The sequence below is a fragment of the Haloarcula montana genome, from assembly GCF_035666295.1.
In the GTDB taxonomy this organism is placed as follows: Archaea; Halobacteriota; Halobacteria; order Halobacteriales; family Haloarculaceae; genus Haloarcula; species Haloarcula montana.
The window spans coordinates 2,488,564-2,544,917 of the sequence record NZ_CP142027.1; the positions used below are offsets into that span (position 1 = coordinate 2,488,564).

Genomic DNA, 56,354 nt, shown 5'->3' on the forward strand with positions numbered 1-56,354 from the left:
GCCGGCCGGCGACCCGATCCAGCCCGTGTTCGCGGGCGGTCGCTCTGGCGTTCTCGCCGAGTCGCTGGCGCAGGTCGGGGTTCTCGGCCAGGCGGTCCAGTGCCTCGCGGAACTCCGATTCGTCCGCACAGATGAGACAGTCGTGGCCGTCCTCGTAGTACTCCCGGAAGACGGGGATGTCCGAGAGGACGACCGCCTTCCCGCAGGCCATCGCTTCCAGGACGGCGATCCCCTGGTTCTCGGCTTTCGTCGGGAACAGGTAGACGTCGCCGGCGCCAAACGCGCCGCGGATGTCGTCGATCCACCCGGTGAACGTGACGTTCTCGGGCGGGTCGTTGACCCACCGTTTTACCGCCTTCGAGGCCTGCGGGCCGTCGTCGTAGGGGCCGAACCACGCGAAGTCGTAGTCGGTCGCCCGGGCGAGTTCACAGAACGTCGTCAGTCCCTTTCGCTCGAAGACGTTCCCGACGGCGAAGACGACCATCCCGTTGAGGTCGTAGCGGTCGCGGTAGCTCTCTCTGGTCCCCTCGAACCCCTCCAGTGCGTCGATGTCGACGCCGTTCGTGATCGGTCGGATCGGCGCGTCGACGGGATACGACTCCAGGACGCTCTTGGTGTACTCGGAGGGACAGAGCACCAGATCGGCCGTCGAGTAGAACCACTTGAGATACTTCCCCAGCGCCGGCGCGACGAGGTTCGACCCTCTGAAGCTGTCCCGGAAGTCTTCCCGGGTCACGTGGGCGTGGAGGACCAGCGGAATGTCGTTTCGCCGGGCGTGTCGGGCGACCGCCACCGACCCGGGACCGATCATGTTGCAGTGTGCCAGATCGTACTCGCGGAAGATCGGGTCGTCGAACGCCAGCTTCCCGCCGATGGCCCACCCAGGATGGCCGTCGTGCCACGGTTCGGTCACCACGTCGATGTCGGCGTCTGCCTGTGCCAGCGCCGCCCGCTGCTGATCGACGGCGGTACCGATACCCGACCGATCGAGGTGGCCGTCGAGTTCGAGGTAGTTCAGGACGCGCACGGCTGGGAGATGCCCGGCCGCCACCAAATTCCTACCGACTCTCCGGAAGGCATTTTCCCGGCGCCGGCGAACCTCCGACGATGACAGACGAGACGGCCATCGCCAGCGAACGGATCGATCGGCTCGCGTCGCTGGCTCGCGACGCCGTCCGCGATGGCTACCCCGACCGGGCTCGGGCATACGTCCGGCGAGCGCGACGGGTCGCCGAACGCCACCGGCTCCGGCTCCCGAGACCGTTCGAGCGGTCGACGTGTGGGAATTGTGATGTATTTCTCGTACACGGGGTCAACGCACAGTCCCGCACGCAGTCCGGTCACGTCGCTGTCACCTGTGACTGTGGCGCACAGTACCGCTATCCGTATGATTGAGCATCCGCTCCGACGACTGGTTTTATACGTCTGTCTCCGATATACGTGACACATGTCAGATGCGAGTCGACGACAGGAGATACACGAACTCGATGCGACACTCCGCGTCGGGAAACACGGCGTCGAATCGGTCGCCGACGAACTCGGCGACCAACTGTCCGACCGATCGCTCGTGAAGGTAAAATTCCTCCGTGCCGCCCGCGGGGGGACGACTACGGAAGAGCTGGCAGCCGACCTCGCTGAACTGGCCGGCGCCGACGTCGTCCAGACCCGCGGGCACACAGCGGTGTTCGAACGATGATACAGACCACGCCGACGGGTGGGGCCGCGAGCGGCGGTGCGGTCGCTGGGCTGTTGGAGTCCGCCGGCGTTCCCTACGCAGATCCCATCGGTGCCGCGATCTCGTTTATTATCGCCTTCGCGGTCGTCTACGTCCTCGGCCGTCTGCTGATTCTGCCGGTCGTCGACCGTACGCTCAGGACCCGTGAGCTCGACGAACACGCACGGAAGCCGCTGAAGAAGGTCACGAGCATTCTGATCGTCTTCGTCGCGATCTCGGTTGCCTTCGGCTTTGCCGGCTACGGGAACTTCCTGCAGTCGCTCGCGACGGTCGCGGCCGCCGCCACGCTGGCGATCGGGTTCGCGATGCAGGACGTCCTCAAGAACTTCGTCGCCGGCGTGTTCATCTACACGGACAAGCCGTTCCGGATCGGCGACTGGATCGAGTGGGACGGCAACTCCGGCATCGTCGAGGACATCAGTCTGCGCGTCTCCCGCGTCCGGACGTTCGACAACGAACTGCTGACGGTTCCCAACTCCAACCTCACCGACGGCGTCATCAAGAACCCCGTTGCCAAGGGACAGCTTCGCCTGCAGTTCCTCTTTGGCATCGGCTACGACGACGACATCGACAAGGCGACCGAGATCATCATCGAGGAAGCCGAGAACCACTCGGAGATCCTCGACGAACCCGCACCCACGGTCCGGCTGACCGAACTGGGTGACTCCTCGGTTGGGCTGAAGTCCCGCATCTGGATCGACGACCCGAGCCGGAGTGACTTCGTGAAGACCCGCAGCGAGTACGTCCAGACGGTCAAACAGCGCTTCGACGAGGAAGACATCAACATCCCCTACCCGAACCGCACGCTCGGTGGCAGCCTCGACATCGCCGGCTACGAGGCCGTCGCGGAAACCGCCGACGACTAGCGACCACTTTTTACCGAACGGGCGGGCCGCCGGCCCGCCCGTTCCGCAAAAACGTGGGGAAAAAGACAGGACCTCACTCGGTTCGGTCCTGTGAACCGCCTCGCTTCGCTCGGCGGATGCTCCGTGGCCTGCCTGCCCTTCCCCGTCTTCGCGGCACGGAGGCCGCGAACGGCCAGCGTGGTCGTCTCTCCGGCAGTCTCGACCACTAACCACTTTGTCCGGCAGGCTGTGGATCGGATATGGCTCGTGGGTACGACAAACTCGTCCGCGACGCCATCCCCGCGATCATCGAGGACGACGGCGAGACGCCGGTGACCCACGTCGCAGACGGTGAGGAGTACGGCAACCGACTCGCGGAGAAACTGCTCGAAGAAGCGACCGAGTACCGCGAGGACGGCAGCGTCACGGAACTGGCCGACGTTCTCGAAGTGCCCCACGCGCTCTGCCGTTACCATGGTGTCTCCGAGGACGAACTGGCCGAAAAACGGGAACAGAAGGCCGAGAAGCGGGGACGCTTCGAGGACGGTATCGTTCTGGAGCGGGTCGAACAGTAATCGAACAATTGTGGTGCTGTGGCCGGGAGCGAGTGCTGCGACGGGAGTCGCAGTCGAGTAACTCACCGTCAGAGCAAAGCTCTGACGAGCCTTCACTCACCCCGTAGGCGGAGAGGGGGAAGGGCAGGTCAACCCTGAAGCATACGGCGAGCGCAGCGAGCCGTTTCTCCGGAATCGAGGCCGTAGGCCGAGATTTCGGCCGTTTTTCCCCACGTTTTTACGAGGAGAGGTGAGCGCGGCCGCTCACCCGACGAAGTAAAAAGTGGTATGAATGGAATGGACCCCGAGATTGCCCGGCGTTCGGCCGTGGGTAATCCCGTTTGCCTCCTCCACCCCGCGACCCCACGAGCGACGGGTGTCCGATGGTCCGCTGCTCACTTCCGTGCCTGGCGGGGTGCCATCGATCAACCACGCGAGCGCATCCCTGCAGATGCGATCGCATGGACCGCCGTCCCCGCGGGACGAGGCTTCCACGTTGGCTCACGGGGTCCACGTCCGTCAGACCGGACGCCCCCGGGTTTCGGTCCCCGCTGATGACCGTAGTGCGGGTTATGAGGGGGGCCAAACCCCCCGACCTAGTCCACCAGCAAATCCACCGGCGTCGCATAAGGGCCTTTCGGATGCCAGACCGCGAGAGGGCGACCAGTTACAGTAGGTCCAGTGCGTTCGCGAACCACGTCGCACCGATCGGAACCGGAACTGCGGCGGCGACGACCACCCAGCGGTGGTACTCCATGAGGGTTGATTCTGTCAATCCGAGGACGAGGCTCTCGGGGACGGTCACGGCCCACACCAGCGAGAGGCCGACGAGGAAGAGCCCCAGGACGAGGCCTGCACCGGCGACCACGCTGGGGTCGGACCGGCCTTCCCGGCCCGCAGCGAAGACGATCACGCCGATGATCGCGAAGGTGGCCGGCACCAGCGGCGTCAGCGCGCCCGATCCGTAGTACGCGCCGACGGCACTCGTCGTCTCGACGAGCGCATACGGAACAGCCAGCGCGACGAGGTACAGCAGACACCCGGCGATGCCCACGGTGGGCGCGACACGGAGGTCGTTCATACCGGCGCTGGGGCGGGCGTCGTCTTAACACCGACGCTCGAACGAAACCGGCAAATGACCGCTCCCGGTATAGCGGCGTATGGGACTGGGCTCGACCGCCAAGAAGATCCAGAAGGTCGCGGATATCGCCGAAGACCTCTACGCGAAGGTCACCGAACTGAAGACGCAACTCCAGGAGCTACGGGGGACTGTCGAGGAGACCAACGATCACGTCGACGACCTCGACCGGGAGCTAGCCGAACAGCGAGCGCTGCTGGAAGCTATCGCCGACGAGCAGGGGATCGACGTCGAGACGGTCCAGACCGAAGCGCTCATCGACGACGCTGAAACAGAATCCGACACAGACGACAACACCGACTAATCGGACGGGTCGATCTGTGCCGGGTCGGCATCGAGCTCGACCGTGAACTCCCCGTCGCGATCGACCCGGACGACGCCGTCGAACAACTGCGTGAGCGTGTTCATCGTTTCGCATCCGTGGGCGGTCGATTCGATCGTATAGACCCCGACGGCGTCAGCGTTCTCGACACGGGAGGTGAACACGTGCATGAACCGGAAGACGGTCTGAAGATTCGCGTAGAGCAGCAACGTCGTCAGCGAGTCGACGACTACGCGGGTCCGGTCGATCCCCGGCTGCTCGTCGTAGGACTCGACGATCTCGGAGAACTTGATCCCGATCTCGGTCATCTCAGTCGGCGACGCGGCGTAACTGACGCGTTCGCTTTCCTCGACAGACTGGCCCATATGCTTCGTTACTGCATCGATGACGGTTACCGGCGTCGTCGTCGGATCAGCTAGCTGTTCGTACACTGTCAGGATTCGGTCAGCGCTGTCCCGGGTCGTGAGTAAAATACCGCCGTCACCGTCTTCCGTACCGCTAGCGAGTGTCTCCAGTGCGAGTCGACGCTTGCCCGTCAATGGTGGACCTGTAATGAGGAGATTCGTCCCAGGCGGCACCGAAACCCCCGATAGCTGATATCCAAATTCGTACATATGACCCGTGTCTTGGCAGTGGTACCGACATCTCCGAACGTCGCCGACGCTATGTCTACCTGTTCTTGAAGCCGACATTTATTGGTTGTGTGTCGTTCAGATGACTGCTCTCCGGTCGCGGCGAACCGGTTGGTTTAACAGTGGGTCCGAGAATACATGATACTGTAGGGCGCTTAGCTCAGCCTGGACAGAGTGCTTGGCTTCGGACCAAACCGTCGGGGGTTCAAATCCCTCAGCGCCCGTGACTTTTGTGCGAACGACAGTGAGCGCTGAGGAGCGTCGGCTGAGGGATTTGCATCAGGGAGGAGCCTGCTCCGACCGTGGTTCAAATCCCTCAGCGCCCGTTCTGCCGCGAGCACATTCGCGAGCCCACGGTCACCTGTGAGGAGCGATAGACGACGCTTGGGCCTGTGATCGCCGCTCCTCGAAGTCTGCCTTGGCGAGCCAGGACTGCACAGGTATATCCAGGTCCCACAGACGACGGTCAGTAGGTAAGACTCATCCCACCTTCGTGGGTCATATCGCCGCCGTTGAGATGCCGACTGTGACGAGAGCAGCCCATGACGAACAGGTTCGCGACCTCGTAGGGCTCCATCATCTCCTTCACTCGGGTTCGTTCGAGCATCACCTTCTCGACGACTTCGTCGACTGTCATCCCGCGTCGGTCGGCGGTGTCGGGGAGCTGTTTGGCGACGAGTGCCGTCTTGACGTACGCGGTGCTGACAGTGAAGGCACGGACCTTTCCGTCGCCTTCGGCGGCGGTCGATTGAGTCAGCCCGCGCAATCCGAACTTCGTCGTGTTGTACGCGACCTTGTCCTTCGTCACGATATGGCCGTGGACAGAGCACATGTTGCCGACCACGCCACGGCCGTCCTCGTTGGCCCGGAAGTGGGGGAGACAGTGTTTGGTGAGAACGAGTGGTGCTCGCTGCATGACGTCGTGCATCAGATCGTACTTCTCGATGGGGAACGACTCGATCGGCGCGACGGTCTGGATGCCGGCGTTGTTGATCAGATAGCGGAGCGATCCCTGTTGTGTGGCGGTGTCCACGATGCGTTCGAGACCGTCGTCGTCCGTCAGGTTCGCCGTCACCGTAACGACTTCGCCGGGGAGGGAAAGCTCCGCGGCCTCAGTTTCGACGGCGTCGAGCCCGTCGTCGTCGCGGTCGGTCGCAACGACTGTGAGACCGTTCGCAGCGAACGCCAGTGCCGTTGCACGCCCGATCCCTGCACCGCCGCCCGTAACGATCACGACGTTGTCAGCGGTGTAGTTCGGGTCGTCGATCGTCAACAGATCGTCGCGTGTCACCTCACTGGGACCGTACTTGGCCATCGCCTCGTCGACAGTCATGTCAGCCATGGTCCGACCGTCGTACCACTACTGGGAATAGTTATGGGGACCCTCGGCACACGTCGCCAGCTGGATTGCTGATCTGTCGCCCGGAAAAGAGCCGACATGTTGATACGGTTCGGTAGTGTTTCGCCTGCATGCTGACACTACTCCGACGGTTTGGGGAACTCTGTTCCGACCTCTCGGAGGAGTACATCCCCGACCCGTATGTCATCGCGATTCTTCTCACGTTCATCGCCTCCGGCGCGGCGCTGTTGACGGGCGCCGGACCACGGGAGACGCTGGTTGCCTGGAACAGGGGTGTCTGGACGTTGCTGCCGTTTATGGCCTCTATCGCGGTGTTACTGATGGCTGGGGACGCGATCGCCAAGTCACCGAAGTTCACCAGCCAACTCGAGAAGTTGGCACGCCTCCCGAACTCCCAGTTCACGGCTGTCTGGTTCGTCGGTTTCGTGGCGATGGCCGCCGCACTCGTCTCGTGGGCGATCGGGCTCATCGTCGGTGCGATCATGGCCAAACGTGTCGCGTACGAGTGCCGAGAGCGGGGAATCGCGGTCCACTACCCCTTGCTTGCCGCGGCGGGATACACGAGCCTGATGATCTATCACGGCGGTCTCACGTCATCGGTGAGCCTGATGATGGCCGACTCGACGCTCATCCCCACTGCGTGGGCTCCGGAGTTCCGCCAGACGATCCCGCTCTCGGAGACCATCGGTTCGACGGCCAACGTCGTCACGACCGGCACACTGCTCGCAGTTATTCCGGTGGTCATGGGGTTCCTTCACCCCAAAGACGGGATCACACAGCTCCCTCGCCCGGAGTTCAAGGAGATCGACACAATTGTCCATGCGGCAGACGGGGAGCCAGCACCTGAAGCGACGACCGACGGCGGGAGACAGCGGTTCGCCGACAGGCTAAACGATTCTCGGCTCATCGGGCTCTCTATCGCCCTCTTTCCCGCGTACTTCGTGGTCGACGCGTGGGTGCTGACGCCCGGTGGGATCTCCAATCTGACGCTCAACAGCATCAACGCGCTGTTCATCGCGCTGGCCGTCCTGCTGTGGGTCCGCCCGATGGCGTTGATCGACCAGATGAAACAGAGCGTCAGCAACATCTCGGGCGTCATCTTTCAGTTCCCGTTCTACGCCGGTATCGCCGGCATCCTCACGGGAACGGGACTCGCGACGCTCATCGTCGAGTTCGTCGGTGGGTTCGCGACGCCGACCACCTGGCCGGTCATCGGCGTGCTCGTCGCCGGGTTCGTCAACATTTTCATCCCATCGGGTGGTGGGCAGTGGGTCGCGATGGGGCCGATCATGCTCGAACTCACCGCCGAGATGGGGATGACACCGCGAGACGCGATACTCATCGAGATGTTGGGCGACCAGCTGACGAACATGATCCAGCCGTTCTGGGCGATTCCACTGCTGGCGATTGCGAACCTGCGTGCCCGTGACATCATCGGCTACACGACCGTGGCGATGGTCGTCGGGCTCGTCATCGTCTGTGGCTGGCTCACGCTGTTCCTGGCCGTCCTCTGATTTGGACGAACTGTTTTTGACGACGCTCGATAAGGGACGGATCGTGAGACGCTGGCTGTTCGTTGATGCGGTGGTCATCGCCGCCGCGCTACTCGGTAGGGTCGCGAGTTCGGCGTCGGTTCACGGCGCCGGGACTACCGACTGTCCGGACCCCGGTGCGACCACGCCGGAACCCCCTCACGAGACTCACGAGAGCGCGATGTACGCGGACGCGAACGGAACCGCCGGTGAGTGCCCGATCGACGACGGGGCGCGGATGGGCCACGTGACGACGTGATCGGCTACAGCGCGTCGAGGAACGTCTTGGCCTGCTTCTCGCCGTCCTTGACCAGTCGTTCGAGGAACTCGGGGTCGCGGTCGAGTTTCGTCCGCCAGTCGAGCTTGCGACTCTTCGGGAAACGAATCCGTCGGATCTCCGTATGCGTGTACCGTTCGGGGAGATATCCCTTCTCGATGAAGTCGTTGATACGTTCGATGTACCGTATCTCGGCGGTCATCGAGAGGTTACCGGAGAGTTCGTTCCGGCGGTTGTTGATCCCCTCCATGCTCCGTGGGACCTCAGATCGTTCCTGTGGGTTGATTTTGATGAGCCAGATCTCGTCGGGGTCCGGATTGTCCGTCGCTTCCATGAACTCCTGCATCGGGGGATTCTTCGAGAACAGACCGTCCCAGTAGTGCTTGCCGTCGATCTCGACCGCTTCGAACAGGTGTGGTTCGGCGGCCGAGGCGATGATCGCATCGCTGGAGAGGTCGTCTTCACGGAAGATCTCGAAGGTGCCACCGCAGACGTCGATGGCACTGAGAAACAGGCCGGGCTCGGTGCCGTCGAGCAACTCCGGAACCGCGTCGAAATCGACGTACGATTCGAGCAGTTTCTGGAACTCGTCTTTCCCCCATTTCGAACCCGGAGAGTCGGCCGGACTGATATCGGGTAACGGGACGCCGGCCCGTTCGAGGGCGATACCCCATCGGATGACGTTGTTCGCAGCCCGATGGAGCGGCGAGGACGCCGAGAGATCCGTCCAGAACCCGGTCAGTAGTTCACCCGGGTCCGCTTCGGGATGGACGTGGCCGTACCAGGCCAGGGTCGCACAGGCAGCGCCGCCAGACGTGCCGCTAAAGCCGACGATATTGTACTTCTCGGGGAGATCCCGTAGCAGCTCTCGAAGGACACCTGCGGTGAACGCAGTGTGACTACCGCCCCCTTGACAGGCGATAGCGACGTTTGTCTGGTCGGTTGGCATCGACAAGTGGTCGTCGGCGAATCCCATTAAGCGAACCGGCTTCACCGCTGCCGGCCCACTACGGCCACGTCAGTGTGTCCCCGCGCCTGTGGTGGATCGACGCTGGTCCGTGGCACTGTCCCGGACCGTACCGGTTATGTCGTTCCCGGCAGAGAACCCGGTGTGACAGAGTGGCCACCGGTCGACCCCGCCGACGCGACGGCGGTCGCCGACAGACGGGACGAACTGGTCGCGGCGGTTCGGGACCACGCCGGCCGTGTCGCCTACCAGCTCGCACGGCTGGAGGGCGGTGACTACGGACAGGCGACGATCGAGACCGACCGCGGGGAGTGGACGGTCAAGTACGAGGGCGGGGACTTGGAGTACCTGCGGTTCGACCCCGGACGCGGCTCGGAGGTGTACGTCGTCTCGACGAAACACCCGCCCGAACCGGAACCGCTGGCCGACGCGATGGCCGACTACAGTGCCTTCGTCGCCGGCTTCAACGACTACGTCGCTTCGCTGGACGGCGTCCTCGACGACGTTTCGACGGAGTTTCCCGCGGTGGCGACGACCGACGGCGTCGTCGCCCAGCGGGACCGCGTCCTCGACCGCGTACGGGAGGTGTGTGACCGGATCGCCGGCGAACTGCACCGCTACGAGGGCGGCGACTACGGGAGCTTTACCACTCGGGTCGAGGGGACACGCTGGGAACTGAAGTGGGAAGAGTCCCGGGCGTCGTATCTCCGCGTCGGCGGAACCGGCGGGCTCTACCTCCTCTCACAGTACGAACAGCCCTCGGCGGCCGACATCCGCGAATACGCCCCCCGGTTCCGCGGGTTCGTCGAGGCGTACAACGACCACGTCGAGGAGCTGGAGGCGGAGCTGGGAACTGTCGAACTGTGACGCGGCGCCGGTCGCTGTCGCTCTCCAGTGAGTCGGATTGTGAGAAGTCAGGTAGTGAGCGTCGCGTCCGCGACGGCTGAAACCTGCTTATGCGCGGACGACGTTCGTTGCGCGCGGTCCCTTGGGGGCGTCTTCGATGTCGAATTCGATGTCCTGTCCCTCTTCGAGGTCCGCGCCGCCGACATCCTCCATGTGGAAGAAGACGTCATCGTCCGCATCCTCAGTCGAGATGAAACCGTAGCCGCCGTTGTCGTGGAAGAAATCCACAGTACCGTTTACCATTGCGATTACCAGTCGGAGTCCTCCATTCATAAACTAATCGGTGTTCGTCTACTATCGGGGCGGTATATTGGACAAATATTCATCTTGTGGGAAATAGTCGAGCGACCGTCGGTTGCGGTTCCGGGGCCAGCTGGTTCGGGAACGGCTCGGTCCCGTCGGATCGGCGCCGGCTCCGTCCCCTTCCACTCGTTCGCGTATGGGCAGGGTTATTCGTCATGGTCTCGATGATCGAACGTGGATTCTCACGAGGTTCGGCGACAGTGGGCGGACCGCTCGGGCGAGTATTCGCCGACGTACTACGCCCACTACGGGTCGGACGCGACGAGCGAGCTGGTCCGTTCGCTACTGGAGCGACACGTCGGGTTCGACGCCAGCGTCCTCGAAGTCGGCTGTAACGCCGGGCGACACCTGGCGGAACTGGCAGCCGCCGGCTTCACCGATCTCACCGGCGTCGATCTCAACGCCGACGCACTGGACGTGTTGGCCGAGACGTATCCCGATCTGGCGGCCGACGGAACCTTCCATGCCGCATCGATCGAGGAGTTCGTCACCGACCTCGACGACGACGCGTTCGACGTGGTTTTCTCCGTCGAGACACTCCAGCACATCCATCCCGATTCGACGTGGGTGTTCGACGACATCGCACGGATCGCCGGCGAACTTCTGGTCACCGTCGAGAACGAGAGCGGTGAGGCCGGGACGGTCAACTACGTCGACGACGATTTGCCGCTGTACTATCGGGACTGGAACGAGGTGTTCACCGAGCGGGGGTTGACCGAGGTCGAATCGACGACCGGAAAACGCGATACGGTACGGGTATTCCGGCCCCTGGAGTGAACCAGTCTCTCGGGCGCCCGCTCAGCGCAGCACCGCGTAGGCCACGCCCAGGACCCCGCCGTAGACGACGTGCCAGAGGAGGCTCGGGACCGCGAAGTTGGGGAAGGGTGGCGCCTGAGGGAACCCGACTGCACGCAGCCAGAGTGGCATCACGAGCGCCGCCAGACCGACCCAAGTCACGGCGCCCCAGGCGATGCCGAGGCCGACGGTTCTGCCGGTCGATCCCCTGCCGATCGATCTGACCAGCGCCGCGAAGACGACTCCAAGGACGGCACCGTGTGAGAGGTGTACCGTCCAGCCAGCGATGCCACCGGAGAGTCCGTACAGCCCCGGGATCGCCCCGTTTAGAACGGCCGCGTTCATGACTGAGACGAGGACGGCCATGACCGCTGCTCCCGCGATTCCACCGACGACACCGGCCTGCCAGTCGTCCAGCAACACCTCAGTGTCTGCCGTAGTCTGTGTGTTCGTTGCCATGCACGCTGTACTGCCGGTGGCTGTGGCATGAAGGCGACTTGAGACCGCACCGATCCCGCATTTCTCCCGAAGACTAAAATACGAGAACAGGTCAACTCGCGAACAGGCGTCGCTCGGCACGCTCGTGTTCGGCCGCGAGAACGTCGACCAGTGGCGCGAACGGGGCCATCTCGTCGAGGTCGGTGTCGGCGCTGTCGTCGACGGCTTCGACCATCACCGGCCGGAGGTCGTCCAGCACGCGCTGGGCGTCGGTATGCCCCAGCGAGAGCAACCGCTGGGCGGCCCCGAGCAGGCCGGTAACGAAGCCGTGACAGCACAGCAGACAGGCTCGCCGGACCTCGATCCCGGCCAGTGCGGTGGTCACGCCCAGGACGACAGCGTAGTTGCCGGGCGCGTCGCCGGCCGCGACGCGATCGGCGTACCGCTCCAGCGTGTCCTCGTCCTGTAGTTCACGCTGGAGGGAGAGCAGTCGGTCGCCGGACTGCTGGGCGCTCTCGCGGAACTCCGCGGAGAGCGTCACCGCGCTCAGCCGGCGGTCGGCCTCGCAGATACTGTCGAGGTCGCCGGGACTGGCTGCGGCGTGTGCGGCCCGCAGCGCGACCAGTTCGGCAGGTCCGACCTGGCGACGGAGGTAGGTTCCGAGCAGTTCACGGAGGTCGTCGGCGTCGTCGATCCGGTCGTCCTGCGTGAACTGTTCGAGGCCGTAGGAGACGGTGTAGGTCCCGACCGGCAGGAACGAGTCGGCCAGCCGGAACGCGCTGAGGGTGGCGTCGTCGCTCACGTGTCTCCCTCCCGGTCGTCGATGGTGTGGATGCCGTGGTCGTGGCTATGCTCGTGGCTGTGATCGTCGCCGTGCCCATGTTCGTGCCCGTGGCTGTGCTCGTGTCCATGGTCGTCCGGCGGGCCGTCGTCGTCGAACAGCGTCGGCCGAACGGTCTCGTAGCGGTAGTCGATATCCGCTGGGAGTTCGCCCTCGACGATGGCGTCCATCCGCTCGCGGCTGTCGGGGACCGGAAAGAGCGCCGCTCCGTCACGCAGTGCGAGGTCCCAGTGGCGGTTCCCGAGGGCGTGGCCCAAATCCAGTGCGGCCGTCGGCGTGATATCGCTCCCGTCCAGATCGAGGACCAGTGCGTCGATCGACGCCAGTTCGACGACGACGGGGGTGCCGTCGCCCGTTTCCAACACGTCGCCGTCGCCCAAGTCCTGCGGGACGACGATCCCGAGATCGCGGTCGTCGTCGGTTCGGGTCCGGACCCGCGAGCGCTGTCGCTCCGTGTCCGAGAGGACGACGGTTACCGGATCGGCCTCGGCCAGTCGCGCCTGCACGGCGGTGTCCTCGCGGTGGCCGAGGTAGCTGTCGGCGATGCGCATCAGTACTTCCTCCCGCTGGGGGCCGGCGCCCCCAGCAGTTCCTGTCGTGCGTGGTCCCAGGCCGCCCGGAGCGTCGCTGTCACCGTCTCCGCTCGGTGACCCAGCGCACGGACCGAGACGCCCGCGTCGTTCGGGAGGGTACTCGCGCCCGCCCGGGCCTCACGGTCGGCGACGACCTCGTGGATAGCGTCGCTCAGACCGTCGGTGTCCGCATCGGGGGCGACGACGAACGCCGTCCCGTAGACGGCGAACTCACCGAGCATCCCCGGTGCCGTCGGGTCGTCCTCTTCGGGAGCCAGGTGCGTGGTGTCCGTAAACAGCAGCCCGTCGGGGCCGGCGGCCTCCACGGTCGAGCGGTACCGCTCGAAGGCGAACGCCTCGCCGCGAGCGAGTCGCCCGGGGACGACCACGTCGCTGAGGACGGCCGTCGCGTCCGCCGCCAACTCCAGTCGGAGGTCCTGACAGTACCGTGCGTTCTCGTGGAGAATGGTCGGCTCCGGGACGTAGTCCAGGTGGCCGCCGGCCTCGACCGAGAGGTCGGTGTCGGCGGCCGCGTAGTTACACTCCATCGACTGGACTTTCGTCGAACTCTGTGTGGAGACGTTGGCGACGGCGTCCTCGCGGACGGTTACCGTGATGTCGTGGCGGTCGCCCTGGGCGATCCCGCCGGTCGGCGACTGGACGAACACCGTCTCGGCGTCGGGATGCGGGTCGTGGCCCAGCGTCCCGGAGATGTGGAACGGCACCGTCGCGTAGTCCTCGACGAGCGCGGTCCCGCCCGCGGTGTCGGCGAAGGTCAGTTCGAGGACGCCGTCTTTTCCCGGCGCGCCGACGGCGGCCTGTGGGACTTGCTCGGCGGCGTACTCGGCGAAGGTCGGGTGGGGAGCGTCCGTCTCCTCCGGCAGCGGCTCACCGTCCGTTGCCATCAGGCGAACAGCACCCCTTCGTCGATGTGGGCCATCACCTCGTCGACGCCCTCGCCGGCCTTGCAGTTGGTGAAGACGGTGGGTCCCTCCCGGACCTCGTGGGCGTCGGATTCGAGCACGTCGACGTCGACGCCGACGTGGGGCGCCAGGTCGGTCTTGTTGATCACGAGCAGATCGCAGTCGACGACGCCGGGGCCGCGCTTGCGGGGGATGTCCTCTCCCTCGGCGACCGAGATGACGTACAGCGAGAAGTCCGCGAGTTCGGGGTTGAACGTCGCCGCGAGGTTGTCCCCGCCGCTCTCGACGAGGACCACGTCCAGTTCAGGGTGCTCCTCGACGAAGGAATCGATCTGCTGGAGGTTCATGGATGGGTCCTCGCGGATACCAGTATGCGGGCAGGCGCCGGTCTCGACGCCGGCGACGAGGTCCTCGGGGACCACGTCGGCGAACCGCTCGCGTAGTCGGTCGGCGTCTTCCTGGGTGAGGATGTCGTTGGCGATGACGCCGACGTCCAGCCCCGCATCGCGGAGTTTCGGGACGAGTTCCGACAGCAGCGCCGTCTTGCCCGAGCCGACGGGGCCGCCGACGCCGACGGTCGCCACGTCGCGGTGTGTCTTGCTCATGTGTCCTCGTCGCCCTGATCGGCGGTCCCGACGCTATCTGAACGAATCGGGTCGTGGACGGTCACCAGCTTCGTCCCGTCGGGAAAGACTGGCTCGACCTGGATCATGTCGATCATCTCCGGGACACCGTCCATGACGTCGTCGCGGCCCAGCAGTTGGGACGCACCCGCTCGGATCTCCGCGACCGACTGGCCCTCCCGCCCGCGCTCGATACACCAGTCGCTGATGTACGCGACCGCTTCGGGGTGGTTCAGCAGGACGCCGCGCTCCTTGCGACGCCGTGCGACCTCTGCCGCAGTGAAGACCGTGAGCCGTTCTTGCTCTTTGGCTGTGAGTTTCATAGCAGGTACCGCTGTGCGAGTGGCAGTTCGGAGGACGGTTCACAGGTGACGTTCTCGCCGTCGACCTCGACCTCGAAGGTCTCGGGGTTGACCTCGATGTCGTCGGGACAGTAGTCGTTGTACACCATGTCGCCCTTTCCGGGCGTGCGAGCGCCCTCGATGGGGACGACCTCGGAGTCGAGGCCGTACTCCTCGCCGACGCCGCGTTCGGCGGCGGCAGGCGAGACGAAGGACAGCGAGAGCGCGTGTTTGGCCTTGCCGACCGCGCCGGCCCGCTCGCGCTGGAGGATCGGCTCGCAGGTCATCAGCGAGCCGTTGGCCTCGCCCATCTCGGAGTGGACCGGGAAGCCGCCCTTGAACGTCATCGCCGGTTTCACCCCGAAGAAGGCGGGGTCCCACAGGCAGATGTCGGCGATCTTTCCGGGTTCCAGCGTCCCGACGTACTCGTCGATCCCTGCCGAGATGGCTGGGTTGATCGTGTACTTCGAGATGTAGCGTTTGATCCGGAAGTTGTCGGCACCGGACCCCTCGTCCTCGGGAAGCGGCCCCCGCTGGGACTTCATCTTCGAGGCCGTCTGCCAGGTTCGGGAGATGACTTCGGCCATCCGGCCCATCGCCTGGGAGTCCGAGGTCATCATCGAGATGGCGCCCATGTCGTGGAGGACGTCCTCGGCGGCGATGGTCTCGGCCCGGACCCGGGACTCGGCGAAGGCGACGTCCTCGGGGACGTCCGGATTGAGGTGGTGACAGACCATCACCATGTCCAGGTGCTCGTCGAACGTGTTGTCGGTGTAGGGCATCGAGGGATTCGTCGACGAGGGGAGCATGTTGGGCTGGCCGACCATCTCCATGATGTCCGGCGCGTGGCCCCCGCCGGCACCCTCGATGTGGAACAGGTGCATCGTCCGGCCGTCGACGGCGCTGAAGGTGTTCTCGACGAAGCCGGCTTCGTTGAGCGTGTCGGTGTGCATACACACTTGGACATCCTCGTCCTCGGCCACGTTGAGTGCGGTGTCGATGGCGGCGGGCATCGACCCCCAGTCCTCGTGGAGTTTCAGCGCACAGGCGCCGGCCTCGACCTGTTCGCGCAGCGGCTCCGGATCGGAGGCGTTGCCCTTCCCGTAGAAACCGACGTTGACCGGCCAGGCCTCGGCGGCCTGGAGGAACCGCTTGATGTTCTCGGGGCCGGTCGTACAGGTCGTCGCGCCGCCGCCGTAGCCGCCGCCGAGCATCGTCGTGATCCCCGAGGAGAGCGCGTGTTCGTGCAGTTGGGCGGAGTTCCAGTGGATGTGGATGTCGAGGCCGCCGGTGGTCGCGATCTTCCCCTCGGCTGGGTAGGCGTCGGTCGACGGGCCGACGACCATGTCGACGCCGTCCATCGTGTCCGGATTGCCGGCCTTCCCGATACCGGCAATCTCGCCGTTCCGGATACCGATGTCGCCGGCGACGATCCCGAGTTTCGGGTCGATGATCGTCGCGTTGGTGATGACCCAGTCGAGTGCGCCCTCCTCCTGGGTCACGCCTGGTGCCTGTCCGAGGCCGTCTCGAAGGGTCTTCCCGCCGCCGAAGACCGCCTCGTCACCGTGGGTCCGGAGGTCTTTCTCGACCTCGGCGAACAGTTCAGTGTCGCCCAGACGGACCTTGTCCCCCTCGGTCGGCCCGTACAGTTCGGCGTAGTTGTCACGGTCGATGTCTCGTGTCATTCCTCGGTCTCCTCGTCGTTTCGCGGTCCGCTCTCGTCGGTCCCTGTGTCGCCGAAGTCGGCTGCCCGGAGCCGTTCGAGCGCGTCGCTCGGGTCGGTGTCGACGCTGCCCTCGACCATCCCGTTCATCCCGCGGGCGACGCGCTTGCCGCCGATATCGACGAGTTCGACGGTCTGTTCGTCGCCCGGCTCGAACCGGACGGCTGTTCCGGCCGGGATATTCAGTCGCATTCCGAAGGCCGCCTCGCGGTCGAACTCCAGGGCGGCGTTGGCCTCGAAGAAGTGGAAGTGCGAGCCCACCTGGACCGGTCGGTCGCCCGTATTGCCGACGGTCACTTCGGTGGTGTCCCGGCCCTCGTTCAGTGTCACTGTCCCTTCGCCGGGGATGATCTCGCCCGGGACGAACCCGTCAGACACGGTCGATCACACCTGTGACTCCGTTCGACTGTTTGGCAAACATATACCCCTGTGTTCAACCACACTGGATAAACCGATTCCTGTCGGTGCAATTAGCGCCTGTCCTTCCCACAGAAGTTGAAGTTGTCATGCCAAACCGTGAAAAACCGACGAAAATCAACCATGCGTTGTTCGGTTATCTACCGTCGAGACGGTTAGCGGCTTCCGCGACGGTCAGCGGGGGCCGGTCGAACCGGCTCTCGAACAGCCGAACGACCTGTGGCGGACGGAGCCGACAGTCGGCCAGCAGCGCCGTATCGGTCAGGAGTTCGCGGGTCGGGCCGACGGCCGCGATCTCCCCGGCGGCGTCCAGCAGAATCACCCGGTCGGCGACCTGTGGAACGAGTTCGGTATCGGGGGTCGAGATCACGAGCGTCGCCCCGTCGTCGGCGAGTTCGTCGAGCAACTCCAGGATCGTCGCCCGGTTCGTGGCGTCGACGTTACTCAGTGGCTCGTCGAGTAGCAGGACATCCGGCTCGACGGTGAGCGCGCTCGCCAGTGCTGCCCGTCGCTGCTGGCCCCCACTCAGCCGGAACGGCGGCTTCGATAGCAGGCCATCGAGGTCCAGCCGATCGGCGATCCGCTTGACGCGGCGGTCGACCTCGTCCTCTGTGAGGGCCAACTGCTTCGGACCGTACGCCAGATCCTCTCTGACTGTTGGGTTGAAGAGGTAGTCGGCGGGGTTCTGTGTGAGGACACTCAGCCGGTCCCGAACGGTGTCGGCGTCAGTCGTCTCTCCGAAGTACCGGACAGTTCCCGCGTCCAGGTCCAACAGTCCACCGAGCAACTGCAACAGCGTGCTCTTGCCGGCGCCGTTTGGCCCCAGTAGCGCAACTCGCTCGCCCGCCTCGACGGTCACGTCGACGCCGTCGACGGCCAGTGTCCCGTCGGGGTAGCTGTAACGGACGCCGCTGGCGTCGATCACAGCCACACGACCACCACCGCTGTGAGGACGACCACACCGAAGACCAGATCGACCGCGCCGGCGGACTCGGCTCGCTGGGTCTGTGCCGTCCCGGTCCCGCCGCGGGCACGGGCGGCTCGCTGGACCCGCTCGCCCCGTTCGACGCTCCGCAGGAGGAAGGCCCCGAGGAAGTTCCCCGAGTCCCGCCAGGTCCGGGCCAGAGATGTCTCGGCCAGCGTCCGTCCGCGGCGTGCACGGACCATCCGTTCGAGTTCGGCGAAAAACAACAGCAGATACCGGTAGGTGATCGACAGCAGCGAGACGGCGATCGACGGCGCTCGCAGGCGGGACAGCGCTCCAAGGATGTCGCTGAACCGGGTCGTCAACAGTAATACCGAGAGGAAGCCAACACAGGCGGCCACCCGGACGGCAAAGACCAGGACGTACTCGACGCCTGCTGCTGACACCGGGAGGCCACTCAGCCGTGGCCCGCCCATCAGGACAGCCTGCGGAGAGACGACGACCATGGCAACGACCGGTGGCCCGCCCAGCCGTCCGAGAAAGGTTCCAGCGGGAACCCGCGATAGGAGCGCCAGCACGCCCGATAGTGCCGCAAGGGCAGCGACGGTCGGGAGCGCCCGCTGTGTCACGGTGAGAGCAACGAGGATGAGGACGCCGAGGAGCTTGACGGTCGGTGTCGTCGCCTGCATGAACCCCCGGCGTTCCGGGACATCCTCGGTGAGCAGGAACCACTGTGCGCGGCCGGCAACCGATTCGACGGTCCGGGCGACCAGATCAGTGTTGCCCATCGGTCCCGGTCCCGAGCAGTCGGCCGATCCCTGTCGCGACCAACAGGGTCAGTGCGGTCCCGACGACCGCGGCGACGAAGGTTCCGGTCGCTCCGCCCAGACCGGGGACGGCGTAGTCGGGGAAGGGAGCGATCCCGGTTGCACTCGCGTGGTCGGTCGCGCCCGTCGCCTCGGCGGCGTTCTCTAGCGGTTCGGCGTAGCCGACAGCGCCGGCCGCCCAGCCAAACACCGGGGCGAGCACCGTCAGGACCACTAAGACCGCCAGCGCACGCGGGAGCCAATCCGGGGCCATCACGCGGTCACCTCCGTTGCGGTCGGTCGGAGCTCCGGCCGCGCCCGAGCGAGATAGCGATAGACCACGGCGGTGATCGCACCCTCGACGAGCCCCAGGACCAGGTGACCCACGCCCATGATGGCGAGCGTCGTCACCACCTGGAATTCGAAGGCCGAGGAGAGGCCGAGCTGGAGGCCGGCGGTGAGCGCCCCGGCGGTGATTCCGAGCCACCCGGCCGCGAAGGCGGCCCGGAACTCACCGTAGGGAGCCACCAACCGATAGATCGCGTAGCCGACGTACACCTCGACGACGGCCATGTTGAAGACGTTCGCTCCCAGTACCACGAGCCCACCGTCGCCGAAGATCAGTGCCTGGATCGTCACGACCGTGGCGACACAGAGTGCGCCCAGGTGGGGTCCCAGCAGGATCGCGGCGAAGGCACCGCCGACGAAGTGTGCGCTCGTCCCGCCCGGGATCGGCCAGTTGAGCATCTGTGCGGCGAACACACCGGCGGCGACGACGCCCACCAGCGGCGCGCGCCGTTCGGGGATGTCACCCCCGACTCGCCTGGCAGCGAGGCTCAGCACTCCCACACTGAGCGCGCCGAACAGCAACGCGAGCGGCAGATCGATGTAGCCGTCGGGAATGTGCATGCTACCCGTTTCTGTCGGGGCCGACAATAATACTTTGTCATAGCGCAGTATTACCGCCGGCGAGTGGCCAGTCATATACCGGCCATCTGCGTACACGCCGGTATGAGCGACGAGTTCGACCGGATCAGTCTCACGCTGCCGTCGTCGATGGTCGACCGACTCGACGGGATCGTCGACGACTGGGAGTACCCCAGCCGATCGGCCGCTGTCCGTGACTCGCTGCGGGACTTTTTCGGGGCCTACGAGTGGGAATCCGACGGCGACCACCACCACCACGGAACGATCGTCGTCGTCCACGACCACCACGCGGCCGGTATCGCCGACGAACTCCAGACGATCCAACACGAGATGGCCGAGACGATCGTGTCCGTCCAGCATATCCACCTCTCACACGACACCTGTATGGAGACACTCGTCGTCGAGGGTGCGGCCGGTGATATCACCGCGCTGGCGAACCAACTCCGATCGGTCACCGGCGTCCAGCAGGTCAAGGTCGTCGTGGTCGACGAATAGTTCGGCCAGTAGCGGCAACCGATTCGGCTCTCTCGCTGGCAGAACGGAATTCTGCGGATTTCATCTATTTTCCGCAGATATTGTTTGAATATCCGGTAACTTGCGAACGTCCTTCTATATCCTTATACACAACCCGCGTTCTCAAGGAGAGTATAAGATTCGATCAGTAATCCTTATTTACTTCCTGTGGATGTCCAACGATGTGAGCTATACGATGGACGGACGTACTAATTTGGGCGACAAGTCGCTTGATACGTTCAGTAACGGCGTGTATAAGGTTGTAGATGATGACAGTTTCCCGGTGGTGGACGCATGAGCGACCGACTCGTCAGTCGCCGTGGCTTCCTCGGATCGTCGGCTGTTCTGGCCGGGACCGCACTCGCCGGTTGTTCCGGCGGCTCGGCCTCTGGCGACGATACGATCAAGCTCGGCGTCCTGGAGGACCGCTCGGGTAACTTCGCGCTGGTTGGTGATCCGAAACACAAGGCGTCGCTGCTGGCCATCGAGGAGATCAACAACAACGGCGGGATCGACGGGAAACAGATCGAGGTGTTCGACCCCGATCCGCAGTCGGACAACCAGCGTTACCAGGAACTCACCCGGCGGATGATCAACCAGAACAACGTCGACGCGTTGTGGGCCGGCTACTCCTCGGCAACTCGCGAGGCTATCCGCCCGATCATTGACCGCGAGGATCAGCTGTACTTCTACACTACTCAGTACGAGGGCGGTGTCTGTGACAAGAACGTCTTCGCTGTCGGGCCGACCGCCCGCCAGCAACTCGGTAGCGTCCTCCCGTATCTCGTCGAGGAGTACGGCTCTGACATCTACACCATCGCCGCCGACTACAACTTCGGGCAGCTCTCGGCGGACTGGGTGAAGGTCCTGGCAAACGAGAACAACGCCAACGTCATCGGCGAGGAGTTCATCCCGCTGTCGAACTCCCAGTTCGGTTCGACGATCAACCGCATCCAGGAAGCCGACCCGGACTTCGTGATGTCGATGCTCGTCGGCGCGAACCACACCTCCTTCTACGAGCAGAAGGCCTCGGCCGGGCTGGAGATTCCGATCGGCACGTCGACGGCGATGGCCCAGGGGTACGAACACCGTCGGCTGGACCCGCCTGCGATGGCCAACATCTACGCAGGGGTCAACTACATGGAAGAGATCCCGACCCAGCGCAACACCGAGGACGGCGGGTTCGTCGACCGCTACTACGAGAAGTTCCCCGACGCTCCCTACCTCAACGAGGAGGCCGAGAACAACTACTTCTCGATCTACATGTACAAGCAGGCGGTCGAACAGGCTGGCACGACCGAACAAGGCGAAGTCAAGGCGGCCCTGGAGTCGGGGATCACCTACGGCGCGCCCGAGGCCCCCGAGGACGAGGAGATACGGCTGGTCCCCGAAACCCACCACGTCGACCACCACATGTGGGTCATGCGTGCCGACGAGGAACACAACGTCGAGGCGGTCGACGACCGGGTCATCCCGGAGACGTTCCTCAAGGACACGGTCGGCTGTGATCTGACGCAGGAAGACGAGGAAACCCAGTACACCCCACAGGACTACTACGAGGAGGCTGGATAGGGATGGTCAACGGCCTGAACCTCCTGTTCCAGTTCCTCGATAGCTTCGCGTTCATCGTGCTGGCAGCCGCGGGGTTGGCCATCATCTTCGGCATCATGGGCGTCATCAATCTCGCACACGGCGAGTTCATCATGGTCGGGGCGTACGCGACGACCCTGGCGAACATCCGCCTCGGACTGCCGCTGCCGGCCGCGATGCTCGCTGGGGTCGTCGTCTCGGCGGTGTTTGGCCTGATCGTCGAGCGAGTCATCATCTCCGGGTGGCTCCCGAACCTGGTCAGCCAACTCGCCGTCGGACGCGATATCATCGAACCGCTGTACGACCGACTCGCGGACTCGATGGTCGCGACCTGGGGCCTCTCGCTCATCATGGTCCAGGGTGTACGCATCACGCTGGGCAACTCGCTGGACCAGATCGGGACGCCGCTGGGTAACATCGCCTATGGCGGCTTCTCGTACTCGACGTACCGGGTCCTGCTTGCCGGCGTCGCGCTGGCGGTCCTGGCGGTCACGTACTACGTGTTCACCCGGACCGAGTACGGAATGCGCGCCCGGGCGACCATCCAAGACGAGGACACGGCTCGCGCGATGGGTGTCGACACCGAGCGGACCTACATGACCACGTTCGCCTTCGGGTCGGCCCTGGCGGGCCTGACCGGCGCGCTGTACGCGCCGACGATCACGATGGTGCCGGGACTCGGCGGATCGTTCCTCGTCGAGGCGTTCGTCGCCGTCGTCGTCGGCGGCCCCAGCGTCGTGCTGGGGACGACCCTGGCCGGCGGCCTGCTGGGAATGATCAACGCCGTGTTCTCGAACCTCATCGGGACGTTCTTCGGACGTATCATGCTGCTGTTGACCGCGATCGTGATGATCCGGTTCCTCCCGGAGGGCATCACGGGCTACGTCGAGCGCCTGCGCGAACGGCGACAGGAGGGCGCGTAGATGGCGACCACGCACTCAGGAGGCGCGGACTCGAACGCCTCCGAGGGGCTGCTCGATCGACTCGTCGGTCGCTTCGAAGGGCCAAACACTGTCGGGAACTCCCGGCAATTCTGGGCCGGCTTTGCCGTCGCCGTCCTGGCGCTCGCAACGTACCCGCTCGCGGTCGGCTCCTACCAGGCCTCGCGGTTCTCGCTGTTCCTGGTGTACGCCTTCCTCGGCCTCTCGCTGTCGGTCGTCTGGGGCTACGCCGGGATCCTCTCCTTTGGCCAGGTCGTCTTCTTCGGTTTCGCCGGCTATACCTTCGGCGTCGTCTCGGTCAACTTCGCGACGCCGGCGGGGATCACGGCGGCGTTCGTCGTCGCCGTCGCCGGCGGCGCGCTCCTGGCTGCGGTCCTGGGCTATTTCATGTTCTACGGGGGCGTTCGGAACGTCTACGTCACTATCATCACGCTGGTGTCGACGCTCGTGTTGCACACGTTCATGGCCCAGACTGCCGGTGACGCCTGGACGATCGGCGAGGCCGCGCTGGGCGGGTTCAACGGGATGCCGACGATCCCGAACCTCGCGCTCGGCGTCGGTGGCGCGGCGTTCACCTTCGACAGCATGACGTTCTACTACTTCGTGCTGGCGCTGTTGATCGCGACCTATCTCGGTCTGCGAGCGCTCGTCAACTCTGACTACGGCCGTGTGATGGTCGCCGTCCGGGAAGACGAAGATCGGACCCGGATGTTCGGCTACGATGTCAAACGCGTGAAACTGGCCGTCTTCACCCTCGGTGGGGCGCTGGCCGGTCTCTCGGGCGTGCTGTACGCCTCCTGGGGCAACTACATGAGCCCCGGGGTCTTCGAGCTGACCTTCGCCTCGCTGCCGGTCATCTGGGTGAGCGTCGGCGGCCGGAAGACGCTGCTGGGCGCCGTCGTTGCGACGGTCGGCATCGAGTTCTTCCGGAACTCGCTGGGCGGGGAACTCGCGTTCGTCCTCGTCGGCACGCTCCTGTTGATTTTCATCCTCGGACTGCCAGGCGGTATCGTCCCGTGGGTCCACGAGACCTACCAGAAGCGCCGCGGTGCAACGGCAGCGTCGGAGACGCCCGACGCGGCCACGGAGGTGTCTGACTGATGAGCACGAACGACGCGGCGGGCAACCCGAACGTCCGCCAGACGGCCGCGGAACTCGCAACGGGCGATCGAACGGACACGCTGTTGGCGACCGACGGGCTGGAGAAGCAGTTCGGCGGGTTCACCGCCATCGACGAGGTCGACTTCAGCGTCGAAGCCGGCGAACTCCGGTGTCTCATCGGTCCGAACGGCGCCGGCAAGTCGACGCTGCTGAAACTGATCACCGGGACGTACGCGCCGACCGACGGGGATCTCTACTACGACGGCCACGAGATCACCGACGAGGAACCACAGGACCGCGTGAAACGCGGCATCAGCATGAAGTTCCAGGTGCCGTCGGTGTACGGCGAACTCACCGTCCGCGAGAACGCCCGGCTCCCGATCCAGCGCTTCGCCGACGGCGACGAGCGGCGACGGCGCGTCGACGAGGCCATCGAAGCGGCCGGGCTCGCCGGCTACGAGGAGGCCGACGCCAGCGCGCTCTCACACGGCCAGCAACAGCAACTGGAGATCGGCATGGCCGCGTCCCTGGAGCCGGACCTCCTCTTGCTCGACGAACCCGTCGCCGGCCTTGACGTGGCCGAACGCGAGGCCATCGCCGAGCGGGTTACCCGACTCAACGACGAGGAGGGGATCGCCTTCGTCGTCATCGAACACGACACGGAGTTCGTCGCGGAGATCGCCGACGAGGTGACCGTCCTGCACAACGGCGAGGTGTTCCGCGAGGGGCCGATCGAGGAGATCGAGTCCGATCCGGCAGTCCAGCGGATCTACCTGGGGGAAAGCGACCGATGACCGACCCGATCCTCGAACTCCAGGGCGTGACCGCCGCCTACGACTCGACGCCGATCCTCCGGGAGGTCGACCTCTCGGTCCAGTCTGGCGAGATCGTCGGCGTCATGGGGAAAAACGGCGTCGGCAAGACGACCTTGATGAAGACGGTCATCGGCCTGCTCGAACCAGTCTCGGGGACAGTCTCCTACGACGGTATTGACGTGACCGGTCACGACGCCGACGAGCGCGCCCGTGCCGGCATCGGCTACATCCCGCAGGGTCGGGACGTCTTCCCGAAACTCACCGTCGAGCAGAACATCAGGATGGGCGAGACGGTTAACGCCGACAGCTCGGAGACGCTGTACGACGAGATCTACGACTACTTCCCGATCCTCGAAGAGCGGGCCAGCCAGCAAGCCGGGACGCTCTCGGGGGGCCAACAGCAGATGCTCGCCATCGCGCGGGCGCTGGTCTCGAACCCCGACCTGCTGTTGCTCGACGAGCCGAGCGAGGGAATTCAACCCTCGATCGTCGATCAGATCAGCCAGGACATGCAGACGATCAACGAGGAACTCGGGACGACGATCCTCTTCGTCGAACAGAACCTCGGCGTCATCCGCGAGATGGCCGACCGCTGTTACGCGATGGAACGGGGCGAGATCGTCGACGAGGTCGGCTCCGCGACGCTGGCCGACGAGGACGCCATCGCCGAGTACCTGGCCGTCTGAGCAGTCCGCTTTTTTACGGATCGCTGACCGGTCGAAACGGTTCTATGCCTGCGTCGCCTACGTCGGGTACTGTGCTGTTCGCCCGGACGCCCGGTTCACTGACGATCTCCGACGAGCTACAGGACTCGATCGCGGCCACCATCGCAGCGAGTCACCCTCACGAGGCGGGCGGGTATCTGGCGTGTACCCGACGGGACGATCGGCTGCACGCGACCGACCACGTCCCGCTTGAAAACGTCGCCGCGGAGCCACGGCGGCGGTTCGTCGCCACGCCGACCGACCGCGTCCCGTCGGAGCCGCGGGTGTTCTATCACTCGCATACGTCGCCGTCGACGCCCTCCGGACTGACGGGCGTCGACCGCCGGAACATCCACGACCCGCTCGCGCTCGTCGTGTTCGCCCCCCACGGAGAGCCCTACAGCTACCGGCTGTTCCAGCTCGGGCTGTTCGGCTGGCGGGAGGTTCCCGTCACGACGGTCGGGGAAGGCGAAGCCGAGTCGGAGAAACTGCCGCGGCTCGTGTAACTCCTCGACGCGGATACGGTTCTGTTCCCGGTCGCCGATCGGACAATGCGTTCTCATTCGAACGGGACAGCCTGTCGGTTCGATACCGTCCGACGCTACAGACTCCACCCGATCCGTCGAAACAGCGACCGAGAACCTGTCGAAATCCGGGATTCTATGGGCTCACGATTGCGGAGGACTCAGTCCTCTTCGCCGCCGGCCACGATGTTGGGGGTCTCCTGCGTTTCCAGGCTGTGGATGGGGTAGTCGTCCTTGGTGAGGTAGGCGACCACGAGGAAGGTCCCGAGGCTCACCGCAGCGGCGATGAACGTCGGCAGGCCATCGAACGCCGAGGTGAAGATGTCGTTTTGGATGTACAGGAGCGTGTTCTCGTAGGCGTACGTCGTCGGCACCAGTACGAAGAGGACGAGGCGGGTCCCGGAACCGGCAAGCATCGAACTGAGTGCCGCGGGCGTGGTCGAGATTTCGGACCAGTACAGCCCCATCACCAGTGGGACGAGCGCCCCGGCGAGCATGATGTCGAACGCCAGCACGAGCAACATTCCGGTCGCGGACACCCGTATCGCGAAGAACACGCCCAGCAGGGTGATCGGGACGGACATCAGGCGCGTGACAGTGAGCAGCTTGTCGCTCTCGGTACCCAGGAGCCCCTCCTCACCGCCGTCGGCGACAGCTTCCGGGCCGTCGTCGGCGCCTTCCTCGACGCGGATTCCGACGACGTTCCGGGCCATGACCGCCGAGGTCCCCAGTATCGCGCCGTCGCTCGTCGAGAACGAGGCCGCGACGATGCCGGCGAGGACGAGCGCGGCGAGCCACGGCGGCACGGCGTTTTGTAACAGCGCGTACAGCACGGCCTGGTTACCGGCCTCGACGCCAAGCGAGGAGAGAATCGGATTCGCCGATAGCGCGACGATAGAGAACGGGACGCCGATGATGAGCGTGCCGGCAGCCCCGATGAAACACGCTTTCCGGGCGGTCTCGGGGTCTTTGGCCGCGAACACGCGTTCCATGAAGTCGATCGCGACGATGTCGCCGAGCCCGAGGGCGACGATGGTCGCGAGGTTGACGTACGCCCCCTGACTCGGATCAGTGAGCTGTCCCAGGTTCGTCGGTCCCATCCCGGTGGGGATCGTGAACCCGTAGTTCGTCGCGATGTAGACGATCAGTGCCATGGAGCCGACGAAGGCGATTCCGGCCTGTATCACGTCGGTGTAGGCGACCGAGAACAGGCCGCCGGCAACGGTGTACGCCAGCACGAGTCCGGCGATGATGAAGACGCCGACCTGGAAGCTCGTCCCGACGAAGATCTGGAAGAGGAAGCCGCCGGCAACCAGGTTCCCCGCCAAGAGGAACGCGTAGGCGATGGACATGATGAAACTGGCGACGATCTCGACGGTGCGGCCGTACTTCCGGCGGAAGAAGTCCGGCAGCGTCGTGAGATTCAGCCGGTTCATCGGTTTGGCGAAGAACAGTCCGGTGATGAACAGACACAGCGCCAGGCCGACGGGTAGCGACGCGCCGGCCCAGAAACCGAAGTTCGCCGTGAGATCAGTGTTACCAAGCGTCGCGTTCGAGTCCAGTGACTGAGCCATCAACGTTGCCGCGGCCAACGGGAGGATGAGTCCCCGCCCGGCGACGATGTAGTTGATGCTGTCGCCGTTGACCTTCTTGGCGACGTAGAAGCCGATCGCCATCATCGCGATGATCGTGGCGGCGAGGCCGTAGATAATGACGCTCACAGGACAGCACCTCGATTGATACTCGGGCGGAAATATCCACTCTGGTCGAACGATTCGATAACTTTTCCCCGAAACAGAGTCGGGATCGAACAGGATTGTTGCACATGACTTCCGATTCAACCACTACACAAAGGGATTTTCCAGGTATTGTTTACAGAGTGGTACCATCCCGTAAGAGACATCCACTGTACGGGTACAATGGTGGACATCTGAACAATACGTATTCACTCCGGTTCCCTGGTAGTATTTAAACAATATGGACACGACTTCGGAACCGTGTCTGTTCAACCGTATTCGGATTAGTAGAATTTGTCTCAATCGAAAGCACAAATAGGTGGGTGATTAGACAGTATATAGGAAGAAAAATGGACATACAGGAATTCAGTGGGGGAAGCGAACGTGGCCCCTGATCCGGTCCGTATGAAACGGAAGGTCCAGCAGCTCGGGTCGTCGACGCTGGCCGTCACCGTCCCTGCCGAGTGGGCGCGCTATCACGACATCGAGAAGGGCGACGAGATCATCGTCCAGCGCGACGAGAACGGTGGCTCGCTCCTGCTGGTCCCCGAACAGCCGACGATTGAGGACACGGAAGCGACCATCGACGCGGACACGCTCACCGACGAGGCTCTCGAACGCGCGGTCGTGACCCAGTACGTACTCGGGCGCCAGCTCATCCGGATCGAGTCGACGACGCCGCTGTCGATCGATCACCAGGACGCCATCAGACGCGCCGAGCGACGCCTCATGGGACTTGGCGTCGTCGAACAGGGCGACAGCCACGTGATGGTCAGGTGTTCGGTCGCACCCGGTGACTTCGATCTCCCGACGCTGCTTGGCCGGCTCAGCCGTACCGAGGCGATGATGCGAACCGAAGCAGTGACGGCCATCGCCGAAGGCGATATCGAGCGTGCACGGGGCACCGACGCCCGGTACGAGCAGGCCGAAAAGTTGTTCTACCTGTTTCTCCGGCTCGTGTTCGCGACCTACCGGAATCCGCGGCTCAACCGGGCTGTCGGACTCGAAACCGGGTTCCCGCTTATCGGCTACCGCTCGGTCGCTCAGGACGTGATGTTGATGGCCGACATCGCCCGCGAGATCGGGACGTTGGTCCCGACAGGTGACGGGACTGCGACCAACGCTGTCACCGCCGAACAGCTACGTGAACTGGGAAGCGCACTCGACGACGCTGCGTCGACGACGGTCGCTGCCGTCACGACGGCCGACTACGAAGCCACAGAGGAGGCACGCGAGCGGTTCAGTATCGTCGACGATCGTATCGACGCCCTGAACGATCACTTGATGGCCGAACGTCCCGAGCCACTGCTTGCGCTCCAACGAGCCGTTGTCCTCCTCGAACGGAGTACGAGGCACGCGCGGGACAGTCTCGCGGTCGCGACCCACCTGGCGTTCCGTGCTGACCCCGATCTCGTCACGAGCGAGTGAGCGTTCGGTTTTCCACTACGTTTCCGGCAGACGGTTCCGCCACTGGAAACGGGACTCAGCACCTGTCGATTCGGTCGGAAGGGAGTTCGAGTCGGACCGGTGCGAAACACAGCCCGACAACGGAGGACCCGACCGAACACCGCCACCTCCCCACTCAGTCCATCTCTGGATCGTCCGTCTCCTGCTCGTGGACCCGGACCGTCGAAATTCGAGTCCCCTGGATGCCCGTTACCTCAACGACGTACCCGGCAACCTCGACGCGATCGCCACGTTCCGGCACACGGTTGAGGTGTTCGAGTACCAGTCCACCGATCGTTTCGACCTCTTCACTCGTGAACTCCCCCCCGATCAGCTCGTTGATCCGGGACAACGGGACGCCACCGTCAACGTCGTACCCGTCATCGTCACGCCGGCGAATCGATGGTTCACGTTCGTCCACATCGAACTCGTCTCGGAGGTCGCCGACGAGCGCCTCGACGACATCTTCAACCGTCGCAATCCCTTCGAACGCTCCCCACTCGTCGATCACTGCGGCCATCTGTTGTTGGTCCTCTCTGAACTGTCTCAGGAGGTCGCTCAGCGCCATCGTCTCGGGGACGACGACGGTATCCCGGGCGATGTCACCGGCTGACTCGGCGTCACCGTCCTCTACCTCCGCTCGTAGTACATCCTTGACATCGACGAATCCGATCACCTGGTCGCTGTCGTCGGCAGCAAGCACTGGATACCGCGTATGCCCGGTTTCGAGCACGATCGACTGGAGGTCGGCGAGCGAGGTAGCAGCCGAGACACTCACCACGTCCGGTCGTGGAACCATGACCTCCCGTACGACGACGTCGTCGAGGTCGAAGACCCGCTCGATCATCGTCACTTCTGCGAGATCGATGTCCCCTTCCTCGCCGGAGCGCGTCAGCACCCGAAGGAGTTCCCGCTCGCCGAGCGTCTCATCCGTTTCGGACGCGGGGGGAACGCCGAGTGCTCGTGTGAACGCGTTGGCGGCCCCGTTGAAGACGACGATCCCCGGATAGAGGATGTAATAGAAGAGCTTCATCGGTGGGGCGAGGAACAGAGAGAGTCGCTCTGTCCGGGCGATTGCGAGGGTCTTCGGCGCGAGTTCACCGAAGACGACGTGGAGGAACGTGATGAGACTAAACCCGACCGCGAACGCGACTAGGTGAACGAGACTCATCGGGAGCACTGGCGCCAGCACGGGCTCGATGAGCGACGCGACGGCTGGTTCGCCGACCCACCCCAACCCGAGCGAGGCGATGGTGATGCCGAGTTGCGTCGTCGCGAGATAGTCGTCGAGATTCACCATCACCTCTTGGAGCGTCTCCGCACCGGTACGACCCTCCTCAGCGAGTTGCTCGACCGATGTTCCCCGTATCCGTACGAAGGCGAACTCCGCGGCGACGAAGAAGCCGTTGAGTACCACGAGTACCAGCGCAACGACGATCTGCGCCAGCGAGAGTGCGACGTTTACCATTGGTGGGATTGGAAGCGACGGCTGTTCGATTGTCGTGTGTCCATATCCCGATGTCTCGTTCCATCTACTAAAGTCATTTAAAATAACTTCGGTGCAGGCTCACTGTTAGGAGTATCCGGGAAGCGGTGTATACACCGGTTCTTCTCGATCATTTGCCGGTGAATATCCGCCGTCCTTTCACACCTTAAGGAAACTCGAACGGTACATGCCCGATCCAGTTCATCGGGGTGGGTATTACACATTCGAAGGAACGCTTTTCAGTATTGTCTGTCCATCCACTACTGTCGATAAAATCGGGTAATATCGCCCGAAATGCGGACGAAAATACTACGATCACAATGTCAGACGAACGCACCGGCGAAGATATCTACGGCGAGAAGCACAAACACGCGAACGAACCGATCTTCAGTGGCATTCCGACGTTTCTCAAACTCCCCGAAGCAGACCGGGACGAACTCGACGAGGAGGACGTCGATATCGGTATCCTGGGAGCGCCACTGGACACCGCAACCACGATCCGACCCGGCACCCGGTACGGACCCCGCGCCGTCCGTGCGGCCTCGACGGTCCCGTCACCGCCCTACGAACATTTCAACATCGAGACCGGCGTCGACCCCTTCGATACGTTCAGCGTCGCTGACACCGGCGATGCTCAGGTCTCCCCCGGCGATACGCGCCAGAGTCAGCTCAACATCGAGGACGCCGTCTACGAGATCAGCGAGCAGGCGACTCCCATCGTCATCGGGGGTGACCACTCCATCTCGTACCCCGACATCAAGGGCTGGGCCGAGGCCAACGGCTACGAGGACATCGGGCTGATCCACTTCGACTGTCACGCCGACACCGGTGAGGACGGTCTGACCGGCTTCGAGTACGACCACGGCGCCTGGGTCAAACGCGTCTACGACGAGGGAATCATGGACGGCGAGAACTACACCTTGATCGGCCCACGAGGCTTCTGGCCCGGTCCGGATACCTACGAGGACATGCGAGAGGCCGACATGAAGTGGTACACCGCGATGGAGGTCGGTGGGATGGACCTCGACAAGATCGTCCAGGACGCGGTCGAACGCGCGACCGACGGGACCGACGCTGTCTGGGTCTCCTTCGACGTGGACGTGATGGAACCGGCCTACGCTCCGGGCACCGGCGAACCCGAACCCGGTGGACTCACTCCGCGCGAGGCCATCTACATGATCCGGGAGACCGTCAAGGCGTTGGACCCCGAGAACTTCGGGTTCGACGTGGTCGAGGTCTCGCCGGCCTACGACGTCAGCGACTCCAGTTCTTACAACGGCGGCATCACGAGCGGGCTCGCCAACCGTCTCATCATCGAAGTGATGGGAAGTATGGCGCTCGCCAGTAAGGGCCTCGAAGAGGGGTCGCCGATCAAACCGAAGGAACCGCTCGGGCCGACCGGCCAGGCCGAGACACCAGCCGACGACTGAGAGTCGACCGGTCCGGCATTTTCTATACGGGCCACGCGGGACCACTCTCTTGCCAACCACCGCGTCGGCCCCGGGATGGCTACCGGCCGTCCCACCTGTTTCAGTCGTCGACCGGTCGACCACGGCCGGCTCGACGCGATACACCGTCCGACGCGATATCGAATTGATCGGCACAGCCCATACTATATCCCGATCCCGCCCCGAGTCGGGACATGGCCGATGTCAACGAGCTCCAGTCGCTGCTGGGGGCAAGCGAGGAACTGACGATCGTCTGCCACAACAACCCGGACCCCGATTGTCTGGCCAGCGCGCTCGCACTGGGCCGGCTCGCGGCGTCGGCGGGCATCGACGAGCGCCGAATCCTCTACAGCGGCGATATCACCCACCAGCAAAACAGGGCCTTCGTCAACCTCCTCGACGTGGAACTGAAGTCGTTCGACGAACGACTGATCGCTGACCGACCCGAGGGGTCGTTGCTCGCCTTCGTCGATCATTCGATCCCGGGCGCGAACAACGCGGTGCCCGAGGGAACTGCGGTCGACATCGTTATCGACCACCATCAGGCGGAGGACGTCACGGGCCGATACGTCGACCATCGAGAGGACGTGGGCGCGACGGCGACGATCCTCACGGAGTACGTCCGGGATACCGGACACGACATCGACGCGACACTGGCGACGGCACTGCTGTTTGCCATCCGTCGGGAGACGCTGGGGTTCCTCCGCGGGGTCACGACCGCCGAGTACGAGGCCGCTGGGTTCCTGCACGCACACGCCGACGACGCACTTCTGAGCAAACTCTCGACGCCGTCGATCAGCGGGGCGACCGTCGATGCGATCGCCGACGCGATCGACAACCGGTCGGTCAACGGATCGGTGTTGATCACTCACGTCGGGCGGACGAGCGAACGCGACGCGCTCCCACAGGCTGCGGACTACCTCGCTACGCTGGAGGGTGTCCAGACGGCCATCGTCTTCGGGATCGTCGACGACACGATCCAGATGAGCGGCCGGTCGACGGACGCACGTATCAACATCGGGACGGTGCTCGACTCGGCGTTCAGTGATGTCGGCAGTGCCGGGGGCCACCGGGAGATGGCCGGAGGCGAGATCCCGCTCGGTATCTTCGCTGACTACACGACGGACGAGGACCAACTAGTCACGATTGTCGAACAGGTGGTCCGCGCCCGACTCCTTGCGGAGTTGAAATTGGACGGCAAGGGCGATACGGACGACGCGTAACGTCAGACGAACCGGAACGTTTCGAGGTTCTTGGGGTTGAACGTCCGCATGTTGAAGTTCTGGTACAGTGCCGAGGACAACTGATTCGTCGAGGTCTCGTCACCGTGGACACAGAGGACCTTCTCCGGTCGGGGGTGCATCGTCTCGACGAACGTCTCCAGGCCCTGGCGGTCGGCGTGACCGGAGAAGCCGTCGACCGTCTCGACGTCCATCTCCAGGCTCACGCGTTCCGCGCGTGGCCCCGAGCGGTCCGACATCGTGATCTCGTCCTGACCGCGCTGGATCTGCCGGCCCAGGGTCCCCTCGGCCTGGTAGCCGACGAAGACCATCGTGTTGTCCGGATCGCCACCGAGCAGACGGAGCCAGGACATCACGGGACCGCCGGTGACCATCCCGGAGGTCGTCAGCACGATACAGGGCTCGTCGTCGGCGATGTCCTGGCGCATCTCCTCGCCGCCGTCGACCTGCTGGAACTGGTCGGCCAGGAACGGATTCTCGTCGTCGTAGAGGATGCGCTGGCGGAGGTCACCACGAAGGTATTCGGGGTAGGCCGTGTGGATCGCGGTCGCCTCGCGGATCATCCCGTCGAGGTAGACCGGCATCGTCGGGATGTCGCCTTTCCGCATGGCCTCTTCGAGGACGAGCATCAGTTCCTGGGAGCGGCCCACGGCGAAGGCGGGGATGAGGATCTTCCCGTCCTTCTCGGTCGCCTCGTTGATGACCCGCTTGAGGACCCGTTCGGAGTCCTCCTGGTCGGTCTGGTAGTCGTTTTTCCCGCCGTAAGTGGATTCGAGGACGAGCGTCTCGACTCGGGGGAAGTCGTTGACGGCGCCGTCCAGCAGGCGGGTGTCCTTGTAGTGGATGTCACCGGAGAAGGCGACGTTGTACCGGCCCTCGCCGATGTGGAAGTGACAGACTGCCGACCCGAGGATGTGGCCGGCGTTGTGCATGGTGAGTTTGATGTCCGGCGCGATGTCGGTGACGTTGCCGAACTCCAGGGGAATAGTGTGTTTCAGCGCGTCACGGACCTGCTGGCTCTCGTAGGGCGGTGTCCGGCCCTCTTTGGCCGCCACGTCCAGATAGTCCAACTGGAGCAGGCCCATCAGGTCACGCGTGGGCGCGGTGGTGTAGATCGGCCCGTCGTAACCGTACTTGAACAGGATCGGGATGAGCGCGGAGTGGTCGAGGTGGGCGTGGGTCAGGACGACGGCGTCGATGGAGTTCGGACCGGCGGCCAGCGCTTCTGGCACCTGGAGGTACGGGACCTCTCCTTCCGCACCGGGTTTGTCACCACAGTCGATGAGGATGCGCGATTCGGGTGTCGAGAGGATGAAGGAGGCGCGACCGACCTCACGACAGCAGCCGAGGGTCGTCAGCCGGACCCAGTCGTCGTCCGACGTGGTGGGTCGGTTGATCTTCCGACCGACCCGTTCGAGGATGTCCCGGCGCTCGTCGCGTTCCTGTTTCAGGAAGTTCCGGACGTTCGAGACCGTCGAGGACTCCATCGGCGGGGTCCTGACGACCTCGGGCGTCCAGCCGACGCTCGCGGAGATCTGATCCAGCGTTTCGCCGTGGCGACCGATCACCCGGCCGGGTTTCTCGGCTTCGATGAACACCTCGCCGGTCTCGGAGTCGAAATCGAGGTTCTGGACGCCGGCTCCTTCCGGGATCAGTTCCGTGATGCGCTCGCGGGCCTGCTTGGGCGGGACCAGCGCGTCCTGTGTCGGCCGGACGTTGATGCGCTTGCGGAGTGTCTGTGCGAGGTTGCGGACGATGCCGTCACGGTTCGCGACGGTCTGGGCGTCTGGCGTGTAGATGACCAGCTCGGGGCCCTCGAACGTCACCGCTTCGATGGTGATGTCGTTCGGTGTCTCGTCCTCGACCTGTGCCTTGATCTTCTCTAAGGTCTCGTCTGCTGAACTCATATGTCGGGAAATCTACCGTTGAAGCGCTCGATCGCCGTCGCAAGAACCACGGCTCTCGGGTATCCGTTATCTATCGAAAAACGGAGCACGAATAAGAACCTTTGCTTCCGGAGCCGTTCGTTCCACGGTCTCGCGGTTGAGAGGGTCGCCGGTAGGTGCGGTCCTGTCCGGTCGGTGGCTGACATACGGTACCACGCGTCTCCGAGGGATCCGACCGACCAATTTTAGTGTCGCTCCCCCGTTCCATCACATATGGGCTTTGGTAGCTACGATGAATCCGAACAGAAGGACCAGGACGTCGACGCGGACGACAGCGAGGGCGTCGCTGTCCACGAGAACGATCACGACGGCGACGTCTCCTTCGAGACGGAGGCCTCGACCTCCGACCTCGTCGACAAGCTCGGCGAGATGAAAGACGAAGACGACTAACCGGCCGATCCGACCACCGGCCTCGGACCGATCGCAGTTTCTTGCGGACGGACACACCACTCGAAGTGACCGATCTCTCAGGCGTTCAGCGTCTCTGCCAGGTCACCGTTCTCGTCGAGCTGTTCGAGAATGTCGCTGCCGCCGACGAACTCACCGTCGACGAACGTCTGGGGGATGGTCTCGCGACCGCTGTACTCCGACAGCGACTCGCGAAACGCCTCCGTGGCCTGGAGGACGTTGACGGTCGCGACGTCCTCGTGGTGTTGCTGGATAAGTCCCAGCGCCTTCCGGGAGTAGCCACACTGTGGCATCAGCGCCGTCCCCTTCATGAACAGCGCGACCTCGTTGTCCTCGATGGTCTCCTGGACAGTCGATTCGACTTCTGCCGGCGAGAGTTCCTCGGGTTCGAACGACATGGCAGGGTCTACCGTCTCGGCGGGCAAATGGGTATCGGCGTCAGTTCGCGTCGGCGGGTGTCTCGGTCGTCAACTCGATCGCGTGGATCTCCGTGGTCAGATGCTCGCCCAAGGCGTCGTGGACGAGTTGGTGCTGGTCGACCAGGGACTTCCCTTCGAAGGCAGGCGAGACGACTTCGACGGCGTAGTGTTTGTCGTCGTCGGGATCACGCGGTGTGGTCACGGTCGCTACCGCCTCCGGAATCTCTCCCTCGATGAGGGCCTTGACTTGGCTTTCGTCCATGTCTTCGTCCAAGCCCCGGGCGGGGAAAACGGTTGCTGGCTCACTCCGGCGGGTGAAGCGTCACCTCGGTAGCCTCGTAGTCCTCCAGAAACGCTCCCAGGCCGCCGACAGTTACCGTCCCGTCGCCGGTATCGAGAGTGAGGGAGTTCTCCATCCCGAACCCCCCGCTTCTCGGTTCGACGAAACTCTGTGTCACGCCGACGACGTCCCCGGTGAGCGACGACGGTGCGTCGTCGGTCCCGGTCGGACGGGCGGATACGTCCGCCCGGATCGGCGTCCCCTTGCGGGTGTAGAGGGCCGCGTCGTAGATCGACGCGCGAAACCCACGGTAGGTCCGGGGGAGCGACGACGGTCGGCGGAGCGTGAGTTCCTCCGAGGCTGACCAGATCGTCCCGAGGAACGCACTCTCGACGGCGATCGAGACAGACTGGTTGTGGAAGCTGATCGCCTCCGCGTCGCCGTGTTCCCAATCCAGTAGCGAGGACGGCGAGATGATCCCGGTCGACTGATCGACCGTGAGATAGACCGTCATCCCGCGTTCCCAGGACTTGACGACTGTCGCGACCCGTTCGAGCACCGACGCCGGGAGGTCGGCGGTCGATCCCGCGACGGCGAGCAACACGAGCGCCCCGCGATCGACGGCGTCGGCGAGTGCGTCGGCGATCTCCGGTAACACCTCCGCGGGCACCGTGATGAATATCTCTGACTCCCCGTTGTCGATGAACTTCCGGAACCGGTCGTACAGCGTCTGGCGCGAGCGGACGACCGACAGCGCGTCGAACGCTTCGGAGGGCTGTTCGTACCGTCGGTCGACCGCCGAGATGGTTTCGCGCATCGCCTCGACGCGGTCGCCCAGCACCGTCTCCGGTGGCTGTGCCCGGATCGTCGTCGGAGATTGGTGTCGGTCCACTCTGACGACACCGTGCTGTTCGAGCGTGTCGGCGATGTCGTAGACGTAACTCGTCGATACGTCGGCTGCGGTCGCGATCGTCGAGGGCGTTGCCTTCCCACGTTCGACGACAGCGAGATAGACGTTCGCTTCCGTCTCCGAGAACCCGAACTGCTGAAGCCGCTCCACGAGTTCGGAATCGCTGGGCATGACCCGTTTTACATACTGACTCTCATAAGCGTTATCGGCCGCGTGGATTGGATTACTTTCTGATATTGAGATAGAGACCGAAAATATTCGGAAATATTAAAAAATATATTCCAGTTTTTTCGCCTAGAAGTAGGCAAATGTTTTTCATTGCCCGCCAAATTATCTATTATTGATGGTGGACAATACTGACGATCGAACTGACGACGGCACACGAACGACGACACGGCGGGGGTTCATGCGGGGGACTGGTGCCCTCGCGACGGCGGCACTACTGGGCGCTGGTGGCACGGCCAGCGCCGAACACGGCGGTGAACCGGATCTGGCCGCGCTCGTCGACCAGATGGAACTCGAAGAGAAGGTCCAACGGACTCGCGGGGGGTCCGGCGGGCCGAGCGGAATCGCGGGATACCTTCCGGGAATCCCGCGGCTCGACGTTCCGGAGATGGGGATGGCCGACGGACCGCCGGGCGCCTCGCTCGGGTCGCCAACGACGGATTTCCCCCACCCGATCAGCGCTGCCGCGACGTTCGACCCGGACTTCGCGACCCGGCAGGGACGCGCCATCGCACGTGAGGCCAAGTCCGGCGACGTGACCATCTTGCTCGCGCCCTCGATGGACATGTTCCGTATCCCGCTGCACGCGCGGGCCGGCGAGACCTACGGCGAGGACCCATACCTCGCCAGTGAGCTAGCACGGGAGTACACCGTCGGGGTCCAGTCGGAGGGCGTCGTCGCGACACTGAAACACTTCGCCGCGTACAACCAGACGAGCACGACCGGATCGGTGAACGACTACTTCTCGCCGTCCGAACACGACGTTATCGCCGACGAACGGACGCTCCGGGAGATATACCTCCCGCCGTTCCGCGAGGCGATCACCGAAGGCGATGCGGGGGCCGTGATGCCGGCGTACAATCGGGTCAACGGGATCTTCTGCTCGGAACACGACGACCTGCTCGACGATATCCTCAGAGACGACTGGGAGTTCGACGGGATGGTCATTTCGGACTGGGGGGGCACACACAGTACGGTCCACGCGTCGGTCAACGGGCTGGATGTCGAGATGCCCTCGGGGAACTACTTCGGTAGCACACTGGCCGATGCCGTCGAGAACGACCGTATCGACGAGGAGACGGTCGTCGACGAGATGGTCCGACATGGGCTCCAGGCCCAACACGACGTCGGCGCACTCTCGGGCGATCGGCTCGGTAGCGAGCCTGCGCGCGGGACGGACGAACACTTCAGCCTCGCCCAAGAGATGGCTGCGGAGGGTTCCGTCCTGCTGCAAAACGACACCGACGCGTTGCCGCTGGGCGACGAGACGAGCGAGATCGCTATCGTCGGCCCCGACCCCACGTCGTTCAAACAGAGCGTCGGCGGGAGCGACTCGATCACGGCGATTCGTCGGGTCGCTCTCCACCAGGGGATCGAGGAGATATCCGGGGATACGACGGTCAATACAGTCGCCACGCGGCGTCCCGAAACGGTCGGTCCGGACGAGGTCCGGCCCACTGACGATGTCGGCAGCGGGTTCACCGCCGAGTACTTCGACAACGCCGACTGGTCGGGCAAGCCCGTCCGGACGCGGACCGAGGAGACCGTCGAACTCACGCAGTCCGATCTGGACTCCCTCGACAGCGACACCGTCTCCGTCCGGTGGAGTGGAACGCTCGTCCCCTCGGAGTCCGGGACCGTCGCCCTGGAACTCACCAGCCAGGGCAGTGGCCGGGTCGTCGTCGACGGAGAGCCGGTCATCCGCAGCGAAGGCGGCGGCTTCATCGGACCCAAGACCGAGGAGGCCACGCTGGAACTCCAGTCGGGGACGGAGTACGAGATCGTCGTCGAAGCCGCCGGGTCGCCGCCGGTCACGCTGGAGTGGACGACGCCGTCGGTCATCGACGACGCCGCAGCGGCCGCGGCCGACGCGGACGCCACGATCGTCCTCGCACAGACCGACACCTTCTACGGCGACGATCGACACGAGTTCGGACTTCCCGGAAACCAGAACGCGGTGATCGACGCCGTCGCCGCCGAATCGGACAACAGCGTGGTCCTGCTCAACACGGAGGCACCCGTCGCGATGCCGTGGGTCGAGGACGTCGACGCGATCATGGCGGTGTGGTTCCCCGGCCAGGAGGGCGGGACCGCGGTCGCGAACCTCCTGTTCGGGGAGCGAACCCCCTCGGGAAAGAGTCCGGTTACGTTCGCCGAGTCGCTCTCCGACTATCTCCCCGGCGAGGTCGAGAGCCTGCCCGACGATGGGCGGGCGTATCCCGGGGTCAGCGGGACCGTCCACTACGACGAGGGGGTGTTCGTCGGCTACCGGCACTTCGACGAAGCCGACATCGACCCGCTGTTCCCCTTCGGTCACGGGGAGTCGTACACCTCCTTCGAGTACAGTTCGGTCAGGGTGACGCCGTCGTCAGTCGAGGGCGGCGACAGCGTCACCGTCCGCGTCGACATTCAGAACGCGGGCGACCGCAACGGCCAGGAGGCCGTCCAGGTCTACGCGGCACCACAGGACCCGACCGTCGAACGCCCGCCGAAGGAACTCGCCGGCGTTCAGAAGCTCTCGATCGCGGCGGGCGAGACCGAGACTGCCGAGATCACGGTCGACGCCGACGCTTTCCGGTACTGGGACCCCGATACCGAACAGTGGACCCTCGACACCGGACAGTACGATCTCCTGGTCGGTGCTTCCTCACGTGACATCCGTGGGGAAACAACTATCCAGGTCCGGGACGTGAACGGTCAGTAGACTCGTTCGGAGCGGTTCTCGGTCCTGGTACGTGGCTACCGGCAGCTACGACACGACGATCCTCGCGGTCGGACTCGCGAGCGCGAAGCTGCCGCTGGCAGCAGCGATGGGACGCGGAAGGGTGGTCCGCTTAGCCCAACAACTGCTGGTGAGTCGGCTTCATACAGCGGTCCTGGACGACACGGAGCCCGGCCGCCTCGGCGCGCTCGACGGCGTCGTCGTCGTGGATGCCTAACTGCAGCCAGACGACCCCGATGTCGTCCCGGTCCAGCACCTCGTCGACGATTCCGCTGACCTCCTCACTGGGCCGGAACACGTCGACGATGTCGATCTCACCCGGTACGCCGGCCAGCGAGTCGTAGGCCTCCCGGCCGAAGATCTCGTCAGCGAAGGGGTTGACGGGGACGACGTCGTACCCCTGCTCGATGAGGTATTTCGGGATCTCGTGGGCGTCCTTGCCCGGCGTCGTCGAACAGCCTACGACGGCCACGCGATCCAGTTCGAGTATCTCCCGGAGTCCTGCTTCGTCAGTGATTGGCATACCTCGGTGTACGGTAGTGGAGCGTAAAACAGATGTGGCGGTTTGCCATCCGTACCGGACACCGACGTAACCGAACGAGCTACCGGCTATCGTCGTCCTCGGGCGGGCGAAGGTGTTGTTGCCCCCACTCCGCCATCGACGTGATGACCGGTTCCAGGGACATACCGCGGTCGGTCAGGGAGTACTGGACCCGGAACGGCTGTTCGTTGACGACCGTCCGGTCGACGAGGCCGTTCTCCTGGAGGTCTTCGAGACTGTCCGAGAGTACCTTCGAGGAGATGCCGTCGACCTCCGTCTTCAGTTCGTTGAACCCCGAGGGTCCCGAATTCAGTAGCCGATGGATGATGACCGGATGCCACTTCTTTCCGATGAGTGTCGCGGTCGTCGTGATCGGACACCAGTCCTCGCCGGCACACCACATTTCGAGCTGCTCCGGTGTGTCGCTCATACGAGCGGTCTCGGCGGCCAGCGCCATGTAGTTACGTGTCGTACGTCGCTTCGACGCTGTACCCGATACGTGTCGTCTCTCCTCGATGGACCGGCCGGGACGAAGAACGGGTTCCACTCCGACGGACCCGGACCCGTGGATCAGGTGCTTACCCGGGGGTAACTCAACAGTTACGTGTGGGGCCGCCGACAGCTCTCGTATGTCGGACCCGTTCGTAGTCGTCGGCGGTGACGCCGCCGGCCTGAGCGCCGCCAGTAAGTTCGCCCGGGAGCGTCCCGACGGGGACGTGATCGTCTACGAGAAAGGGCGGTGGATCTCCTACGCTCACTGCGGGACACCGTACTACGTGAAAGGCGAGGTCGAACACGTCACGGATCTCCTGTCGCTCTCTCCGGCGGATGTCGAGGATCGGGGGATCGATCTCCGGCGGAACCACGAGGTCGTCGCCGTCGATACCGACGACCGGACCGTCACCGTTGTCAACGACGGCGACCGCTCTGTCCAGTCCTACAGCGACCTCCTCGTCGCGACGGGCGCACGCGCGGTCAGCGATCCGATCGACGGGAGTTCGCTCGACGGCGTGTTCACGCTCCACGGGATCGACGCCGCGTGTGCGATCAGGGCCGCTCTTGGGGAGCCGGGCACCGATCCGGTCGACACCAGTGTCGAGGCCGTCGACCGCGAGACGGTCGAGCGATACACCGCCTGGGAACCGCCCGAGACGGTCGCGGTCGTCGGCGGCGGCTACGTCGGTATCGAGATGGCCGAAGCCTTCCGGGCACACGGACTGGAGACACACGTCTTCCAGCGGTCCGGCCACCTCATCCCGCCGTTCGGTGAGGCAGCGGGCCAGCGGGTGGCCGAGCACGTCCGCGAGCAAGGCGTCACGCTCCACACCGACTGTGCCGTCGAGGAGTTGGCCGGTGACGATCGGGTCGAGACTGTCGTCCACGAGGACGGTCGGCTGGCTGTCGATCTGGTGTTGGTCGGTATCGGCATCCGACCCAACACCGAACTGCTCTCGGGGACGCCCGTCGAACTCGGCGAGTCCGGGGCCGTCGCGACCGACGACCACGGCCGGACGACCGTCGAGGGCGTCTACGCAGCCGGCGACTGCGCGGAGGCCCGTCACGCAGTGACCGGCGAGTCGGCATGGGTTCCGCTGGGACTGACGGCGAACCGTGCGGGACGTGCTATCGGCCAGACCGTCGCCGGGACCCCGAGTCCGGTCGGGGATATCGCCGGAACGGCCGTCGTCAAAGCATTCGACATGGAGTGTGGGCGGGTCGGGATCATCGACCACGACGCGGCCGAAGCCGCAGGGTTCGACCCCGTCTCGGAGACGATCACGGCCGGCTCACGGTCGGGCTACTACCCCGGCGGCGACGAGACGACGGTGACGCTGACCGCGGACCGTGACAGCGCGCGCGTCCTCGGCGGTGCGATATCGGGGCGGGATCGGGCGGCGATCCGGATCGACACGCTGGCGACTGCTATCGAGCGCGACACGACGGTCGCGCAACTCGAACAGTTGGATCTGGCCTACGCACCGCCCTTCAGCCCGGTGTGGGACCCGGTCTTGGTCGCCGCCAAGGTGTTGAACGGCAGACTGGAGTGAGTGACGGTCGGACACTCCGTCCGGGCACTACCACGCCGCTTCGAGAATCGCCTCGATGTCCGCCTGTGTCGGTTCGAGACCGTTCGGCGCGTTCCTGACGAAGACGTCGTCGAGGATCGCTCTGGCGACGGCCGGAAACTCGCTCCGATCCGGACCGTCGACATCACGGAGTCGGGTTGGGAGCGACAGCGCGCCTGCAACCTCCTCGACGGCACCGATGACCGCTTCGGCGCTGTCGTCGGCGTCCCCAACGCCCAGCGCGTCGGCCAACAGTTCCCGGCGACCGTCGACGGCGTCCAAGAGGTACCGGAGGACGTGTGGTGCGACGACCGCGTGTGCGGCGCCCTGCTGGACCGGATAGGTCCGGGTGAGGCCGTGCCCGAACGCGTGGATCAGCGAGAGGGTGGTCACCCCGGGCCGGGAAATCCCGTACTGGACGAGCATGATTCCCTGTGTCAGCGCCTGATACACCCACTCCTCGACATCTGTTTCACCAGCCGTCGAGCCGAGCGCAAGTAGCCCGCGCTGAAGGAGGTCGAGTCCCCGGCTAGCGGTCGCGTCGGTCACCGGTGTCGCGGTGCTGGCGTACAGCGTCTCGATCCCTTTGTCGAAGCCGTTCATCGCCGACCCAGCGAGGACAGTCTGCGGTGTCGTCGCGATCAGTGAGGGATCGTACCAGACTGCCGCGGGCATCAGTCCACGAGCGGAGATCCCGCCGCTGACGAGGCTGTCGACCGGACACGTGGCCGGATCGGCAGTGAGGCCGGCGACCTGCGTGAGGTCCGCCCCGGCCAGCGTCGTCGGGACCGCCACGATCGGAGGCAGGCCCGATTCGGGAACGCTGATGGTCCCGGTTTCGGCGAATTCAGCGCCGATCTCCGCCGGGGACGCGTCGCTGGCGACGAGCACGGCGGTGACTTTCGCCAGGTCCAGGCTGCTGCCGCCCCCGACAGCGACGATGCTGTCCGCGCCGCTCTCCGTGAACGCCCGATATGCGTCGATGGCGGTCCCGAGCCGCTTCTCCGGCGTCGTCCCGGCGAAGAGTTCCGTCAGGTGCGTATCGAGGCCACGCCTGATCGGGTCCATGACTGCCGGGGTCGAACCGACGGTCTCACCACAGACGACCAGTGCACGCTCAGAGTCGTGGGCGGTGAGTTCGGCGTCCAAGTCGCCGAGGCCTTCGGGGTCGTACCGCAGGACGGCGCTCTCGTAGTCGAACCGGAACGGCTCCCCGAGGCGGTCGAAGTCGGCCGACATCGGTCCTCAGTCCCCCTCCCCGAGCAGCTCCGCTAGCTGCTCGACACTCGGCTTCGCCGTCCGGTCGGGATTTGCCAATACCGTCACTGTCTCGGTGCCCAGCGGTCGGAACGACAGATCGAGCTTGTCGGCCGTCGACGCGAGTCCGAGGCCCGCGTCGGCAGCGCCGGAACGCACCCGACGTGGGGGACTCTCGTGGGCCTTCGTCGTCAGTTCGTAGCCGTCGATTGCGCTCCTGACCGCTGCTGGCTCCTCCCCGCGGTCCGCTGCCAGTGCGTCCAGAGCCCCGTCGAAGCTCGCACGCAGGCCCGAGCCGCGCTCTCTGTTGACGAACGTGGCTTCTCCATCGACGAGGTCGGCGAGTCCGGAGACTGACGCCTCGGGAGCCACGACGAGGCCCCACTCCCGCTCCCAGGAACCCAGGACCGTCGCGTCTTCGGGGACGGCCTCGGGACCGCTGACGACCACGACATCGGGGACGCCGTCCGCCAGGCGACGAGTCGCTTCGCGGGTTCCCACGGGGAGATACCGTGGCCGTTCCAGACGATCGAGGAGTCCCGACAGCGTCGGATCGTCTTCACCGACCCCCAACAGCGTCGGCGGACGGACTGACGGGGAGAACAGTGTGACGGTGACGCGCTCGTCGGCGGCCAGGTACTCCGTGTCGGCGTCGGCAGTCACGGTCCCGTCGGCCTCGACGAGACTCGTCGTCGCGCCGCTGCCCTTGTCGACCGGGTACACCAGCGTCTCGCCCGCCGGCGTCTCGACCAGTCCGACGGGGACCAACCGGTGGCGTCCCTCCTGACTGCGCTCCCGGACGGCCATCGTCCCGGTGACCGTCGCCGTCCGGGGCTCGGCCAGCCCGGCCGCCGAACGCAGACGCGGTGCGACGAACGTCCGGAAGATGGTCAGTGCCGACACCGGATACCCCGGGAGACCGACGTACGCTGCGTCCCCGATAGTTCCGACGAGCATCGGCTTCCCGGGTTTGATCGCGACCCCGTGGAGACGGAGGTCGCCGCGCTCCTCGATGACACGATAGATCACGTCGACGGCACTGGCGCTCGTCGATCCCGAGGAGAGCACGAGGTCACACTCGTCCGCGGCCTCGTGGAGCAACCGCTCCATCTCCGCGAAGTCGTCGCCGGCGTGGGGATAGACGACCGGCTCACCGCCGGCCTCCTCGACGCCGGCCGCGACGGTGTAACTGTTGACGTCGTAGATCTCTCCCACGGTACTGTCGACGGTCTCACCCGGACGGACGAGTTCGTCGCCGGTCGAGATGATCCCGACCCGCGGGCGGCCACGGACCGGTACCGCGTCGACGCCCAGCGCCGACAGCAGTCCGATCTCGCGAGCAGTGAGTTCAGTACCAGGACCGAGCGCACGCGCGCCGGCCGCGATGTCCGCCCCGGCGACCATCACGTTCTCGCCCGGCGTGACCGCCGTCCGTACGGCGACGCCGTTGCCTGTCTCGTCGGTCCGCTCGACGACCACGACGGCGTCGGCCCCCGGCGGCATCACAGCACCGGTCGATATCTCGGCGGCCGTCCCCTCCTGGACAGTGACCGCTGGCTCCTCCCCGGCGTGGACGGTCCCGGCCACGGGGAGCTCGACCGGATCGGCCTCGCTCGCACCGATCGTATCGCTCGCCTGCACTGCGTAGCCATCCATACTCGCCCGATCGAAGCCGGGGACGTCGAGTGTCGCGTCGACGCGCTCGGCGAGGACCCGTCCCCGTGCCTCCGATAGCGGGACCGTCTCCGGTTCGGGATCGATCGATAAGTTCTCGACGACCTCGCGTGCGCGCTCGGGCGAAGCTAGATCGCGGAACTCCCGACGGTCGCTCATCGCGACCACTCCCAGTGTTCGACCGTGACCGTCTCTCCCTCGGCGTAGCCCTCCGTCGACTCCGGGACGACGACCCAGCCGTCCGCGAGCGCGACACTGGAGAGGACGCCCGCGCCGCCGCTCCGGACCGGGGTCGCGGTCGATCCCTCGTCAGTCTCGTCGAGGGTTACACGGGCGTAGCTCCGTGTCCCGGGTTCGCTCGTGATCTTCCGTGTCAGCCGCGCTGTCGTCGTCGGCGGTCCGCGAACCGGCATGTGACCGGCCCGCTTGAGTGCCGGCCGGAGGAACTGGACGGCGGTGACGATACAGGCGACTGGATAGCCCGGAAGGTTCAGAACCGGCGTCCCGTCGACGACGCCCAGTGCGACCGGGTGGCCGGGCTTCAGTGCGACACCGTGGACGATCACGTCGCCGAGGCCGTCGACGACTTCCGGAAGGAGGTCGCGTTCGCCGACGGAGGACCCGCCGGTCGTCACCACGATGTCGTGATCGGTGTCCCGGCTGATCGCCGCCCGGAGCGTGTCGAGGTCGTCGGTGACGATCTCCCTGTCGGTCGCGACGCCGCCCCAGCGCTCGACGTACTGTGCGACGGTCTGTCCGTTCGTCTCGACGATCTCGCCGGGTTCGGGGTCGGTCTGGACGAGTTCTTCGCCCGTCGGGATCACGCTCACGCGCGGTCGTTCGTAGACCGCCACGTCGTCGTAGCCGGTCCCTTTCACCAGCCCCAGATCCGACGGGCGGAGTTGTGTCCCCTCGTCGTAGAGCTGCTGGCCGGCTTCGATGTCTTCGCCGACTGGACCGACGTTGGTACCGCTCGCGACCGGACTGAACACGTCGATGTCCCCGTCACGTTGGTCCGTCTCTTCGACTTTGATTACGGCATCGGCACCGTCCGGGAGGACGCTCCCGGTGTGGACTCTGGTAGCCTGTCCGGTGCCGGGCTGCTCCCCGACCGTGAGCCGTACCGGGGACCGCTCGCTTGCGTTGTGGGTATCGGTCGCTCTGAGCGCGTAACCGTCCATCGCCGCCCGCGCGTAGTGTGGGATCGGACGGTCCGCATCGATCCCGGTCGCCAGTACCCGCTCGTCGGCCTGTCGCACGGGGACCCGTTCGGTTCGGGAGAGTGGAGTTATCTCCCCGTGAAACGCCGTTCGTGCCGCCTCGACGCGGGTCTTCTGTTTGAAGCCCGCAGTCCGCCGATCCTCGTCGTGCATACCCGTCTCTGCGGGACCCAGATACAAACGCTCTCGGGACCGTCGTGTATTCGTTGACGGTGGCATGGGCGACGACCCCATCTGTCGGCGCTGTGGCCGGCGGGACTCATCGACACACGGACTCGTCACTGCTGTCTGGACTCGACGCCATCGGTACCCGGAACACGGCTCGCTCGAGCTACACGCCCTTCTCGTGGATTCCGACCGTTTCTCACGAGTTCTGGTATCGGCTACACCATTGCATTTGTGCAAGTAACAACCGATACACAAACTGTCCTTGGTGTGGTAACACGTAGCGAGACACTACTATAAGCCCTCGTGTTTTATCTCTTCGCATCCATGCGTAAACAGGAACTCATCCACCTGCACAGCCTTCTTGCACAGGTACAGGTCCACTACGAAGAAGAGAGCGAAACCGAGGTCCAGCACGACGAGTACGCCACACTGGGTGTCAAGCCGACATCGATCCACAAGTCCAAGACGGACCACAAGGACGCCGTGTTTGCTCTCGCCGACGGAATCATCAACGATATGGCAGCCGAAAGCGACGAGACCCGGACTCTGGCCGCCGACTGAGCGCTTCTCGCGGGCCATCCACTCATTCACTTCGCCGAGAGCGTGAGCTCTATGGACACCGTTCGGCATGGGACTCGTTATCGGGACTCTCAGTCGACTTATACGGTAGGCCCCCCTATCATTGGTATGAGCGAAACTTCTGGGCGACGGAACCTCCGGATGCCCTCGACAGACGAGCTGTTCGCAGTCGTAACCGAACACAACGGCGGCAACCACGTCAGAATCCAGTGCGAAGACGGTGAGAACCGTATGGGTCGGATTCCTGGCCGGATGAAGTTCCGGACCTGGATCAACGAGGGCGACATCGTGATCGCCGAACCGTGGGACTGGCAGGACGAGAAGGCAAACATCGAGTGGCGCTACGAAGGGCAAGACGCCGATCAGCTCCGCGCCGAAGGCCACATCGACTCCCTGACTGCATAATCGGACCGCGGTTCTCACTGTTTTCTCACCGGCGAGCGATAGCTCCGTTCACCGTCCCGGAAACCGACCCGCTGGTGCGCCCGCGGATTCGGGCGCACTCCGGTCGGCTATTGACCGCTCAATAGGGCCAGACGGGACACCACTCGCCTTCGCATTCCGACGAGTGGTATAATAGATATTATATTACCGGGAGACAAAACGCCGCTGTCTTGCGATTCGGTGTGTGACGGAGTCACGTCACGCATGTGCTGTGTGGGGTCGACTCAGGGCGGCTCCGAGACGAGTCATTTATATGTACCCCTCCCATCGGATGGAATGCGAAGGTCGCACCGGGGCGCCCGGGGCGACACGGTCCGTGGTCACTCTCGGACCGCTCGCAGAGAGCACCACGCGTTCGCCTCGCGAACGCGACCGCTCTCGAAAGTATGAGGATCCCACCCCTGCGGTCCGCCGTCAAGATGGGATCTGATGTGAGCCCACGGACCCATACAGTCAACACTGGATTCTTCCAGTGTGTTACGCTTCCGACGGAGTGATACCACACTCATACGTTGCATCGCGCAACGCCCGCCGCTGACTCAGTCAGCACATTCCGGTTGATCCTGCCGGAGGCCATTGCTATCGGAGTCCGATTTAGCCATGCTAGTCGCGCGGGTTTAGACCCGCGGCATATAGCTCAGTAACACGTGGCCAAACTACCCTACAGACCGCCATAACCTCGGGAAACTGAGGCTAATAGCGGATACAGCTCTCATGTTGGAGTTACAGAGAGCTGGAAACGTTCCGGCGCTGTAGGATGTGGCTGCGGCCGATTAGGTAGATGGTGGGGTAACGGCCCACCATGCCCATAATCGGTACAGGTTGTGACAGCAAGAGCCTGGAGACGGTATCTGAGACAAGATACCGGGCCCTACGGGGCGCAGCAGGCGCGAAACCTTTACACTGCACGACAGTGCGATAAGGGGACTCCGAGTGCGAGGGCATATAGCCCTCGCTTTTCTGAACCCTAGGGTGGTTCAGGAACAAGGACTGGGCAAGACCGGTGCCAGCCGCCGCGGTAATACCGGCAGTCCGAGTGATGGCCGATATTATTGGGCCTAAAGCGTCCGTAGCCTGCTGTGTAAGTCCGTTGGGAAATCGACGCGCTCAACGCGTCGGCGTCCAGCGGAAACTACACGGCTTGGGGCCGAGAGACTTGACGGGTACGTCCGGGGTAGGAGTGAAATCCTGTAATCCTGGACGGACCACCAATGGCGAAAGCACGTCAAGAGACCGGACCCGACGGTGAGGGACGAAAGCTAGGGTCTCGAACCGGATTAGATACCCGGGTAGTCCTAGCTGTAAACGATGCTTGCTAGGTATGTCACGCGCCATGAGCGCGTGATGTGCCGTAGTGAAGACGATAAGCAAGCCGCCTGGGAAGTACGTCCGCAAGGATGAAACTTAAAGGAATTGGCGGGGGAGCACCACAACCGGAGGAGCCTGCGGTTTAATTGGACTCAACGCCGGAAATCTCACCGGTCCCGACAGTAGTAATGACGGTCAGGTTGACGACTTTACCCGACGCTACTGAGAGGAGGTGCATGGCCGCCGTCAGCTCGTACCGTGAGGCGTCCTGTTAAGTCAGGCAACGAGCGAGACCCGCATCCGTAGTTGCCAGCGATACCCCTGAGGTAGTCGGGTACACTACGGAGACTGCCGCTGCTAAAGCGGAGGAAGGAACGGGCAACGGTAGGTCAGTATGCCCCGAATGGACCGGGCAACACGCGGGCTACAATGGTCAGGACAGTGGGATGCCACGCCGAGAGGCGGAGCTAATCTCCAAACCTGGTCGTAGTTCGGATTGCGGGCTGAAACTCGCCCGCATGAAGCTGGATTCGGTAGTAATCGCGTGTCATAAGCGCGCGGTGAATACGTCCCTGCTCCTTGCACACACCGCCCGTCAAAGCACCCGAGTGGGGTCCGGATGAGGCCTGGATACCCAGGTCAAATCTGGGCTCCGCAAGGGGGCTTAAGTCGTAACAAGGTAGCCGTAGAGGAATCTGCGGCTGGATCACCTCCTACAGAACGGGACTGGGGCTTTGCCCCAGCCCACTTAGTTGGTGGCTTTGCCACCACTTGTCGGCAAGCGCCGACTGTATGGGCCCGCTGGGCTCACGAGACCTATCCGAGGCGGATACCCCTCGCGGGGTGTCGGGTGCAACTCCCGACAGGTCCGTACGACGTGCCGGGTTCGAACCGTGCCCCTTAAGTGGGACACAGTGTTCGAACGTGGTACGACGACTGATGCACCAATCCGGGTGAAACCGCGATTGGGAAGGGTCGATTCGCCTACCATCTCCACCTTGGGGGCGAGTATGAAACCGTGTGTACGTGCGATCCAGGCGTCCACTGGACTCGTTCAGTTCTAACTAACGAGTCACAACGACGTTGGCTACTATGCCAGCTGATGGATAGCTCGGCTTGAGAGCTGAAGAAGGACGTGCCAAGCTGCGATAAGCCTGAGGGAGCCGCACGGAGGCGAAGAACTCAGGATCTCCGAATGAGAATCTCTTCAACAATTGCTTCGCGCAATGAGGAACCCCGAGAACTGAAACATCTCAGTATCGGGAGGAACAGAAAACGCAACGTGATGTCGTCAGTAACCGCGAGTGAACGCGATACAGCCCAAACCGAAGCCCTCACGGGCAATGTGGTGTGTGGGCCGACACGCAGCATCCGACCATCTCACAGAAGTCCCTTGGAACAGGGCGTGATACAGGGTGACAACCCCGTACGTGAGATCATTACGATGTGCGTCGGTTCCAGAGTAGCGGGGGTTGGAAATCCCTCGCGAATCTCGCAGGCATCGACTGCGAAGGCTAAACACTCCTCAAGACCGATAGCGGACAAGTAGTGTGAACGAACGCTGCAAAGTATCCTCCGAAGGGAGGTGAAATAGAGCTTGAACCCAGTTGGCGATCGAGCGATAGGGCATACAAGGTCCGATGACGAATGACCGAGACGCGAGTCTCCAGTAAGACTCACCGGAAGCCGATGTTCTATCGTACGTTTTGAAAAACGAGCCAGGGAGTGTGTCTGTATGGCGAGTCTAACCGGAGCATCCGGGGAGGCACAGGGAAACCGACATGGCCGCAGCTTACGCGAGGGCCGCCGTCTTCAAGGGCGGGGAGCCACACGGACACGACCCGAATCCGGACGATCTACGCATGGACAAGGTGAAGCGTGCCGAAAGGCACGTGGAAGCCTGTTAGAGTTGGTGTCCTACAATACCCTCTCGTGATCTATGTGTAGGGGTGAAAGGCCCATCGAGTCCGGCAACAGCTGGTTCCAATCGAAACATGTCGAAGCATGACCTTCACCGAGGTAGTCGGTGGGGTAGAGCGACCGATTGGCGTGCTCCACTCCGAGAGGAGTGGACGCGCCTGTCAAACTCCAAACCCACTGACGCTGTTGACGTGAGGATTCCGGTGCGCGGGGTAAGCCTGTGTACCAGGAGGGGAACAACCCAGAGATAGGTTAAGGTCCCCAAGTGTGGATTAAGTGTAATCCTCTGAAGGTGGTCTCGAGCCCTAGACAGCCGGGAGGTGAGCTTAGAAGCAGCTACCCTCTAAGAAAAGCGTAACAGCTTACCGGCCGAGGTTTGAGGCGCCCAAAATGATCGGGACTCAAATCCACCACCGAGACCTGTCCGTGCCTTTCACAAGGCAATCGAGTAGATTGGCGCTCTCATTGGATGGAAGCGGGGGTGAGAACTCCTGTGGACCGATGAGTGACGAAAATCCTGGCCATAGTAGCAGCGATAGTCGGGTGTGAACCCCGACGGCCTAATGGATAAGGGTTCCTCAGCACTGCTGATCAGCTGAGGGTTAGCCGGTCCTAAGTCATCCCGTAATTCGACGATGACAACATGGGAAACGGGTTAATATTCCCGTGCCACCACACAGTGAAACCGACGCCCTGGGGTCGACCACGCTGGGCTTTCGCCCAGTCGAACCGTCAAACTCCGTGGAAGCCGTAATGGCACGAAGCGGACGAACGGCGGGATAGAGAAATGTGGTTCAACCTGGGGCCCGTGAAAAGGGAGTGTGGTGTCCGTACCGAGAACCGACACAGGTGTCCATGGCGGCGAAAGCCAAGGCCTGTCGGGATCAACCGACGTTAGGGAATTCGGCAAGTTAGTCCCGTAAGTTCGCGATAAGGGATACCTGCTCGGGAAACGAGCAGGTCGCAGTGACTCGGAAGCTCGGACTGTCTAGTAACAACACAGGTGACTGCAAATCCGCAAGGACTCGTACAGTCACTGAATCCTGCCCAGTGCGGGTATCTGAACACCTCGTACAAGAGGACGAAGGACCCGTCAACGGCGGGGGTAACTATGACCCTCTTAAGGTAGCGTAGTACCTTGCCGCATCAGTAGCGGCTTGCATGAATGGATTAACCAGAGCTTCACTGTCCCAACGTTGGGCCCGGTGAACTGTACATTCCAGTGCGGAGTCTGGAGACACCCAGGGGGAAGCGAAGACCCTATGGAGCTTTACTGCAGGCTGTCGCTGGGACGTGGTCGCCGATGTGCAGCATAGGTAGGAGACACTACACAGGTACTTGCGCTAGCAAGCCACCGAGTCAACAGTGAAATACTACCCGTCGGTGACTGCGACCCTCACTCCGGGAGGAGGACACCGGTAGCCGGGCAGTTTGACTGGGGCGGTACGCGCTCGAAAAGATATCGAGCGCGCCCTAAGATCATCTCAGCCGGGACAGAGACCCGGCGAAGAGTGCAAGAGCAAAAGATGATTTGACAGTGTTCTTCCTAACGAGGAACGCTGACGCGAAAGCGTGGTCTAGCGAACCAATTAGCCTGCTTGATGCGGGCAATTGATGACAGAAAAGCTACCCTAGGGATAACAGAGTCGTCACTCGCAAGAGCACATATCGACCGAGTGGCTTGCTACCTCGATGTCGGTTCCCTCCATCCTGCCCGTGCAGAAGCGGGCAAGGGTGAGGTTGTTCGCCTATTAAAGGAGGTCGTGAGCTGGGTTTAGACCGTCGTGAGACAGGTCGGCTGCTATCTACTGGGTGTGTTATGGTGTCTGACAGGAACGATCGTATAGTACGAGAGGAACTACGATTGGTGGCCACTGGTGTACCGGTTGTTCGAGAGAGCACCGCCGGGCAGCCACGCCACACGGGGTAAGAGCTGAACGCATCTAAGCTCGAAACCCACCTGGAAAAGAGACACCGCAGAGAGTCCCCGTAGAAGACGGGGTAGATAGACTCGGGGTGTACGCGTCGAGGTAACGAGACGTTGAGCCCGCGAGCACTAATCACTCGAAGCCATAATCATACGCACTGTGACTCGAAAGTCACCAATCGTTGGTAGACTGAACGAGTCCAGGCGCAATCTGGATCGCACGGACACACAAGATCGACCCCGACCGACAGTGGTATTCCATCGTGGTTCGACTCCACGAGTCGGCGTTAGGCGGCCATAGCGGTGAGGTTGCCTCCCGTACCCATCCCGAACACGGAAGATAAGCTCACCAGCGTTCCGGGGAGTACTGGAGTGCGCGAGCCTCTGGGAAACGCGGTTCGCCGCCACCATTCATACCTATTCATGACCCACCGAAGAGAGTCATCGCTCTCGACGGTGGGTTTTTTGTCGTTTTTCGTGGAGTGGCAACGCTCCTTCTGAGAGACACACGGGACGCTACTGGATTCGGCCGAGGACAAACGCTCGAAGTCGCGTTGGAAGCGCGGTCGTCGATTACCCGTCGTACTCGACGGTCAGCTGAACGTCCCGTGCCGATCGGCCGATCTCGACAGTGTGTGGACCGTCGTCGACGACCCATCCATCGTCGGGATCGTAGTAGGAGTGTGCGAGTTCGTCGAGCGACAGCGACAGCGATCGCGATTCGCCGGCGTCGAGTTCGATCGACTCGAAGGCGGCCAGCTCTCGGGGTGGCCGTTCGACGGGCGAGGCCGGGGGTCGCACGTACGCCTGGACGACCTCGCGTCCGGGTCGGTCCGACGTGTTCTCGACGGTAACTTCGATACCGTCGTCAGTTTCGGTCGCGGTTCGGTACTCGAAGGTCGCGTAGGAGTGGCCGTGGCCGAACGGATAGGTGGGAGCGGTGTCGGTCCGGTCGAAGTGGCGGTAGCCGACGAAGACCCCTTCGTCGTAGTGGGCCGAGCCGTCGATGCCCGGGAACTGCCGCTTGTCGGTCGCCGGATAGTCCTCGGCTGGCGCGAACGTCACGGGGAGACGGCCGCCGGGGTCGGAATCGCCGTAGAGGACCGCCGCGGCTGCGTCGCCGTCGGCCTGTCCGGGATACCACGCTTCGAGGATCGCGGCGACGTCGTCGCGCCAGGGCATCTCGACGGGGCCGCCTGAGCGGACGACGACGACCGTCCGATCGTTGGCGGCCGCGACGGCCTCGATCAGTTCGTCCTGTTGACCGGGGAGCGACAGCGAATCTCGGTCTTTCCCCTCGGTCGTCGTGTCGCGGACGAACACCACGGCTACGTCGGCTGCCGCGGCCGCTTCGACGGCGGTGTCCATGGAGCGGTCGTGGTCCTCGTCGTTCCAGTCGCCCTCGTCGTGGCCGCCTTCGACGAACGGGAGCAAATCGAACAGCGAGACGCTCTCGATCTCCGGAATCCCGTGGGCGACGGTGACAGTACCGTCGGCCCGTTCCGAGAGGCCCTCGGCAGGGGTCGTCGCCTCGAACGGTGTCGTCTCGGAGGAGCCACCGCCACCGAGTTTCGGTTCGGTGACGTGTGGGCCGATGACCGCGATGTCCGTACCGTCCGCAAGTGGCAGGACGCCGTCGTTCTCCAAGAGGACGGTTCCACGAGTCGCCACGCGGGTCGCGAGGGCACGGTGGGCGGGCGTATCGAGTGCGCCGTCGGCACGCACGGAACCGTCACCAAGCAGGCCGGTCCGGGCCATCCCGCCGAGGACGCGTCGGACCATGTCGTCGAGACGGTCTGGCGGAACGGCCCCCTTGTCGATCGCTGCCGATAGCGGCTTACCGAACAGACCGGCGTGGGTCGCGTCGGGGATGCCGTCGGGCCAATCGAACTCGTCGAGCGAGCCGTCGTCGTTGCTGGTCTCCGTATCGAGTGCGACGCCGGGCATCTCCAGATCGAGACCGGCGGTCGCGGCGCCGACGGTGGTCGCCAGCCCGTACCAGTCCGAGACGACGTAGCCGTCGAATCCCCATTCGTCTTTCAGGACGTCGCCGACGAGTTCGGCGTGGTCGCTCATGTAGCTCCCGTTGACCCTGTTGTAGGCGGTCATTACCGATCCGACACCGGCGTCGACGGCTGCCCGGAACGGCGGCAAATACAACTCACGGAGTGTGCGTTCGTCGACCTCCGCACTGACGCTCGTGCGCGCGGACTCCTGATTGTTGGCGACGAAGTGTTTGACTGTCGCGAGGACGCCGGTGGATTCGATCCCGGAGACGAGTGCGGCACCGACATCTCCCGCGAGGACGGGATCTTCGGAGAGATATTCGAAGTTCCGGCCACACTGTGGCACCCGGACGATGTTCACGCCGGGCGCGAGCAGGACGTCCTGCCCGAGTGCGGTCGCCTCACGGGCCATCGCCCGTCCCTGGTCGTGCCCGAGGTCCGGATCGAACGAGGCAGCGGTCGCGATCGAGGCCGGAAACGCCGTCGCACGCTTGCCCTCCGCACGGACGCCCAGTGGTCCGTCGACGAGGCGGAACGGCGGGATATCCAGACGGTCGACACCGGCGAGATAGCCCGTCGCCGTCCCTTCGGGGTCGACAGTCCCACAGACGAGCGAGAGCTTTTCGCTCCGGGTGAGATCCGATACGAGTGCGTCGATATCGCGAGACGACTCCATTAGCCGCGGTTCGGACTGCTGTGGAATAACAGTTCTGTCGGGCGGCAGCTTCACCCGGCTGGACGGCATAGCGGGGGGTATGGCTGCCGACAGCCCGCAGCTCCCATCGGAGACAGCAGTCGGTCGGGTTGCCCTCACCGTGACAGACTGTGACCGAGCCACGGAGTTCTACACCGAGACGGTCGGGTTGGCCGTCCGAACACGGGACGAC

General features: G+C 64.0%; 55 protein-coding genes, 1 tRNA gene, 3 rRNA genes and 1 other RNA gene (2 of these 60 only partly in view). 29 read left to right on the forward strand and 31 right to left on the reverse strand.

All coding sequences use genetic code 11. The features are described from left to right. A protein-coding gene (locus tag VJ109_RS13170; RefSeq protein WP_324757330.1) for a glycosyltransferase family 4 protein crosses the window boundary here: on the reverse strand, positions 1–1,027 show its 5' portion. It extends 29 nt beyond the left edge of the window; the window shows 1,027 of its 1,056 coding nt (coding positions 1–1,027); its start codon is at positions 1,025–1,027; its stop codon lies off the left edge, out of view. Between the two features lie 80 nt (positions 1,028–1,107). Here VJ109_RS13170 and VJ109_RS13175 point away from each other — a divergent pair, with 80 nt between their 5' ends. From VJ109_RS13175 to VJ109_RS13190, 4 genes are all read left to right on the forward strand, one after another. Beyond that, positions 1,108–1,395, forward strand: a complete 288-nt coding sequence (locus VJ109_RS13175; RefSeq protein ID WP_324757332.1) for a ribonuclease P protein component 4 — start codon at positions 1,108–1,110, stop codon at positions 1,393–1,395. 52 nt (positions 1,396–1,447) lie between these two features. Beyond that, positions 1,448–1,696, forward strand: a complete 249-nt coding sequence (locus tag VJ109_RS13180; RefSeq protein ID WP_324757333.1) for a YhbY family RNA-binding protein — start codon at positions 1,448–1,450, stop codon at positions 1,694–1,696. Then, the gene (locus tag VJ109_RS13185; protein WP_324757335.1) at positions 1,693–2,601 is read left to right on the forward strand and encodes a mechanosensitive ion channel family protein; all 909 of its coding nucleotides are present in this window, start codon (positions 1,693–1,695) and stop codon (positions 2,599–2,601) included. The genes VJ109_RS13180 and VJ109_RS13185 overlap by 4 nt, the downstream gene beginning before the upstream one ends. Positions 2,602–2,840: 239 nt before the next feature. Continuing rightward, positions 2,841–3,155 carry a nucleoside triphosphate pyrophosphohydrolase gene (locus VJ109_RS13190; protein WP_324757337.1) on the forward strand — a complete coding sequence of 105 codons (315 nt, stop codon included), beginning with the start codon at positions 2,841–2,843 and terminating at the stop codon, positions 3,153–3,155. A gap of 274 nt (positions 3,156–3,429) precedes the next feature. Here the strand turns inward: VJ109_RS13190 and ffs are convergent. Together ffs and VJ109_RS13200 are read right to left on the reverse strand one after the other, a co-directional pair. Continuing rightward, positions 3,430–3,741, reverse strand: an RNA gene (gene ffs / locus VJ109_RS13195) — signal recognition particle sRNA. A gap of 60 nt (positions 3,742–3,801) precedes the next feature. Next, complete coding sequence (locus VJ109_RS13200; protein WP_324757338.1) at positions 3,802–4,215, reverse strand: DUF7548 family protein; 414 nt, start codon at positions 4,213–4,215, stop codon at positions 3,802–3,804. Between the two features lie 79 nt (positions 4,216–4,294). On the opposite strand from VJ109_RS13200, the gene VJ109_RS13205 reads away from it, so the two are divergent. After that, positions 4,295–4,576 carry a DUF5798 family protein gene (locus VJ109_RS13205; protein ID WP_324757339.1) on the forward strand — a complete coding sequence of 94 codons (282 nt, stop codon included), beginning with the start codon at positions 4,295–4,297 and terminating at the stop codon, positions 4,574–4,576. Here the strand turns inward: VJ109_RS13205 and VJ109_RS13210 are convergent. Continuing rightward, complete coding sequence (locus VJ109_RS13210) at positions 4,573–5,208, reverse strand: RAD55 family ATPase (protein WP_324757341.1); 636 nt, start codon at positions 5,206–5,208, stop codon at positions 4,573–4,575. The two genes, VJ109_RS13205 and VJ109_RS13210, sit on opposite strands and share 4 nt — an antisense overlap. 167 nt (positions 5,209–5,375) lie before the next feature. On the opposite strand from VJ109_RS13210, the gene VJ109_RS13215 reads away from it, so the two are divergent. Next, positions 5,376–5,450, forward strand: a tRNA-Arg gene (locus tag VJ109_RS13215). Between the two features lie 242 nt (positions 5,451–5,692). Here the strand turns inward: VJ109_RS13215 and VJ109_RS13220 are convergent. After that, entirely contained in the window at positions 5,693–6,559 is an 867-nt protein-coding gene (locus tag VJ109_RS13220; RefSeq protein WP_324760346.1) for an SDR family NAD(P)-dependent oxidoreductase, read from the reverse strand. 137 nt (positions 6,560–6,696) lie between these two features. On the opposite strand from VJ109_RS13220, the gene VJ109_RS13225 reads away from it, so the two are divergent. Next, entirely contained in the window at positions 6,697–8,100 is a 1,404-nt protein-coding gene (locus tag VJ109_RS13225; RefSeq protein ID WP_324757343.1) for a TIGR00366 family protein, read from the forward strand. Between the two features lie 43 nt (positions 8,101–8,143). After that, complete coding sequence (locus tag VJ109_RS13230; protein WP_324757344.1) at positions 8,144–8,377, forward strand: hypothetical protein; 234 nt, start codon at positions 8,144–8,146, stop codon at positions 8,375–8,377. A 4-nt stretch (positions 8,378–8,381) separates the two neighbouring features. Here VJ109_RS13230 and VJ109_RS13235 read toward each other — a convergent pair whose 3' ends face one another. Then, positions 8,382–9,344, reverse strand: a complete 963-nt coding sequence (locus VJ109_RS13235; protein ID WP_324757346.1) for a patatin-like phospholipase family protein — start codon at positions 9,342–9,344, stop codon at positions 8,382–8,384. Between the two features lie 162 nt (positions 9,345–9,506). On the opposite strand from VJ109_RS13235, the gene VJ109_RS13240 reads away from it, so the two are divergent. Beyond that, complete coding sequence (locus VJ109_RS13240) at positions 9,507–10,229, forward strand: profilin-fold protein (protein ID WP_324757347.1); 723 nt, start codon at positions 9,507–9,509, stop codon at positions 10,227–10,229. A gap of 87 nt (positions 10,230–10,316) precedes the next feature. Here the strand turns inward: VJ109_RS13240 and VJ109_RS13245 are convergent, their stop codons facing one another. Continuing rightward, positions 10,317–10,511, reverse strand: a complete 195-nt coding sequence (locus VJ109_RS13245; protein WP_276222180.1) for a cold-shock protein — start codon at positions 10,509–10,511, stop codon at positions 10,317–10,319. A gap of 234 nt (positions 10,512–10,745) precedes the next feature. Here VJ109_RS13245 and VJ109_RS13250 point away from each other — a divergent pair, with 234 nt between their 5' ends. Next, complete coding sequence (locus VJ109_RS13250; protein WP_324757349.1) at positions 10,746–11,348, forward strand: class I SAM-dependent methyltransferase; 603 nt, start codon at positions 10,746–10,748, stop codon at positions 11,346–11,348. A 21-nt stretch (positions 11,349–11,369) separates the two neighbouring features. On the opposite strand, the gene VJ109_RS13255 is transcribed toward VJ109_RS13250, so the two are convergent. From VJ109_RS13255 to VJ109_RS13310, 12 genes are all read right to left on the reverse strand, one after another. After that, complete coding sequence (locus VJ109_RS13255) at positions 11,370–11,825, reverse strand: histidine kinase (RefSeq protein ID WP_324757351.1); 456 nt, start codon at positions 11,823–11,825, stop codon at positions 11,370–11,372. A 91-nt stretch (positions 11,826–11,916) separates the two neighbouring features. Further along, on the reverse strand, positions 11,917–12,606 hold the full coding sequence (locus VJ109_RS13260) for an urease accessory protein UreF (RefSeq protein ID WP_324757353.1): 690 nt from the start codon (positions 12,604–12,606) through the stop codon (positions 11,917–11,919). Further along, complete coding sequence (locus VJ109_RS13265) at positions 12,603–13,196, reverse strand: urease accessory protein UreE (RefSeq protein WP_324757354.1); 594 nt, start codon at positions 13,194–13,196, stop codon at positions 12,603–12,605. Before VJ109_RS13265 ends, VJ109_RS13260 begins: the two co-directional genes overlap by 4 nt. Then, positions 13,196–14,122 (reverse strand): urease accessory protein UreD, encoded by a 927-nt coding sequence (gene ureD, locus VJ109_RS13270; protein ID WP_324757355.1) that lies wholly within the window; start codon positions 14,120–14,122, stop codon positions 13,196–13,198. The genes VJ109_RS13265 and ureD overlap by 1 nt, the downstream gene beginning before the upstream one ends. After that, positions 14,122–14,745: an urease accessory protein UreG gene (gene ureG, locus VJ109_RS13275; RefSeq protein WP_276222170.1), complete on the reverse strand. Its 624-nt coding sequence runs from the start codon at positions 14,743–14,745 to the stop codon at positions 14,122–14,124. Before ureG ends, ureD begins: the two co-directional genes overlap by 1 nt. Then, positions 14,742–15,086, reverse strand: a complete 345-nt coding sequence (locus VJ109_RS13280; protein WP_324757357.1) for an urease subunit gamma — start codon at positions 15,084–15,086, stop codon at positions 14,742–14,744. Before VJ109_RS13280 ends, ureG begins: the two co-directional genes overlap by 4 nt. Then, positions 15,083–16,789, reverse strand: coding sequence for an urease subunit alpha (gene ureC, locus VJ109_RS13285; protein ID WP_324757359.1), 1,707 nt, complete (start codon positions 16,787–16,789; stop codon positions 15,083–15,085). Before ureC ends, VJ109_RS13280 begins: the two co-directional genes overlap by 4 nt. Next, positions 16,786–17,205, reverse strand: a complete 420-nt coding sequence (locus VJ109_RS13290) for an urease subunit beta (protein ID WP_324757361.1) — start codon at positions 17,203–17,205, stop codon at positions 16,786–16,788. The genes ureC and VJ109_RS13290 overlap by 4 nt, the downstream gene beginning before the upstream one ends. Before the next feature lie 175 nt (positions 17,206–17,380). Beyond that, the gene (locus VJ109_RS13295; protein ID WP_324757363.1) at positions 17,381–18,175 is read right to left on the reverse strand and encodes an energy-coupling factor ABC transporter ATP-binding protein; all 795 of its coding nucleotides are present in this window, start codon (positions 18,173–18,175) and stop codon (positions 17,381–17,383) included. Continuing rightward, positions 18,166–18,957, reverse strand: a complete 792-nt coding sequence (cbiQ, locus tag VJ109_RS13300) for a cobalt ECF transporter T component CbiQ (RefSeq protein ID WP_324757364.1) — start codon at positions 18,955–18,957, stop codon at positions 18,166–18,168. Before cbiQ ends, VJ109_RS13295 begins: the two co-directional genes overlap by 10 nt. Further along, a complete protein-coding gene (locus tag VJ109_RS13305; RefSeq protein ID WP_324757365.1) occupies positions 18,944–19,249 on the reverse strand; it encodes a PDGLE domain-containing protein in 306 nt (101 codons plus the stop codon). The genes cbiQ and VJ109_RS13305 overlap by 14 nt, the downstream gene beginning before the upstream one ends. Beyond that, positions 19,249–19,884, reverse strand: a complete 636-nt coding sequence (locus VJ109_RS13310; RefSeq protein WP_324757367.1) for an energy-coupling factor ABC transporter permease — start codon at positions 19,882–19,884, stop codon at positions 19,249–19,251. The genes VJ109_RS13305 and VJ109_RS13310 overlap by 1 nt, the downstream gene beginning before the upstream one ends. A 102-nt stretch (positions 19,885–19,986) precedes the next feature. Between VJ109_RS13310 and nikR the strand changes: the two genes are divergently transcribed. The 7 genes from nikR (at position 19,987) to VJ109_RS13345 (ending at position 26,072) form a co-directional block, all read left to right on the forward strand. Next, positions 19,987–20,397 carry a nickel-responsive transcriptional regulator NikR gene (gene nikR / locus VJ109_RS13315; RefSeq protein ID WP_324757369.1) on the forward strand — a complete coding sequence of 137 codons (411 nt, stop codon included), beginning with the start codon at positions 19,987–19,989 and terminating at the stop codon, positions 20,395–20,397. A gap of 312 nt (positions 20,398–20,709) precedes the next feature. Beyond that, positions 20,710–21,987, forward strand: coding sequence for an urea ABC transporter substrate-binding protein (locus tag VJ109_RS13320; protein WP_324757371.1), 1,278 nt, complete (start codon positions 20,710–20,712; stop codon positions 21,985–21,987). Between the two features lie 2 nt (positions 21,988–21,989). After that, on the forward strand, positions 21,990–22,928 hold the full coding sequence (gene urtB, locus VJ109_RS13325; RefSeq protein ID WP_324757372.1) for an urea ABC transporter, permease protein UrtB: 939 nt from the start codon (positions 21,990–21,992) through the stop codon (positions 22,926–22,928). Next, positions 22,929–24,047, forward strand: coding sequence for an ABC transporter permease subunit (locus VJ109_RS13330; RefSeq protein ID WP_324757373.1), 1,119 nt, complete (start codon positions 22,929–22,931; stop codon positions 24,045–24,047). Continuing rightward, positions 24,047–24,841, forward strand: a complete 795-nt coding sequence (locus VJ109_RS13335; protein WP_324757374.1) for an ABC transporter ATP-binding protein — start codon at positions 24,047–24,049, stop codon at positions 24,839–24,841. The genes VJ109_RS13330 and VJ109_RS13335 overlap by 1 nt, the downstream gene beginning before the upstream one ends. After that, positions 24,838–25,548 carry an ABC transporter ATP-binding protein gene (locus VJ109_RS13340; protein WP_434737259.1) on the forward strand — a complete coding sequence of 237 codons (711 nt, stop codon included), beginning with the start codon at positions 24,838–24,840 and terminating at the stop codon, positions 25,546–25,548. Before VJ109_RS13335 ends, VJ109_RS13340 begins: the two co-directional genes overlap by 4 nt. 44 nt (positions 25,549–25,592) lie before the next feature. Beyond that, on the forward strand, positions 25,593–26,072 hold the full coding sequence (locus VJ109_RS13345; RefSeq protein WP_324757375.1) for a M67 family metallopeptidase: 480 nt from the start codon (positions 25,593–25,595) through the stop codon (positions 26,070–26,072). Between the two features lie 179 nt (positions 26,073–26,251). Here the strand turns inward: VJ109_RS13345 and VJ109_RS13350 are convergent, their stop codons facing one another. Then, positions 26,252–27,811 carry a high affinity choline transporter 1 gene (locus VJ109_RS13350; RefSeq protein WP_324757377.1) on the reverse strand — a complete coding sequence of 520 codons (1,560 nt, stop codon included), beginning with the start codon at positions 27,809–27,811 and terminating at the stop codon, positions 26,252–26,254. Between the two features lie 420 nt (positions 27,812–28,231). On the opposite strand from VJ109_RS13350, the gene VJ109_RS13355 reads away from it, so the two are divergent. Then, the gene (locus tag VJ109_RS13355; protein WP_324760350.1) at positions 28,232–29,254 is read left to right on the forward strand and encodes an AbrB/MazE/SpoVT family DNA-binding domain-containing protein; all 1,023 of its coding nucleotides are present in this window, start codon (positions 28,232–28,234) and stop codon (positions 29,252–29,254) included. Between the two features lie 154 nt (positions 29,255–29,408). Here VJ109_RS13355 and VJ109_RS13360 read toward each other — a convergent pair whose 3' ends face one another. Next, a complete protein-coding gene (locus VJ109_RS13360) occupies positions 29,409–30,740 on the reverse strand; it encodes a hemolysin family protein (RefSeq protein WP_324757378.1) in 1,332 nt (443 codons plus the stop codon). Positions 30,741–31,078: 338 nt separating this feature from the next. Between VJ109_RS13360 and VJ109_RS13365 the strand changes: the two genes are divergently transcribed. After that, on the forward strand, positions 31,079–32,188 hold the full coding sequence (locus VJ109_RS13365; protein ID WP_324757379.1) for an agmatinase family protein: 1,110 nt from the start codon (positions 31,079–31,081) through the stop codon (positions 32,186–32,188). Positions 32,189–32,400: 212 nt separating this feature from the next. Beyond that, entirely contained in the window at positions 32,401–33,429 is a 1,029-nt protein-coding gene (locus tag VJ109_RS13370; protein WP_324757381.1) for a DHH family phosphoesterase, read from the forward strand. 2 nt (positions 33,430–33,431) lie between these two features. Here VJ109_RS13370 and VJ109_RS13375 read toward each other — a convergent pair whose 3' ends face one another. Continuing rightward, entirely contained in the window at positions 33,432–35,354 is a 1,923-nt protein-coding gene (locus VJ109_RS13375; protein ID WP_324757382.1) for a beta-CASP ribonuclease aCPSF1, read from the reverse strand. A 252-nt stretch (positions 35,355–35,606) separates the two neighbouring features. Between VJ109_RS13375 and VJ109_RS13380 the strand changes: the two genes are divergently transcribed. Further along, on the forward strand, positions 35,607–35,783 hold the full coding sequence (locus VJ109_RS13380) for a DUF5786 family protein (RefSeq protein ID WP_276222133.1): 177 nt from the start codon (positions 35,607–35,609) through the stop codon (positions 35,781–35,783). A gap of 77 nt (positions 35,784–35,860) precedes the next feature. Here the strand turns inward: VJ109_RS13380 and VJ109_RS13385 are convergent, their stop codons facing one another. The 3 genes from VJ109_RS13385 to VJ109_RS13395 are packed head-to-tail and all read right to left on the reverse strand — an operon-like array spanning position 35,861 to position 37,581. Beyond that, positions 35,861–36,199: a glutaredoxin family protein gene (locus VJ109_RS13385; protein ID WP_324757385.1), complete on the reverse strand. Its 339-nt coding sequence runs from the start codon at positions 36,197–36,199 to the stop codon at positions 35,861–35,863. Between the two features lie 40 nt (positions 36,200–36,239). Next, positions 36,240–36,482, reverse strand: coding sequence for a BolA family protein (locus VJ109_RS13390; protein WP_324757387.1), 243 nt, complete (start codon positions 36,480–36,482; stop codon positions 36,240–36,242). Positions 36,483–36,522: 40 nt separating this feature from the next. Further along, positions 36,523–37,581: a TrmB family transcriptional regulator gene (locus VJ109_RS13395; RefSeq protein ID WP_324757389.1), complete on the reverse strand. Its 1,059-nt coding sequence runs from the start codon at positions 37,579–37,581 to the stop codon at positions 36,523–36,525. Between the two features lie 172 nt (positions 37,582–37,753). On the opposite strand from VJ109_RS13395, the gene VJ109_RS13400 reads away from it, so the two are divergent. Next, entirely contained in the window at positions 37,754–40,339 is a 2,586-nt protein-coding gene (locus tag VJ109_RS13400; RefSeq protein WP_324757391.1) for a glycoside hydrolase family 3 protein, read from the forward strand. 130 nt (positions 40,340–40,469) lie between these two features. On the opposite strand, the gene VJ109_RS13405 is transcribed toward VJ109_RS13400, so the two are convergent. Together VJ109_RS13405 and VJ109_RS13410 are read right to left on the reverse strand one after the other, a co-directional pair. Then, positions 40,470–40,880 carry a CoA-binding protein gene (locus VJ109_RS13405; protein ID WP_324757393.1) on the reverse strand — a complete coding sequence of 137 codons (411 nt, stop codon included), beginning with the start codon at positions 40,878–40,880 and terminating at the stop codon, positions 40,470–40,472. A gap of 79 nt (positions 40,881–40,959) precedes the next feature. Beyond that, complete coding sequence (locus tag VJ109_RS13410; RefSeq protein WP_324757394.1) at positions 40,960–41,328, reverse strand: winged helix-turn-helix transcriptional regulator; 369 nt, start codon at positions 41,326–41,328, stop codon at positions 40,960–40,962. Between the two features lie 199 nt (positions 41,329–41,527). Between VJ109_RS13410 and VJ109_RS13415 the strand changes: the two genes are divergently transcribed. Further along, on the forward strand, positions 41,528–42,946 hold the full coding sequence (locus tag VJ109_RS13415) for an FAD-dependent oxidoreductase (protein ID WP_324757396.1): 1,419 nt from the start codon (positions 41,528–41,530) through the stop codon (positions 42,944–42,946). Between the two features lie 27 nt (positions 42,947–42,973). On the opposite strand, the gene VJ109_RS13420 is transcribed toward VJ109_RS13415, so the two are convergent. From VJ109_RS13420 to VJ109_RS13430, 3 genes are read right to left on the reverse strand one after another with little or no spacing between them, the layout of a single operon-like run. Then, positions 42,974–44,203, reverse strand: a complete 1,230-nt coding sequence (locus VJ109_RS13420) for an iron-containing alcohol dehydrogenase family protein (RefSeq protein WP_324757397.1) — start codon at positions 44,201–44,203, stop codon at positions 42,974–42,976. 6 nt (positions 44,204–44,209) lie between these two features. Then, complete coding sequence (locus tag VJ109_RS13425; protein WP_324757398.1) at positions 44,210–46,054, reverse strand: molybdopterin biosynthesis protein; 1,845 nt, start codon at positions 46,052–46,054, stop codon at positions 44,210–44,212. Then, on the reverse strand, positions 46,051–47,268 hold the full coding sequence (locus tag VJ109_RS13430) for a molybdopterin molybdotransferase MoeA (protein ID WP_324757399.1): 1,218 nt from the start codon (positions 47,266–47,268) through the stop codon (positions 46,051–46,053). The genes VJ109_RS13425 and VJ109_RS13430 overlap by 4 nt, the downstream gene beginning before the upstream one ends. Before the next feature lie 339 nt (positions 47,269–47,607). Between VJ109_RS13430 and VJ109_RS13435 the strand changes: the two genes are divergently transcribed. The 5 genes from VJ109_RS13435 (at position 47,608) to rrf (ending at position 53,871) form a co-directional block, all read left to right on the forward strand. Then, the gene (locus tag VJ109_RS13435; RefSeq protein WP_276222104.1) at positions 47,608–47,844 is read left to right on the forward strand and encodes a UPF0058 family protein; all 237 of its coding nucleotides are present in this window, start codon (positions 47,608–47,610) and stop codon (positions 47,842–47,844) included. A gap of 126 nt (positions 47,845–47,970) precedes the next feature. Next, on the forward strand, positions 47,971–48,267 hold the full coding sequence (locus VJ109_RS13440) for a translation initiation factor eIF-1A (RefSeq protein ID WP_324757401.1): 297 nt from the start codon (positions 47,971–47,973) through the stop codon (positions 48,265–48,267). Positions 48,268–48,856: 589 nt separating this feature from the next. Beyond that, positions 48,857–50,329 (forward strand): 16S ribosomal RNA (locus VJ109_RS13445). Between the two features lie 363 nt (positions 50,330–50,692). Beyond that, a 23S ribosomal RNA gene (locus VJ109_RS13450) occupies positions 50,693–53,613 on the forward strand. A gap of 135 nt (positions 53,614–53,748) precedes the next feature. Then, positions 53,749–53,871 (forward strand): 5S ribosomal RNA (rrf, locus tag VJ109_RS13455). The 16S, 23S and 5S rRNA genes sit together here, the layout of an rRNA operon. A 163-nt stretch (positions 53,872–54,034) precedes the next feature. On the opposite strand, the gene VJ109_RS13460 is transcribed toward rrf, so the two are convergent. After that, positions 54,035–56,143 (reverse strand): beta-glucosidase family protein, encoded by a 2,109-nt coding sequence (locus tag VJ109_RS13460; protein WP_324757403.1) that lies wholly within the window; start codon positions 56,141–56,143, stop codon positions 54,035–54,037. A 79-nt stretch (positions 56,144–56,222) separates the two neighbouring features. Here VJ109_RS13460 and VJ109_RS13465 point away from each other — a divergent pair, with 79 nt between their 5' ends. Then, positions 56,223–56,354 carry the start of a VOC family protein gene (locus VJ109_RS13465; protein ID WP_324757405.1) on the forward strand. It continues 711 nt past the right edge of the window, so only the first 132 of its 843 coding nucleotides appear in the window; its start codon is at positions 56,223–56,225; its stop codon lies off the right edge, out of view.

Bases quoted from the DNA above. Each gene is read 5' to 3' on its own strand.
- VJ109_RS13175 (WP_324757332.1), top strand. From the start codon at position 1,108: ATGACAGACGAGACGGCCATCGCCAGCGAACGGATCGATCGGCTCGCG.
- VJ109_RS13180 (WP_324757333.1), top strand. From the start codon at position 1,448: ATGTCAGATGCGAGTCGACGACAGGAGATACACGAACTCGATGCGACA.
- VJ109_RS13185 (WP_324757335.1), top strand. From the start codon at position 1,693: ATGATACAGACCACGCCGACGGGTGGGGCCGCGAGCGGCGGTGCGGTC.
- VJ109_RS13190 (WP_324757337.1), top strand. From the start codon at position 2,841: ATGGCTCGTGGGTACGACAAACTCGTCCGCGACGCCATCCCCGCGATC.
- VJ109_RS13200 (WP_324757338.1), bottom strand. From the start codon at position 4,215: ATGAACGACCTCCGTGTCGCGCCCACCGTGGGCATCGCCGGGTGTCTG.
- VJ109_RS13205 (WP_324757339.1), top strand. From the start codon at position 4,295: ATGGGACTGGGCTCGACCGCCAAGAAGATCCAGAAGGTCGCGGATATC.
- VJ109_RS13210 (WP_324757341.1), bottom strand. From the start codon at position 5,208: ATGTACGAATTTGGATATCAGCTATCGGGGGTTTCGGTGCCGCCTGGG.
- VJ109_RS13220 (WP_324760346.1), bottom strand. From the start codon at position 6,559: ATGACTGTCGACGAGGCGATGGCCAAGTACGGTCCCAGTGAGGTGACA.
- VJ109_RS13225 (WP_324757343.1), top strand. From the start codon at position 6,697: ATGCTGACACTACTCCGACGGTTTGGGGAACTCTGTTCCGACCTCTCG.
- VJ109_RS13235 (WP_324757346.1), bottom strand. From the start codon at position 9,344: ATGCCAACCGACCAGACAAACGTCGCTATCGCCTGTCAAGGGGGCGGT.
- VJ109_RS13245 (WP_276222180.1), bottom strand. From the start codon at position 10,511: ATGGTAAACGGTACTGTGGATTTCTTCCACGACAACGGCGGCTACGGT.
- VJ109_RS13255 (WP_324757351.1), bottom strand. From the start codon at position 11,825: ATGGCAACGAACACACAGACTACGGCAGACACTGAGGTGTTGCTGGAC.
- VJ109_RS13265 (WP_324757354.1), bottom strand. From the start codon at position 13,196: ATGCGCATCGCCGACAGCTACCTCGGCCACCGCGAGGACACCGCCGTG.
- ureD (WP_324757355.1), bottom strand. From the start codon at position 14,122: ATGGCAACGGACGGTGAGCCGCTGCCGGAGGAGACGGACGCTCCCCAC.
- ureG (WP_276222170.1), bottom strand. From the start codon at position 14,745: ATGAGCAAGACACACCGCGACGTGGCGACCGTCGGCGTCGGCGGCCCC.
- VJ109_RS13280 (WP_324757357.1), bottom strand. From the start codon at position 15,086: ATGAAACTCACAGCCAAAGAGCAAGAACGGCTCACGGTCTTCACTGCG.
- ureC (WP_324757359.1), bottom strand. From the start codon at position 16,789: ATGACACGAGACATCGACCGTGACAACTACGCCGAACTGTACGGGCCG.
- cbiQ (WP_324757364.1), bottom strand. From the start codon at position 18,957: ATGGGCAACACTGATCTGGTCGCCCGGACCGTCGAATCGGTTGCCGGC.
- VJ109_RS13305 (WP_324757365.1), bottom strand. From the start codon at position 19,249: ATGGCCCCGGATTGGCTCCCGCGTGCGCTGGCGGTCTTAGTGGTCCTG.
- VJ109_RS13310 (WP_324757367.1), bottom strand. From the start codon at position 19,884: ATGCACATTCCCGACGGCTACATCGATCTGCCGCTCGCGTTGCTGTTC.
- nikR (WP_324757369.1), top strand. From the start codon at position 19,987: ATGAGCGACGAGTTCGACCGGATCAGTCTCACGCTGCCGTCGTCGATG.
- VJ109_RS13320 (WP_324757371.1), top strand. From the start codon at position 20,710: ATGAGCGACCGACTCGTCAGTCGCCGTGGCTTCCTCGGATCGTCGGCT.
- urtB (WP_324757372.1), top strand. From the start codon at position 21,990: ATGGTCAACGGCCTGAACCTCCTGTTCCAGTTCCTCGATAGCTTCGCG.
- VJ109_RS13330 (WP_324757373.1), top strand. From the start codon at position 22,929: ATGGCGACCACGCACTCAGGAGGCGCGGACTCGAACGCCTCCGAGGGG.
- VJ109_RS13335 (WP_324757374.1), top strand. From the start codon at position 24,047: ATGAGCACGAACGACGCGGCGGGCAACCCGAACGTCCGCCAGACGGCC.
- VJ109_RS13340 (WP_434737259.1), top strand. From the start codon at position 24,838: ATGACCGACCCGATCCTCGAACTCCAGGGCGTGACCGCCGCCTACGAC.
- VJ109_RS13345 (WP_324757375.1), top strand. From the start codon at position 25,593: ATGCCTGCGTCGCCTACGTCGGGTACTGTGCTGTTCGCCCGGACGCCC.
- VJ109_RS13355 (WP_324760350.1), top strand. From the start codon at position 28,232: ATGAAACGGAAGGTCCAGCAGCTCGGGTCGTCGACGCTGGCCGTCACC.
- VJ109_RS13360 (WP_324757378.1), bottom strand. From the start codon at position 30,740: ATGGTAAACGTCGCACTCTCGCTGGCGCAGATCGTCGTTGCGCTGGTA.
- VJ109_RS13365 (WP_324757379.1), top strand. From the start codon at position 31,079: ATGTCAGACGAACGCACCGGCGAAGATATCTACGGCGAGAAGCACAAA.
- VJ109_RS13370 (WP_324757381.1), top strand. From the start codon at position 32,401: ATGGCCGATGTCAACGAGCTCCAGTCGCTGCTGGGGGCAAGCGAGGAA.
- VJ109_RS13375 (WP_324757382.1), bottom strand. From the start codon at position 35,354: ATGAGTTCAGCAGACGAGACCTTAGAGAAGATCAAGGCACAGGTCGAG.
- VJ109_RS13380 (WP_276222133.1), top strand. From the start codon at position 35,607: ATGGGCTTTGGTAGCTACGATGAATCCGAACAGAAGGACCAGGACGTC.
- VJ109_RS13385 (WP_324757385.1), bottom strand. From the start codon at position 36,199: ATGTCGTTCGAACCCGAGGAACTCTCGCCGGCAGAAGTCGAATCGACT.
- VJ109_RS13390 (WP_324757387.1), bottom strand. From the start codon at position 36,482: ATGGACGAAAGCCAAGTCAAGGCCCTCATCGAGGGAGAGATTCCGGAG.
- VJ109_RS13395 (WP_324757389.1), bottom strand. From the start codon at position 37,581: ATGCCCAGCGATTCCGAACTCGTGGAGCGGCTTCAGCAGTTCGGGTTC.
- VJ109_RS13400 (WP_324757391.1), top strand. From the start codon at position 37,754: ATGGTGGACAATACTGACGATCGAACTGACGACGGCACACGAACGACG.
- VJ109_RS13405 (WP_324757393.1), bottom strand. From the start codon at position 40,880: ATGCCAATCACTGACGAAGCAGGACTCCGGGAGATACTCGAACTGGAT.
- VJ109_RS13410 (WP_324757394.1), bottom strand. From the start codon at position 41,328: ATGAGCGACACACCGGAGCAGCTCGAAATGTGGTGTGCCGGCGAGGAC.
- VJ109_RS13415 (WP_324757396.1), top strand. From the start codon at position 41,528: ATGTCGGACCCGTTCGTAGTCGTCGGCGGTGACGCCGCCGGCCTGAGC.
- VJ109_RS13420 (WP_324757397.1), bottom strand. From the start codon at position 44,203: ATGTCGGCCGACTTCGACCGCCTCGGGGAGCCGTTCCGGTTCGACTAC.
- VJ109_RS13425 (WP_324757398.1), bottom strand. From the start codon at position 46,054: ATGAGCGACCGTCGGGAGTTCCGCGATCTAGCTTCGCCCGAGCGCGCA.
- VJ109_RS13430 (WP_324757399.1), bottom strand. From the start codon at position 47,268: ATGCACGACGAGGATCGGCGGACTGCGGGCTTCAAACAGAAGACCCGC.
- VJ109_RS13435 (WP_276222104.1), top strand. From the start codon at position 47,608: ATGCGTAAACAGGAACTCATCCACCTGCACAGCCTTCTTGCACAGGTA.
- VJ109_RS13440 (WP_324757401.1), top strand. From the start codon at position 47,971: ATGAGCGAAACTTCTGGGCGACGGAACCTCCGGATGCCCTCGACAGAC.
- VJ109_RS13460 (WP_324757403.1), bottom strand. From the start codon at position 56,143: ATGGAGTCGTCTCGCGATATCGACGCACTCGTATCGGATCTCACCCGG.